Here is a 56,057-nt window from a genome sequence, read left to right as displayed (position 1 = left end):
GTTCAAGGACTTCCCGAAGCTGCGTCCGGGCGACGCGGTGTTGCTGACCGACGGGACGACGTGGTTCACGTACCGCGTCGACAAACGGCCCTACCGGACCGTGCCGAGCGACATCGGGGTCATCGACCCGGTTCCCCGCAAGTCCGGCTTCGACGGGCCCGGCCGCTATCTGACGCTGACCACCTGCGACCCCGAGTGGGGCAGCAGCCACCGGCTGATCGCCTGGGCCCACCTCGATGCCACCCGGCCCGTGTCCGAAGGCAAGCCGGCAGCTTTCCACAGCTGACCCACGCTTCTGCCCCAGCCCTTTAGTCTGGTCTCGTACCGAATGGAGGGGACAACATGTACGGCTGGATCTGGCGGCATCTGCCGGGCAACGCATGGGTGCGTGCGCTCATCTCGCTCGTGTTGGTACTGGCCGTTGTCTACGCGCTTTTCCAGTACGTCTTCCCCTGGGCGGAGCCGCTGCTTCCGTTCGGTGACGTGACGGTCGACGGCTCGACCGGGACGGAGGGCGGCCAGTGAGTGCCCGCATTCTCGTCGTGGACAACTACGACAGCTTTGTCTTCAACCTCGTCCAGTACCTCTACCAGCTCGGCGCCGAATGCGAGGTGCTGCGCAACGACGAGGTGACCACGGCACACGCCCAGGACGGCTTCGACGGCGTCCTGCTGTCGCCCGGTCCCGGCACCCCGGAGCAGGCGGGCGTCTGCGTCGAGATGGTGCGCCACTGTGCGGCGACGGGCGTCCCGGTCTTCGGGGTCTGTCTGGGGATGCAGTCGATGGCGGTGGCGTACGGCGGCGTGGTGGACCGCGCCCCGGAGCTGCTGCACGGCAAGACCTCGCAGGTGTCCCATGAGGGCGTGGGGGTCTTCGCAGGCCTCCCGTCCCCCTTCACCGCGACCCGCTACCACTCGCTCGCCGCCGAACCGGACACCGTCCCGGCGGAGTTGGAGGTGACGGCGCGGACCGCCGACGGGATCATCATGGGGCTGCGCCACCGTGACCTGCCGGTGGAGGGCGTGCAGTTCCATCCGGAGTCGGTGCTGACCGAGCACGGGCACCTGATGCTGGCCAACTGGCTGGCGCAGTGCGGCGACACAGGGGCCGTCGCGAGGTCGGCGGGGCTCGCGCCGGTGGTGGGCAAGGCCGTCGCGTGACCGAGCTCCGCCCCGAGCACGACGCCGATCAGGACGGTCCGTACGAGCAAGGTGCGTACGGGGCCGCAGGCGCGTTCGAGGCGGCGGTCGACCGGCTGACGGACCCGTTGAACGATCCGCTGCCGCACTCCTCGCCGTGGTTCAGAGCGGGCAGTGGCTCGGGCGGGTCGGCCGAGGCACCGGCGGCGGGGCAAGGACAGCACCGCGCCCCGGACTTGCCGGCACAGCCGCAACCGGGGGCGGCCCAGCCACAGGCGGCACACGGGGCGCAGGGCCACCAGGGTGCTCCGCAGGAGTGGTACGACCCCGAGGGGTTCGAACGGGACTGGTACGGGCAGCAGGCGGCCGTACCGACGCCTGTGCCGGCACCCATTCCGGCACCGGCACCTATGCCTGCACCCGTGCCGACGCCCATGCCGGGTCCTGTTCCGGAGCAGTCCACTCCGGAACAGTTGACGCAGCCTCTCGCCGTTCCCTTCCCGGTCCATGACGAGACGATCGGCCTGCGGACGGACACCCGCCGCCCGGCCGGCCGCGCGACGCCGACCCGGCGGCTGCGTCCGGGTCCGGGGCCCGATCCTGACCCGGCCCCGGATTTCGATCTCGCGAGCGACGCGGATCGCTTCGAAGACCCCGCGACAGGCCCCCGGTCGGCCCCTGTCGGGGACTCCGACGCCTCCGGTGCGGAGCCGCGCACCGGAGGCCGCGCCGAGCGCCGCCGCGCCGCCAAGGGGCGGGGCCGCCGCCGTACCGATCAGCGGCCGGAGGCCGTGGCGACGGCCGCCACACAGGCCGACAAGCCGATGTCGCGCGTGGAGGCACGGCGTGCGGCACGTGCGGCCAAGGACAGCCCGGCCGTGGTGGCCAGCCGCGTCACCGGCGAGCTGTTCATCACGCTCGGCGTGCTGATGCTGCTGTTCGTCACCTATCAGCTCTGGTGGACGAATGTGCGCGCCGACCAGTACGCCGGCAAGGAGACCCACAAGATCCAGGACGACTGGGCGAAGGGCGACCGCGACCCCGGCGTGTTCGAAGCGGGGCAGGGGTTCGCCATCATCCACATCCCCAAGCTGGATGTGGTCGCTCCGATCGCCGAGGGCATCAGCAAGGAGAAGGTCCTCGACCGGGGCATGGTCGGCCACTACAGCGAGGGCGCGCTCCGCACCGCGATGCCCTCGGGCAAGCGGGGCAACTTCGCCCTCGCCGGTCACCGGAACACGCACGGTGAGCCGTTCCGGTACATCAACCGGCTGAGCCCCGGCGATCTGATCGTGGTCGAGACACAGGACGCGTACTACACGTACGAGACGGCCAGGACGCTGCCGCAGACGTCGCCGTCCAATGTCTCGGTGATTGATCCGGTGCCGCGCGGTTCCGGGTTCGACGGGCCGGGCCGGTACATCACTCTGACGACCTGTACGCCGGAATTCACGAGTACGTACCGTTTGATCGTCTGGGGCAAGATGGTCGACGAACGACCGCGCAGCGAGGGCAAGCCCGACGCGCTCGTGGGCTGAATCATCATCACGACAGGGGACGGGTGCGGTGACAGCGAGGACCGAGCACGAAGAGCGAACCGGTGAGTCCGCTCCCCCGCCCCGGCGCGGGGGCCGCCATCCCGTCGCGACCGCGGTCAGCCTCTTCGGTGAACTCCTGATCACCGCGGGCCTGGTGCTCGGACTCTTCGTCGTCTACTCCCTCTGGTGGACGAACGTGCTCGCCGACCGCGAGGCCACCAAGCAGGGCCACACCGTCCGCGACCGCTGGGCGGGCGGACCGGGCGCGCTGGACACGAAGGACGGCATCGGCTTCCTGCACGTCCCGTCGATGAAGAACGGCGAGGTGCTGGTCAAGAAGGGCACCGACACCGAGAACCTCAACAACGGCATCGCGGGCTACTACACGGACCCGGTGAAGTCGGCTCTCCCGTGGGACGAGAAGGGCAACTTCACCCTGGCCGCCCACCGCGACGGGCACGGCGCCAAGTTCCACAACATCGACAAGGTGAAGACCGGGGACGCGGTCGTCTTCGAGACCAGGGACACCTGGTACGTCTACAAGGTCTTCAAGGAGCTTCCCGAGACGTCGAAGTACAACGTCGACGTGTTGCAGGCGGTCCCGAAGGGCTCGGGTGCGAAGAAGCCCGGCCGCTACGTCACGCTGACGACCTGCACGCCGGTCTACACGTCGAAGTACCGCTACATCGTGTGGGGCGAGCTGGTGCGTACGGAGAAGGTGGACAAGGACCGTACGAAGCCGGAGGAGCTGCGCCGCTGACAGATGTCCCGCCGCAGCCCTCGGCGGGCACACGGCGGACCACGTTCCTGGCGCGGATGCCCGACGACCATGACGAAGGGCCCCGGCCGCCATACGGCGGCCGGGGCCCTTCGTCATGGTGTGTCCGGGTCAGCCTCGTCTGCCGGACGGGCCGCCGAAGATGTTTCCGTCTCCGCCGCCCGGCATGGTCTGGACGTTGACCGCGCTGTTCTTGTCGACCTGCTGGCCCGTGTTGGGCTGGAAGGCGATGACCTTCGCCTTGTCGTCATTCGGCCCCTGCACCTGGCCGAGCTGCAGACCTGCCCCGGCGAGCAGGGCCTTCGCCTCACCGAGCGTCTTGCCCTGGAGATCCGGAACCGAGGTTTGCTCCGGCTGCTGCGGGCCCTTCGAGACCGTCAGCACGATCTGGGCGGTCAGCGGCTGCGCCGAGTCGGCGGGCGGCGTCTGGCTGATCACCTGGTTCGCCGGCTTCTCCGAATCGACGTCGGTCCTGGAGATGTTGGTGAAGCCCAGGCCGTTGAGCTGGGCCACAGCGGCGTTGTAGTCCCGGTCGGCCACGTTCGGCACCTTCTGGGTGGCCTGCTTGGCGACCGTGATCGTGACTTCGGAGTTCTTCTCGGCCTTCGAGTTGCCCTCGGGGTCCTGCTTGATGACCGTACCGGCGGTCTTCTCGGACTCGACCGCGGTGACGTTCACCGTGAAGCCCTTGGCTTCGAGGTCCTTGCGGGCCGTCGCCTCGGTCTTCTCCACGACGTCCGGGACATCGACCTTGCGTGCCCCGGTGGAGACGACGACCGTGACGGTGTCGTTCTTCGCGATCTGCACGTCGGGGGTCGGGGTCTGGCTGCAGATCTTGCCCTTGGGCTGCTCCTCGCACGGCTCGCGCGAGCCGATCTTCAGGACGATCTCGGCGTTCTCCGCGAGTTTCTCCGCTTCCTTCACCGTCGAGCCGACCATGTTCGGCGCATCGAACTTGTCGCCGTCGCTGTTGCGGTCGCTGAACACCGACTGGCCGATCAGGATCGCGCCGATGAGTACCAGGACACCCGCGACGATCAGCAGGATCGTCGAGGTGTTGCTCTTCTTCTGGCGGCGGCGGTCAGGGCGGTCGTCGTAGCCGTAGCCGCCGTCGTCCGGGTTGACCGGGGGCAGCATGGACGTGGGCGCGCCGTTCTGGTCCGCTGCGCGCAGCGCGGTGGTCGGCTGGTCGTTGCCGTATCCGCCGTAACCGGCCACGCCCATCGCCGCAGTGGCGGCGACCGGCTGGCCGTCGAGGCACGCCTCGATGTCGGCGCGCATCTCGTCGGCCGACTGGTAGCGGTAGTCGGGGTCCTTGACCAGGGCCTTCAACACGATCGCGTCCATCTCGGGCGTGATCTCGGGGTCGAAGTTGCTGGGCTTCTGCGGCTCTTCCCGTACGTGCTGGTAGGCGACCGCGACCGGTGAGTCACCGATGAAGGGCGGCCGTACCGTCAGCAGCTCGTAGAGCAGACAGCCGGTCGAGTAGAGGTCGGAGCGCGCGTCGACCTGCTCGCCCTTGGCCTGCTCCGGGGAGAGGTACTGGGCGGTGCCGATGACGGCGGCGGTCTGGGTCATCGTCATTCCGGAGTCGCCCATGGCGCGGGCGATGCCGAAGTCCATGACCTTGACCTGGCCGGTGCGCGTCAGCATGACGTTCGCCGGTTTGATGTCGCGGTGGACGATGCCGGCGCGGTGCGAGTACTCCAGCGCCTGGAGGATGCCGACGGTCATTTCGAGGGTGCGCTCGGGCAGCAGCTTGCGGCCGGAGTGCAGGAGCTCTCTGAGCGTCGACCCGTCGACGTACTCCATCACGATGTACGGGATGGAGACCCCGTCGACGTAGTCCTCGCCGGTGTCGTAGACGGCGACGATCGCCGGGTGGTTGAGCGAGGCGGCGGACTGGGCCTCACGGCGGAACCGGGCCTGGAAGGACGGATCGCGGGCCAGATCGGCCCGGAGCGTCTTCACGGCTACGGTGCGGCCGAGCCGGGTGTCGTGTGCGAGGTAGACCTCGGCCATGCCACCACGGCCGAGCACCGAGCCCAGCTCGTACCGGCCGCCGAGGCGACGCGGCTCTTCCATAACAGTTCCAGCCCTCTCCGTCAGTCCCGACCGCACCGGTGTGTGGTCCGGCGGTGTGCTGCTCGCGCATACGCTACCGGCCGCGCACTACCTGATCGGCCCGGAGTGCGGACCTGATACCTGACCGGTATCCCGATGTGCAGGTAGGGCACCCGATGTGATGGGCATCACTTCTTGCTGTCGATGACCGCCTTCATCACGTCCCGTGCGATCGGCGCGGCCAGGCCGCCACCGGAGATGTCGTCGCGGTTGGCCTGGCTGTCCTCGACGACCACGGCGACGGCGACCGGGGAGCCGCTGTCGGTCTTGGCGTACGAGATGAACCAGGCGTACGGGTTCTTGCTGTTGTTCAGGCCGTGCTGGGCGGTACCGGTCTTGCCGCCGACAGTGACGCCGTCGATGAGGGCGTTGGTTCCCGTGCCGTTCTTGACGACGGTCTCCATCATCTGCTGGAGCTTCTGTGCGTTCTCACCCGAGAGGGGCTGGCTGAACTGCTCCTTCTCGTGGGTGTAGATCGTGTCCAGGTTGGGGGCCTGGCGCTCGGCGACCATGTACGGCTGCATCAGCTTGCCGTCGTTGGCCACGGCCGCGGCGACCATCGCCATCTGGAGCGGGGTCGCGCGGTTGGACGCCTGGCCGATGCCGGCCATGGCGTTCTGCGGACGGTTGTCCTTGGGGTAGACGCTGGCGTCTGCGCGGACCGGGGTGAAGATCTCCTTGTTGAAGCCGAACTTGCCGGCTTCGTCGATCATCTTCTGGTTGCCGAGATCGTCGCTGATCTTGCCGAATACGGTGTTGCAGGACCACCGCAGCGCTTCCCGGAGCGTGGCGTTCTCGCAGGGGATGTTGCCCTCGTTCGCCAGGTTGCCGGTGGTCAGCGGGAGCCGCCAGGGCAGCGGGGACTTGGTGGGCTCGTCGATGCCGGTGTACAGCCCGTTCTCCAGGGCCGCGGCGGCGGTCACGACCTTGAAGGTCGAGCCGGGCGGGTAGGTCTCGCGCAATGCCCGGTTGAGCATCGGCTTGTCCTTGTCCTTCAGGAGCTGCTGCCGGGCCTTGCTGTCCTTGTCGGAGTTACCCGCGAAGACCGACGGGTCGTACGACGGGGTGCTCACCAGGGCCAGGATGGCGCCGGTCTGCGGGTCGAGCGCGGCCACGGCGCCCTTCTTCTTGCCGAGCCCCTTGAACGCGGCCTTCTGCGCGGCGCCGTTCAGGGTGGTGACGACGTTGCCGCCCTGCTGCTTGTCGTTGGTGAACATCGACAGGGTGCGGTCGAAGAAGAGCTGGTCGTCGTTGCCCGTGAGGATGCCGTCCTCCAGGCTCTCCAGCTGCGAGGCGTCGAAGGCCTGCGAGGAGTACCCGGTGACGGGCGCCCACATGGGGCCGTTCTTCCAGACCCGCTTGTACTTGAAGTCGCTGCCCTTGGTCTCGACGGACCCGGTGACGGGGTTGCCGTCGACGATGATGTTGCCGCGCTCGTGGGCGTAGCGCTCGATACGGACGCGACGGTTCTCGTCGCGGCTGTTCAGTTCGTCGGCGCGGACGTACTGGAGGTAGTTGGTTCGTACGAGCAGGGCGAGGATGAGGATGCCGCAGAAGATCGCGATCCGGCGCAGAGGCTTGTTCACGGTCGGACCACCTGGGTCATCTCGGCGTCGGGGGACGGTGCGGGCGCAGGTGCGGGACGGCGGGCGGTGTCGCTGATCCGGATCAGGATGGCGATCAGTGCCCAGTTGGCCAACACGGACGAACCACCGTACGCGAGGAACGGCATGGTCATACCGCTGAGCGGGATGAGCCCCATGACACCGCCGGCGACCACGAAGATCTGGATCGCGAAGGCTCCGGACAGCCCGATGGCGAGCAGCTTGCCGAAGGGGTCACGGGCGGCTAGCGCGGTGCGTACGCCGCGCTCGATGATGAGGCCGTAGATCAGCAGAACGGCCATCATTCCGGCCAGGCCCAGCTCCTCACCGACGGTGGAGAGGATGAAGTCGGCGTTGGCCGCGAACATGATCAGGTCCGAGTGGCCCTGGCCCAGTCCGGTGCCGAGCGTGCCACCGGAGCCGAACGACATCAGCGACTGGGCGATCTGGTCGCTCTGCTCCATCGTCGCCTTGGCGAACGGGTCGAGCCATGCGTTCACACGGGACTGCACGTGCGGCTCGAAGGAGGCCACACCGACCGCGCCCACCGCGGACATCAGCAGACCGAAGACGATCCAGCTGGTCCGCTCGGTCGCGACGTACAGCATCACGACGAAGAGGCCGAAGAACAGCAGCGAGGTGCCGAGGTCGGTCTCGAAGACGAGGATCAGGATCGACAGGGCCCAGATGGTGATGATCGGGCCGAGGTCACGCCCGCGCGGCAGGTACATCCCCATGAAGCGGCGGCTGGCCAGCGCCAGTGCGTCACGCTTCACCATGAGATAGCCGGAGAAGAACACCGCGATCAGGATCTTGGCGAACTCTCCCGGCTGGATCGTGAACGGGCCGAGGCTGATCCAGATCTTCGCGCCGTTCACCGCCGGGAAGAACATGGGCAGGATCAGCAGGACCAGCGCCACGGCCATCGAGATGTAGGTGTAGCGCTGCAGGATGCGGTGGTCCTTGAGGATCACCAGCACGGCGACGAAGAAAGCGACGCCGATCGCCGAGTACAGCAGCTGCTTGGGGGCGTCCGGGCTGTATTCCCCGTACAGAAACTCCGCACGCTGGATCAGTCGCTGCGACTGGTCCAGCCGCCAGATCAGCACCAGCCCCAGGCCGTTGAGCAGGGTGGCGAGCGGGAGCAGCAGCGGGTCCGCGTACGGCGCGAACTTGCGCACCACGAGGTGGGCGACGCCGCCGAGCAGGATGAGTCCCGCGCCGTATCCGAACATGCCGGACGGGAGCTTGCCGTCGATGGCGAGCCCGACATTGGCGTAGGCGAACACCGAGATGGCGATGGCGAAGCCCATCATCATCAGCTCGGTGTTGCGACGGCTCGGTGCGTCGATCGCGCCGATCGTGGTCGTGTTGGTGACAACGCTCATGGTGCTGAAGGCCCCCTACGGCTTACTGCTTACCGCACTGCGGGACCAGCTTTTTCTCTTCCTCCGAGAGGCTGGGACCAGGAGTGGGAGTTTTGGTCGGCTTGGTCTTGGCGGCATCGGACGTCTTGGCGCCGCTGGATGTTTTGGCGGCGTCCGTACCCGGTGCCTGGCCCTCGTCGGCGCTGGCCTTCTCGGCGGCACGTCGTTCGGCGTTCTTCTTGCAGGCGGACGCCTGGACGGAGAGTTCCTCGATCTTCGCGCGGGCGGCGTTGAGGTCCCCCTCGGGGATGGTCGCCTCGACCTTCTTGCGCTGGTAGACCGGGAGGTACTTGAGTTCGATCTCGGGGTGGTCCTTCTCGACCTTCGAGAGCGAGACCCAAGCCAGGTCCTGGTTGATGCCGCGGAACAGCGTGACGTGTTCGTTCTTCGCGCCGATGTAGAACTGGTTCTGGGTCCAGCGGTAGCCGCCGTAGAGGCCGCCACCGACGACGGCGAGCGCCAGCACGGTGTACAGGGATCTCTTCAGCCACTTGCGGCCGCCGCCGGGCTTCACGAAGTCGTCGTCGGTGTACGCGTCGAAGGAACCGTCGGGCATCCCGTCGTAGCCGCCGCCGACAGCGTCACCGCTTCCGGGCGGGCCGAAGCCCCCCGCGGGCGGTGGTACGGGGCGGCCGAGGCCGGCCGCCCGTCCGGCGGGGGTCTGCATGGCGGCCGTGCTCTCGGCGTCGCTCATCTGCGCCGCCTGGTTCTCGGCGACCGCGCCGACGATGACCGGGGTGTCGCTGAACTGTGCGGCCAGGGTGTCGTTGCTGTCGACGTCGAGGACGTCGGCGACGATGCAGGTGATGTTGTCGGGTCCGCCGCCGCGCAGGGCGAGCTGGATCAGCTCCTGGATGGTCTCCTGCGGACCCTGGTAGCTGGCGAGAGTCTCTTCCATCGTCTGGTGCGAGACGACGCCGGACAGGCCGTCGGAACAGATCAGATAGCGGTCGCCGACCCGGACCTCGCGGATGGAGAGATCGGGTTCGACGTGGTCGCCGCTGCCCAGTGCCCGCATCAGCAGGGCGCGCTGCGGGTGGGTGGTCGCCTCTTCCTCGGTGATCCGGCCCTCGTCGACGAGCCGCTGCACCCAGGTGTGGTCCTGGGTGATCTGGGTGAGCACGCCGTCGCGCAGCAGGTACGCGCGGGAGTCGCCGACGTGGACGAGGCCGAGGCGCTGGCCGGTCCAGAGCAGGGCGGTGAGCGTGGTGCCCATGCCCTCCAGCTGGGGGTCCTCCTCGACCATCATGCGCAGTTGGTCGTTGGCCCGCTGGACCGCGGTACCGAGCGAGGTGAGGATGTCCGAGCCCGGGACGTCGTCGTCGAGCTGGACGAGCGTGGAAATCACCTCGGAGCTGGCGACCTCGCCGGCTGCCTGGCCGCCCATGCCGTCGGCGATGGCGAGAAGGCGTGGTCCGGCGTAGCCGGAGTCCTCGTTGCCCTCCCGGATCATGCCTTTGTGCGATCCGGCGGCGAAGCGCAAGGAAAGACTCATGCGCACCTCGCCCGTCGGCTCGGGGTACAGCCGGTCTCGAGCCACACTGCCCACCCTCCGGTCGGGAGCCGGGCGGGGTCCGTTGCCCGGACTGCCGCGGCTCGCTCGCTCCGCTCGCTCATTGTCGTATTACTTCCGCAGCTCGATGACGGTCTTGCCGATCCGGATCGGCGCGCCCAGCGGAACGGGTGTCGGGGTGGTGAGTCGGGTCCGGTCGAGATACGTGCCGTTGGTGGACCCGAGATCCTCGACGATCCATTGGCCGTCACGGTCGGGGTAGATCCTGGCATGCCTGCTGGACGCGTAGTCGTCGTCCAGCACGATCGTTGAATCGTGCGCCCGGCCCAGCGTGATGGTCTGCCCCTGGAGCGCCACCGTGGTGCCGGTGAGGCTGCCCTCGGAGACGACCAGTTTTGTGGGTGCCCCCCGGCGCTGGCGGCCCGGCTGCTGGCGTTGCTGCGGCGGCGCCGCAGCATTCTGGCGTGCCTGTGGAGGCCGCGCGTCGTTCGCAGTGCGGCGTGAGCCGCGCTGCGTGACGCGCGTTCCGAACAGGTCACTTCGAATGACCTGGACGGCCACGATCACGAACAGCCACAGAACAGCCAGGAAACCTAGCCGCATGACCGTCAGGGTCAGCTCTGACATTGCCCCCGCTTCACCCTTCGGCTTGCCGGTAAACGATGGTGGTGCTGCCCACGACGATCCGCGAGCCGTCGCGGAGCGTAGCGCGGGTGGTGTGCTGCCCGTCTACCACGATGCCGTTGGTAGACCCGAGATCCTGGATCGTCGAGGGCGTTCCGGTCCGGATCTCACAGTGCCGACGCGATACGCCGGGGTCGTCGATCCGCACGTCGGCGTCGGTGCTGCGTCCCAGCACCAGCGTCGGGCGGGAGATCTGATGGCGGGTGCCGTTGATCTCGATCCAGCGTCGCACCTGCGCGTTCGGCAGGGGGCTGGGCCCGGCCGGCGGGTGCCGGTCGGTGCTGGGGGATCCGGCCCGGCCGGCGCCCGGCGGCGGGGCCGCGGGCATGGGCGGGGCGGAGCTGGGCGGGTATCCGTAGCCGCCGGTGGGCTGCGCGGACCGGCCCGGACCCGGGTAGGGAGGCTGGCCCTGCGGTCCCTGGCGGCCCTGGGGGTCCTGCTGTGACGAACTCGACGCCAGGGTGCGGCTGCGTACCCGGTAGAGCCCGGTGTCGAGGTCGTCGGCCTTCTCCAGGTGGACCTTGATGGGGCCCATGAAGGTGTACCGCTGCTGCTTGGCGTAGTCGCGGACCAGCCCGGAGAGTTCGTCGCCCAGCTGGCCGGAGTACGGGCTGAGCCGCTCGTAGTCAGGGGTGCTGAGCTCGACGATGAAGTCGTTGGGGACGACGGTCCGCTCGCGGTTCCAGATCGTCGCGTTGTTGTCGCACTCGCGCTGGAGGGCTCCCGCGATCTCGACCGGCTGGACCTCGGACTTGAAGACCTTGGCGAAGGTGCCGTTGACCAGACCTTCGAGACGCTGCTCGAAACGCTTCATGACTCCCATGGGGCACCTCCTCCGTTGTAGTCGTCCCTGTACTGCTTACTGATCGTATCCACGCGTCGGGAAATCGGCTGGTTCCCCTTGTCTGCCCTGTGGATGAGTGTCACCTCTCACACGGATCGTAGAGGCGGCCTCCTCACAGTGTCCCGCACCCGGGGTGCACAAAGGAGGAGTGGGGGCGACTGCTCGGCGTTCCCGCTTCCCTCCAGTCGGCCGGTGAAACAACGGATGTGAATCCACCCTGTCCAGCGTGCTAATCTTCCGGATGTCGCCAGGCGCTCGCACCAAACAGTGAGAGAGTCTGGAAACACCACTCTTGCGCGAGTGGCGGAACGGCAGACGCGCTGGCTTCAGGTGCCAGTGTCCTTAGGGACGTGGGGGTTCAAATCCCCCCTCGCGCACAAGAAGGAAGCCCCACAGGCCAACGGTCTGTGGGGCTTCTTCGTTCCCGGGATTTGGTTCGGGGTCTGGCTCGGGGACTGGCTCGGGTTTCGTCGGGTTCCGGTTCGGCTCGGTCGCGCGTTTTTTCTTGCGCTCCGTTTCCGTCGCGGATTCTGGTTTCACGTGAAACGTCTGGTTTGAGGCACTCTGTGGTTTGGCCGAGCTGCCGGGCTGCTGGGTTGTCGGGCTGCTGGGTCAGGGTTGCAGTGGCTGTGGGGCGGGCGTGGAGGCGTTGCCGGCCGAGTTGTAGCGCAGCAGGTACTCCGCGAACCGGGCGAGATCTTCCTCGGTCCAGTCCGCGAGGCGTTCCCGGTAGGCCGTACGGCGGCTGGCCTGGGTGGAGGCGAGGGCCTGGGTTCCGGCGGCGGTGGGGTGCAGCACCTGGATCCGGTGGTCATCGGGATCCGGGTGGCGCTCGACCAGTCCCAGTTTCTCCAGGGTGGCGATCTGTCGGCTGACCGTGGATTTGTCCAGCATGTAATGCGCGGCCAGATCCGTCGCGCGGCAGCCGTGCCGGTCTTCGATGTGCGCCAGCAGCGTGTACGAGACCAGGGGGAGCTCCGGGTGGAGGCGGGCCGCTGCGGCTCGCGCGCGGCGCGCGAAGGCGGTCAGCTCTCGCTGGATGACGTCCAGCGACTCCTCGCGTTCTTCGGGGGTGCCTGGCACTGTTCCGCCTTCCGTTACGCGGTCCTCGACTTTCAGTTGTATAGTACAACGAGTTGAGAGTTGTAAAAGCCAACTATTCGAGCTGCTCGTGGCCAGCGCGTCCTCGGACACCAGCGCCACGGTGGTCGAGAAGGTGTTCACCAAGGTGGCCGCCGGACAGGGTGACCCGCTGAAGGTGACGGACACGGCGCCGACCGCGGACGGTGATCCGACCGGCCAGGGCATCTTCTTCCTGCTGGTCGCGGTGAGCATCGGTTCGTACGCATCGGTCGCCGTCATCGGCGGTGCGGGCGCCGTGCTGGCGCTGCGGATCAGGGCCGCGCTGGCCGTTGCCGCGTCGCTGGTGGTGAGCCTGATCGGCGTGGTGTTCGCGGGGCCGTTGTTCGGCCTCGTGGACCACGGGCTCGGCAGTCTGTGGGCGATGGCCTGGCTGTACTCCGCGGGCATCCTGCTGATCGGCGTCGGACTGCACACCTTCCTCAAGCGCTGGACGACGCTCGCCCTGATCGTGCTGTTCGTGATGCTCAACTTCACCAGCTCCGGCGGTATCTTCCGGCCCGAACTCCAGCCCGGCTTCTTCGCCTCGCTGCACTCCTTCTGGAACGGTGCGGGCTTCGTCGAGGGCGTACGCAGCCATGTGTACTTCGGCGGGCACGGGCTCGGCGGACATGTGCTGGTGCTCGCGCTCTGGTTCGTGGTGGGCCTGGCCCTGACAGGTCTGGCGGGGCTGGCAGAGTCGAAGTGGCGGAAGGCCGCGGTGGAGGCGGCAGCGGCCGGCACCGGAGCCGGTGTCATCGCCGGTTCCGTCGAGGCCGGCGGAGCGCACGGGTCCAAGCACGCCGCCAGGACCGGGGCCGAGATCGGGACCGAAGCGGGCGACGCGGAGGAGATCCAAGAAGAGATGGAAGAGACCGTCGGTGTCTGACCAGGACGGATCGTTGTCCACAGGTCGCAAGGCGGGTTTTCCACAGGAACAGACGGCTTTCGGTCGACGGCGGTACCTTCGTCGCAATTGATCTGCTGATCTGCGACAGGGCGTCGGGCCAGAAGCGCAGGACGAGAGCGGGGGAGGCTGCGCGCCATGGGTGACATCGAAGCGGCAGTGCTGGTTCAGCGGGCTGCGGCAGGTGATCCGCGGATTCCGGTCGTGCCCGGATTCGCGCGGCGGGCGTCCGCGGCGGGCGGGGGCGCGGCACAGTCGCCGAGGGCGGCGGGCAAGGCACTGCGGGAGCGGGTGCCCAGGGCCTCGCACTCGCTCCTGGACCTTCCGGCCGGGCGGCCCGATGCGGTGCGGGCGGTCGAGGAATCGAGCCGAGGCAGGGTGCCCGCGCTCGCCCCGATACGGGTGGGGCGGATGGCGGCCACGCCCTTTGCCTTTCTGCGCGGTTCGGCCGGGCTGATGGCTCATGACCTCGTGGGTACACCGGTCAGCGCGGTGGGCGCCCAGCTCTGCGGCGATGCGCACGCGGCCAATTTCGGGCTGTACGGCGATGCGAGGGGCAGCCTGGTCATCGATCTCAATGACTTCGACGAGACCGTGTACGGCCCGTGGGAGTGGGACCTCAAGCGTCTGGCCACCTCGCTGGTGCTCGCGGGGCGCGAGGCCGGGGCGGCCGAGGACACTTGCAGGCAGGGCGCGTACGACACGGTGGGCGCGTATCGGCGGACGATGCGGCTGCTGGCCAAATTGCCCGCGCTCGACGCCTGGAACGCCATCGCGGACGAGGAGTTGGTCTCGCACACGGACGCGCGGGATCTTCTCGGAACCCTGGAGCGGGTCTCGGAGAAGGCCCGTAACAACACCAGCGCCCGCTTCGCGGCCAAGTCCACCGAGGATTCCGGGGACGGCGGACGCCGCTTCGTCGATGCGCCGCCGGTGCTGCGGCGGGTGCCGGACGAGGAGGCCGCGGCGGTCGCTGCGGGGCTCGGTGACTATCTGGGCACGCTCTCGGAGGACCGGGTTCCGCTTCTGGCGCGGTACGCGATCCACGACGTGGCGTTCCGGGTGGTCGGCACCGGGAGCGTCGGCACCCGGTCGTACGTGGTGCTTCTGCTCGATCACCGCGGCGAGCCCCTGGTGCTCCAGGTGAAGGAGGCGCGGCCCTCCGTGCTGGCGCCGTACTTGCCGGCGGTCGGCTTCGATGTGCCGGAGGTGGCGCACGAGGGGCGCAGGGTGGTGCTCGGACAGAAGCGGATGCAGGTCGTCAGCGACATCCTGCTGGGCTGGGCGACGGTGGACGGGCGTGCGTTCCAGGTGCGGCAGTTCAGGAACCGTAAGGGCAGCGTGGATCCGGCGGCGCTGGCGGCCGATCAGGTCGACGACTACGGCCGGATGACCGGTGCGCTGTTGGCACGGGCCCATGCGCACAGCGCGGATCCGCGGCTGATCGCGGGCTACTGCGGCAAGAACGAGGAACTGGACGAGGCGGTGGCGGCGTTCGCGGTGACCTACGCGGACCGTACGGAGGCGGACCACGCGGAGTTGGTGCGGGCCGTCGGGTCGGGGCGAATAGCCGCCGAACTGGGCGTCTGAGGGGCATCGGGCCGACCGCGCGTCCTCGGGACGTGAGCGGTGGCCATACGCTGGACGGGTGACCCACGAAGCCGCCGGGGTGCCGACCACCCGGAACGACGATGACCGGCAGGACAACGACCGGCAGGACGACGACCGGTGGCGCGAGCAGCATGCCCGGAACGAGCCGCTTGAGCAGCACCGCCAGGGCGAGCCGCTTGAGCCGGTCGGCCGGTCGGCCGATGCCGGTCCGGAGACCGGTGCCGACGACGGTTCCGGCGCTGCTGCGGGAAGCGCCGGTGCCGACGGTGGCGGTGCGAGTGGTCGTGCCGGGGACGAGCGGCCCGAGGCCCGGCTCGCGAGGGCGGTCCGGGTGGCTGAGCAGGCGCTGATCGAGTTCGAGATCGCGGTGGAGACCTTCCGGGTCGAGGTCGAGAACTTCTCCCGGCTGCATCACCAGAAGCTCGGGCCCATGTACGCCCGCCTCGACGAGCTCGATGCGCAGATCGCGGAGGCCCGGGCCGCCAGGACGGGCGATCCGGAGGACATCCGCAAGGCGCAGGAGGCCCGGTCGATCGTCATGCCGATGCCTGGCGTCGACGAGCTGTTCCACGACTGGATCGACTCCGACGGGCTGTCCCCCGAGGCCGCGGCGATGCTGACCGAGCAGCCGGTTCGGCCGCCCAAGCGGGTCCGGCCGACCGAGGAGGCGCGCAAGCTCTACCGCGACCTGGCACGCCAGGCCCACCCGGACCTGGCGCAGGACGAGACGGAGCGGGCCCGCCGGGACGAGTTCATCGCCCGTGTGAACGCCGCATACGGGCGGGGGGACGAGGCGCTGCTGATGGAGCTGGCGCAGGAATGGGCGGCAGGTCCGGTGGCCCCGGAGGCGGAGCTCAGCGAGAGCGAGGAGCTCTACGCCCGGCTGAACTGGCTGACTCAGCGCAAGGAGCTCTTGACGGTGCTCGCCCAGGAACTGGAGGAGGGCGCGATCGGGGCCATGCTGCGGATGGCGCCGGACGATCCGGACCGGCTGCTCGACGAGATCGCCGAGCAGTTGCTGGGCGACGTCGCGCAGCGCGAGGCTGAGCTGGCGGGCTTGGTGCAGTAGCGTTCCAGGTGACTCTGGCGCGTACGTACGAGAGAAGGCATGACCCATGAATTTCGCCCCGCTGCCCTCGGTGGACGTCGCGGCGGTTCCGTCGGACGGCTTCGTGCTGGACGTCCGGGAGGACAACGAGTGGGCGGCCGGGCACGTCGAGGGCGCCTTGCACATTCCGATGAGTGACTTCGTGGCCCGCTTCGGGGAGCTGACCGAGGCCGCCGAGGACGGCCGACGCGTGCACGTCATGTGCCGAGTCGGTGGCCGGTCGGCCCAGGTCACCCAGTACCTGGTGCAGCAGGGCATCGACGCCGTGAACATCGACGGCGGGATGCTCGCCTGGGACGGCGCCGGACGCCCGATGGTCACGGACAGCGGCACCCCGGCCTTCGTGCTCTGATCGGAGGGACGTTCCGGACTGGCGAAACGCCCCGGGCCGGAGAGCCGTTCTTGGCCGGGGAACCCCAGGCGGAACGGTTCCCCTGTCTGGGGCGGCTCTGTAGTCGGTCGGCTGTCAGCCGGCTGTTGGCCGGTCTGATCATCGTTCGGCCGGTGTCAGCCGAGGAGGTGCGCGGCCAGCAGGCTGCCCAGCGCCTCCTCGTGTGCCGCCGCCGGGCCGAGGGACAGCTCGATCTGCTTGGCCCAGGCATGAAAGCGGTGCAGCGGGTAGTCCGTGTCCGCCCCGAAGCCGCCGTGCAGATGCTGTGCCGTCTGCACGACGCGGCGTACGCCGTCCGACGCCCAGATCTTCGCCACGGCGATGTCGCCCTCGGCAGGAAGCGCCCCGTCGGCCCCGGTGGAGATCCGCCAGGCCGCCTGCCAGAGCGTCACTTCCATGGCCCGCAGGTCGATGTACCGGTCCGCGGCCTGTACGGCGACGGACTGGAACGTCGCCACCGGGAAGCCGAACTGCTCGCGCTTGCCGGTGTATTGGCTCGTCATGGCGAGCACGGCCTCACCCAGGCCCAGTGCCAGCGCGCACGTTCCGGTGGTGAGGAGGGCGCGCAGCCACTCCCAGGCCCCGGCGCCGTCGATCAGCGCGCGGTCGTCGATTTGTACCGACTCCAGCCGGACCTCGGCGAACCGTTCACCGCTGGTGGAGACCTGCTCGGCCAGAGTGACACCGTCCTGGGCGGGCTGGACCAGGGCGACGACGGGCCGGCCCTCGTCCGTGCGGGCCGGAATCGCGATCCAGTCCGCTGCCTGCGCCCACGGCACCGCCGACTGCATCCCGTCGAGCACCCGGCCGGATGTCGCCTTCCGGCGGGCCTTGACGGCGAGTTCGGCCGGATCGTGGCCGGAGCGGCCGTTGTACCCGGCGGTGAGGACCAGTTCGCCGCGGCCTACCCGAGGCAGCAACTCGCCGGCCAGCCCCGGGTCCCCATACCGCTGGAGCGCCATCGCGACCGCGCAGGTCTCCAGCAGTGGCACTCTCGCGAGCACCTTGGCGGACTCGCGCAACACCAGGCAGAGCGCGACGAGATCGAGTCCGGCCCCGCCGTGCTCCGGCAGAAGAGTCAGGCTCAGCAGGTCGCTCGTCGCCAGCCCGGCCCACAGCGGGCGGTCGATGTCCTCGGCCACCGCGCCCGGCACGAGAGCGGGGCTGGGAACCCCGTCCGGTGCGACTCCCGAGAAGACTGCTCGCGCTGCCTCCGCGGCTGCCTGCTGTTCCTCGGTGAAGGTGAAGTCCACTGTCCTGGCCTCCCGTTGACCGATGACCGCCCGAATCTGACGAGCCGTCAAGATAGAACAGGTTCTACGAGAAGGGAACAGAGGAGGAGCGGCGACGGGGTCGCTCAGCGGTCGAAGTCGAGCTCCACCTCCGGTGTGACCGGATGCGACTGGCAAGCCAGCACATAGCCCGCGCCCGTTTCCTCGGGCTCCAGCGCGAAGTTGCGGTCCATCCGCACCTCGCCCGAGACCAGGAACGCCCGGCAGGTCCCGCACACCCCGCCCTTGCAGGCGTACGGTGCGTCGGCACGGCTGCGCAGCACCGTTTCCAGCAGCGACTCGCCCTCCTCCACGGGCCAGGTGCCGGAGCGGCCGTCCAGGGTGGCGGTGAGACGGCTGTGAGCGGGGGATTCGATCCGGGGGCGGGCGGATGCGCTCGGGCCCTCGTCCACATGGAAGATCTCCTGGTGGATGCGGGTCCGGTCGACGCCCAGGCCGCGCAACGCCCGGTCCGCGGCCAGGACCAGCCCGAACGGCCCGCAGAGGTACCAGCCATCCACCTCGGCCATCGGAAGCAGCGCGGGCAGCAGCTCGGTGAGACGGTCCTGGTCCAGCCGCCCGGAAGGAAGGCCGGCCTGCTGCTCCTCCCGGGAGAGCACCGTGACCAGCTGGAACCGGTCCGGGTAGCGGTCCTTGAGGTCGGCGACCTCGTCCAGAAACATCGTCGAGAGCGCTGTCCGGTCACTGCGGATCAGGCAGAAATGGGCGTCGGGTTCCCGCGCCAGGAGCGTGGTCGCGATCGACAGCACCGGGGTGATTCCGCTGCCCCCGACGATCGCCGCGAAGTGCCCGGCGCGGGGCGCCAGCACGAAGCGGCCCATCGGGGACATCGCCTCGACCACGTCACCGACGGCGAGTTCCTTCAGCGCGTACGTGGAGAACGCTCCGCCGTCGACGAGCCGGATGCCCACCCGCAGCGCCGGGTCGTGCGGCTCCTCGACGGCCGGGGAGCAGATCGAGTACGAGCGGCGGATCTCCTCGCCGTCGACCGTGTACCGCACGTTGAGATGCTGGCCGGGCTTGTGGCGGAAGGTCTCGCGCAACTCGGGCGGCACGGCGAGGGTGACGGCCACCGAATCGTCCGTGAGCCGTTCGATGGCGCGGACCCGGAGCGGATGGAACATCTACAACTCCTTGAAGTGGTCGAACGGTTCGCGGCACGTCACGCAGCGGCGCAGCGCCTTGCAGGCGGTCGAGGAGAACCGGCTCAGCAGCTCCGTATCGGTCGAGCCGCAGTGCGGGCAGCGCACCGAGAGCGTGAGTGGAACCGGGCCGCCGGCGGGGGCCGTGACATCGTGCGGGCGCGGGGGCGCTATGCCGAACTCCGCCAGCTTGCGCCGCCCTTCCGCGCTGATGTCGTCCGTGGACCAGGCCGGGGAGAGCACGGTGACCACGGAGACCTCCGGTATGCCGTGGTCGTGCAGAACCCGCTCGATGTCCGAGGACATGGCCTCGATCGCGGGGCAGCCCGTGTAGGTCGGGGTGAGACGCACGGTGACCTTGCCGGGGGCGAGGACGTCCACGCCCCGGAGCACACCCAGCTCGTCCAGGGTGAGCACGGGTAGCTCGGGGTCGGGCACGGAGCCCGCGAGGCGGAGCAGCTCCTCCTCCAGGAGCATCTCGGTCACCATGACGCCCCCGGGTGGCTGCGATGCAGGTGCTGCATCTCGGCGATCATGCGGCCGAAGGGTTCCGTGTGGATGCCCTGGCGCCCCGCGCCCGCCGTCCACGCCCCGGTCTGCGTACCGGCCGGCAGCGTCAGAGTGGCCCGGTCCAGCACCGCGGAGACGGACTCCAGCCAGCCGCTGCGCAGCGACTGCCAGTCGATCTCCACGCCCTCGACGGGTTCGAACAACTCGCCGGTGAACCGCCAGAGGGCGTCCACCGCGCGCTGCATCCGGTCATGGCTCGCGTCCGTGCCGTCGCCGAGCCGCAGCGTCCAGTGCTCCGTGTGGTCCTGGTGGTACGCGACCTCCTTGACGGCCTTCGCCGCCAGACCGGCGAACGCGCTGCCGCCCGAGGCGAGCTGCTCGTACAGCAGTCGCTGATAGGTGGAGAAGTAGAGCTGGCGGGCGATGGTGTGGGCGAAGTCGCCGTTCGGCTGTTCGACCAGCTGGACGTTGCGGAAGGCGCGCTCCTCGCGCAGGTACGCCAGCTCGTCCTCGTCGCCTGCCATGGTGAGGAGCACCCGGGCCTGGCCCAGCAGGTCCAGGGCGATGTTGGCCAGGGCCACTTCTTCTTCCAGCACGGGCGCATGGCCCGCCCACTCCCCCAGCCGGTGCGAGAGCACCAGCGCGTCGTCGCCCAGGGCGAGGGCCGCGGTCACAGGTGCTTCACCCCTTCCGGGATCTCGTAGAACGTCGGATGCCGGTACGGCTTGTCGGCGGCCGGCTCGAAGAAGGAGTCCTTCTCGTCCGGGGACGAGGCCGTGACCTGTGCGGACGGGACCACCCAGATCGAGACGCCCTCGGAACGGCGGGTGTACAGATCGCGCGCGTTGCGCAGAGCCATCTCAGCGTCCGGGGCGTGCAGGCTGCCCGCGTGGGTGTGGGAAAGGCCGCGGCGGGAGCGCACGAACACCTCCCACAGTGGCCATTCGGTCGAGCTGCTCATGCTGTCGCCTCCCCGTTCCTTGCTGCTGTGTGCGTCGATGTGTGCTTCTCGGCGTAGGCAACCGCCGCGTCCCGGACCCAGGCGCCCTCCTCGTGCGCCCGGCGGCGCTGGGTGAGGCGCTGCTCGTTGCACGGGCCGTTGCCCTTGAGGACCTCCTGGAACTCCTTCCAGTCGATTGCCCCGAAGTCGTGCTGTCCGCGCTCCTCGTTCCACCGGAGGTCCGGGTCCGGGAGGGTGAGCCCCAGTGCCTCGGCCTGCGGGACGCAGATATCCACGAAGCGCTGCCGCAGCTCGTCGTTGGAGTGGCGCTTGATCTTCCAGGTCATCGACTGCGCCGAGTGGGCCGAGGCGTCGTCCGGCGGGCCGAACATCATCAGGGACGGCCACCACCAGCGGTTCACCGCGTCCTGCGCCATCTCGTGCTGCGCCGGGGTGCCCCTGCTGAGGGTGAGCAGCAGCTCGTACCCCTGGCGCTGATGGAAGGACTCCTCCTTGCAGATCCGGACCATCGCCCGGGCGTACGGGCCGTAGGAGCAGCGGCACAGCGGCACCTGGTTGGTGATCGCGGCGCCGTCCACGAGCCAGCCGATCGCGCCGACGTCCGCCCAGGTCAGCGTCGGGTAGTTGAAGATCGATGAATACCTCTGGCGGCCCGCGTGGAGCTTGTCGAGCAGCTCCTCGCGGCCGGTGCCGAGGGTCTCCGCCGCGCTGTACAGATAGAGGCCGTGGCCCGCCTCGTCCTGCACCTTGGCCATGAGGATCGCCTTGCGGCGCAGCGAGGGCGCGCGCGAGATCCAATTGGCCTCCGGCTGCATGCCGATGATTTCGGAGTGGGCATGCTGGGCCATTTGCCTGACCAGCGAGGCGCGGTACGCATCGGGCATCCAGTCGCGTGGCTCGATGCGCTCGTCCGCAGCCACTGCGGCGTCGAATGCCGCCTCCAGGGCCTCGTCCGCCCCTTCGGGCCTGTCCGCTCCCGCCTGCGCTGTCTGGTCCGCAGTCACTGCCGCCATCCCGGACTCCCTACCGACCGATCGTTCGGTTCAATGTCTTCAATGGTGAGTCGGTGGCCCGTAGGGTGTCAACCCTGTGGATAACTGACCGGGGATCGACGGGGATCGGGGCGGGATGGATTCGTACGACGACAGGGGCTCCGAGAGCGGGAACGGGACCGCCGAGGGCGGGAACCGGAGGGCCGAGCCGGAGCCGGACCAGCGGGCGGACGAGCCTTCCGATGCTGGTCAGGCCCTGGAGGCAGCTCCTCGTGAGGGGATGGCCGCACTGTCTCTTCCCTACCAGATCGTTGCCGCGATAGCACTGTCGGTCATCGGCCTGGTCGCCTGTGGACATCTGGTCATGGTGTTTCTGCACGTCGCGCCCTCCAACACCCTGACCAAGCAGCACGGCGAAGCGGTCGACGAGTGGGTCTATCCCGAGTTCGAGCAGAACTGGAAGCTCTTCGCCCCGAATCCGCTACAGCAGAACATCGCCGTTCACGTACGAGCGGAGATAGCCGGCCCCGATGGGCGCCGCACCACACCCTGGATGAGCCTTTCCGGCGAGGACGGCAAGGCGATACGCGGCAATCTCCTCCCCAGTCACGTCCAGCAGAACGAACTCCGCCGCGGCTGGGACTTCTACCTCAGTTCCCACGACAACCAGAACCGCGCCAACGGCCTTCGAGGCGAGCTCTCCGAGCGCTACATCCGCCGCATCGTGATGCTGCGCCTCGGTGAACACGACTACGGCGGCACCGTCGAGCGCATACAGGTCCGTTCCGAGGTGCGGTCCGTCGCGGCGCCCGCGTGGAGCGAGGAGAAGATCAGCACGCGGCCGTCCTACCGGGTGCTGCCGTGGTGGACGGTAACTCCCGCGGACCTTCCCAAGGGCACCGAGGGGGCGGACAAGTGAGTACGGCCATTCTCGACCGCAAGGCTGACAACAAGCTCGCCCGCGGTATCCAGCACGTCACCTCCACGGCCCTCGGCCGGTATCAGAGTGCCGTCATCCGGATCGGCTTCTCGGCCACCTATCTGTTCTTCCTGCTGCGCGAGCTGCCGCACCGCCACGAGATGTACGGCCCCGACGCCCCGTGGCGCTGGGACATGGCGCAGCAGCTCATATCCGGCAACCAGTCGTTCACCGCGCTCATGTGGTCGGACAGCACCGTCTGGTTCGAGGTCGTGTACGCGGTCGCGCTGATATCCGCGGCGCTGCTGATGGTCGGCTGGCACACCCGGGCCACGTCGGTCCTCTTCATGGCCGGGGTGCTCTCACTGCAGAACCGCAGCATCTTCATGGGCGACGGCGGCGACAACGTCATCCACCTCATGGCGATCTATCTGGTGCTCACGCGCTGCGGGCAGGTCTGGTCGCTGGACGCCCGGCGGGCGGCGCGGCAGGCGCGCGCGGAAGCGGATGGGGCGCGGAGCCCGGTGCTCGGCAATCTGGCCGGCCCGGTGCTCTGGGCGGTGCTCGGCCTCGTGCTGATCGTGGCCAGTGTGACGGACGGGCTCGGCGGTACCTGGTGGCTGCCGACTCTGCTCTGGTTCCTGTGGGTCGGCGAAGGCGCCTGGTGGGCCGTGAACCGTTACGCACCGCAGAGCCAGTCGCGCACGCTGCTCGATGTAGTCGCCAATCTCGCCCATAATGCGACCCTCGTCGTGATCATGGCCGAGGTCTGTCTGATCTACGCCACCGCGGGGTGGTACAAGATCCAGGGCTCGCGGTGGCAGGACGGCACGGCGCTGTACTACCCGCTCAAGCTCGACTACTTCACGCCCTGGCCCGGACTGTCGGACATCCTCGCCGCCAATTCCGTGATGGTGATGGTGCTCACCTACGGCACGGTCATCGTCCAGGTCGCGTTTCCCTTCACCCTCTTCAACCGGCGGGTCAAGAACGTACTGCTCGTCGCCATGATGCTTGAGCACGCCGGCATCGCCCTGCTGCTCGGGCTGCCCTTCTTCTCCATGGCGATGATCGCCGCCGACTCCGTCTTCCTGCCGACCGTCTTCCTGGTCTGGCTCGGCGGCCGGGGGACGCTGGCCCGCGAGCGGCTGTTCCCGGTCAGTACCGAGATTCCCGGTCAGCGGCGTGGCGACGACGACGAGGAGGCCCCGCAGCACAGCGGCGACGGGGGCCATACGCTCGTCGGGTGAGTAGTGAGAGCGGCAGTACGGGCAGCGCAGGCAGCAGCGGCGGGGAATCGTCGACCGAGGAGACCGCCGGGCCCGATGCGTCCGTCGTGTCCGCGACGTCGGCGGAGCCCGGTGCGTCCGCGGAACCGATGCAGTACGACGACGGGTTCGGGACGGAGATCGGCGTCGGGCCGCACCCGCTGCCCTGGCCCGTGGACGAGCGGTACGACCCGGAGCTGCTCGCCCACGGCGACCGGCGCAATGTGGGCGACGGATACCGGTACTGGACCCGGGAGGCGATCGTCGCCGATCTGGATCTGCGGCGGCACGACTTCCACGTCGCGGTCGAGAACTGGGGCCACGACTTCAATATCGGTTCCGTGGTGCGTACCGCGAACGCCTTTCTCGCCAAGGAGATCCATATCGTGGGGCGGCGGCGCTGGAACCGGCGCGGTGCGATGGTCACCGACCGGTACCAGCATGTGCGGCACCACCCCGACACGGAGTCGCTGACCGCGTGGGCGCAGGCCGAGGGCCTGCCGATCATCGGGATCGACAATCTGCCGGGGGCGGTGCCGCTGGAGCGGACCGAGTTGCCCCGGCGCTGCGTACTGCTCTTCGGGCAGGAAGGGCCCGGGCTCACCGAGGAGGCCCGTAAGCACGCCACGATGGTGTGCTCCATCGCGCAGTTCGGGTCGACGCGGTCGATCAACGCGGGGGCCGCGGCCGCCATTGCCATGCATGCCTGGGTGCAGCGCTACGCGGAGATCCCGGAGACGGGAGAACACGGATAGGACCCGTGGGCCTGGGGCCGGTCCGGCGGATCACGGTCGGTCCGGCCCCGGGCCCCTGCTCCCCGGGTGCCGGAGGGGCTGATAGGGGGCAGGGGCGACGGAGGTTGCGATCATGCCTGGCGGCGGACCTCCACCATGCGGAAGCGGTTGGAGACGAAGGCTCCGTCGCACAGCGCCGCGTTCGCTGCCGGGTTGCCGCCCGAGCCGTGGAAGTCGGAGAAGGCCGCGGTCTGGTTGACGTACACCCCGCCGGTCAGGTTCAGCGACAGCTGGGCCGACTCGTCCAGGCAGACGTCTTCCACCGCGCGTTCCACCTCCGGTGAGGTGGTGTACGCGCCGACCGTCATCGCGCCCTTGTCACGGACCGTGCGGCGGAGCAGCTCCACGGCGTCGGCCGGCGAGTCGACCGCTACCGCGAAGGCGACCGGGCCGAAGCACTCCGACAGGTAGTGCTGCTCGTCGTCCGGCTTGGTGGCGTCCAGCTTGACGACGACGGGGGTGCGAACCACGGCGTCGGGGAACTCCGGGTTGGCCACCTCTCGGGAGGGCAGGGCGACTTCGCCGAGATCTGCGGCTGCCTCCAGTCGGGCCTTCACATCGGGGTTGACCAGGGCACCGAGCAGGGCGTTCGCCCGGGCGTCGTCGCCCAGCAGGCCGGTGACCGCGGCGGCGATGTCGGCGACCACGTCGTCGTACGTCTTGTCGCCGGCGTCGGTGGTGATGCCGTCCCGGGGGATCAGCAGGTTCTGCGGGGTCGTGCACATCTGGCCGCTGTAGAGGGAGAGGGAGAACGCCAGGTTGGACAGCATGCCGCGGTAGTCGTCGGTGGAGTCGAGGACGATCGTGTTGACCCCGGCCTTCTCCGTGTACACCTGGGCCTGGCGGGCGTTGGTCTCCAGCCAGTCGCCGAAGGCGGTCGACCCGGTGTAGTCGATGATCTTGATCTCGGGGCGGAGGGCCAGGGTCTTCGCGATGCCTTCGCCCGGCCGTTCGGCGGCCAGTGCGACCAGGTCGGGATCGAAGCCCGACTCGGCGAGCACCTCGCGGGCCAGCTGCACCGTGAGCGCGAGCGGCAGCACGGCACGGGGGTGCGGCTTGACCAGGACGGGATTGCCGGTGGCCAGGGAGGCGAAGAGGCCGGGATAGCCGTTCCACGTGGGGAAGGTGTTGCAGCCGATCAGGAGCGAGATGCCGCGCGGTGCCGCGGTGAACGACTTCTGCAACCGGAGCGGGTCGCGCTTGCCCTGCGGCTTGGACCAGTCGGCGCTCGCGGGGGTGCGGATCTGCTCCTCGTACGCGTACGCCACAGCTTCCAGGCCGCGGTCCTGGGCGTGCGGGCCACCGGCCTGGAACGCCATCATGAAGGCCTGGCCGCTGGTGTGCATCACGGCGTGGGCGAATTCGTGGGTCCTGGCGCTGATCCGGGCGAGGATCTCCAGACAGACCAGGGCCCTGGTCTCGGGACCGGCCGCACGCCAGGCGGGCATGGCCGCACGCATCGCCGGAAGCAGGACGTCCAGGTCGGCGTGCGGGTATTCGACGCCGAGCTCCGGCCCGTACGGAGAGATCTCTCCGCCTGTCCAGCCGTCGGTGCCGGGCTGGCCGAGGTCGAGCCGGGTGTTCAGCACGGCGTCGAAAGCGGCCTTGCCCTCGGCGGCGCTCAGGCTGCCGGGGGCGCCGCCCTCGCCGTATGCCTTCGGATGCTCGGGGTGCGGGGACCAGTAGGCGCGCGTACGAATCGCGTCGAGGGCCTGGTCGAGCGTGGGGCGGTGCTTCTCGGAGAGCAGGTGCGGGGAGAGCTCGGCGGCCATGACGGACCAACTCCTCATCGAGCTGGGCAGGGAAGGGCGGACAGAGTTAGAGTAACCGAACGATCGGTCGGGACAAGGGGGCCCGCCAAACCTGTGGACAACTCGTAGGGGAGGATCGCGGACATGACCACGGCCAAGCGGGACACCTACACCCCGGAGACTCTGCTCACCGTTGCCGTCCGTGTCTTCAACGAGCGCGGCTACGACGGCACGTCCATGGAGCACCTCTCCAAGGCGGCGGGCATCTCCAAGTCCTCCATCTACCACCACGTCGCGGGCAAGGAGGAGCTCCTGCGCCGCGCGGTCAGCCGTGCGCTGGACGGGCTCTTCGGAATTCTCGACGAGCCGGGAGCGACGCAGGGGCGGGCGATCGAGCGGGTCGAGTACGTCACCCGTCGCACCGTCGATGTGCTGATAGCCGAACTGCCCTACGTCACGCTGCTGCTGCGGGTGCGGGGCAACACGAAGACGGAGCGCTGGGCCATGGAGCGGCGGCGCGAGTTCGACCAGCGGGTGACTGATCTGCTCAAGGCCGCGGTCGCGGACGGCGACCTCCGCTCGGACGTGGACATACGACTGGTGACCCGGCTGCTCTTCGGAATGGTCAACTCCCTGGTGGAGTGGTACCGGCCGCTGCCCGACGGAGGGGCCGACGGGGAGCGGCTGGCGGACACGCTCGTCCGTGTGGCCTTCGAGGGGATGCGGTCCAGCCGTTGAGCGGTTGGGCCGTTGAGTTGTCGAGCCGCTGAGGCGTTTGGGTGTCGATTCGTCGGGCCGCTGAGGTGTTGAGCGGTTGAATCGTTGATCCGTCGACGATCGCGGGGGTTCCGGCAGGCCTCGGTCAGGTGAGCTCGGGGGGTCTGTCCGTGCCCGGGGTCAGGTCCGTCTCCTCGAACACCAGGAGTGTGCGGGTGGAGAGCACCTCCGGGATGGCCTGGATCTTTGTCAGGACCAGTTCGCGCAATGACCTGTTGTCCTGGGTGTGGACCAGGAGCAGGACGTCGAAGTCGCCGCTGACCAGCGCGATATGAGTCGCCCCCGGCAGTGCCTGTAGCTCCTCGCGCACCGTGCGCCAGGAATTCTGGACGATCTTGAGCGTGATGTATGCGGAGGCGCCCTGCCCCGCCCGCTCGTGGTCCACGCGCGCGGTGAAGCCCCGGATCACGCCGTCGTCGATGAGCCGGCTGATGCGTGCGTAGGCGTTGGCCCGGGACACGTGGACGCGATCGGCCACCGACCGTATCGAGGCACGGCCGTCCGTCTGGAGCAGTCGCAGGATGCCGCGGTCGATGGCATCGAGCGGCCGCGCAGGCGGAACCTGGCCGACGTCCTCGCCCCCGTCGGCCATTTGTTCAGCTGACATGTGCCCCCGCCTCTCCGTCCTGGACGACCTGTCTCTATCCCAGGCTGTGGAGAACCGTTTGTCCACAGGCTGAAGGTGCCTGTAGCCAAAATGCGCTCGCGACCGAACAATCGGTAGGTGAGGCGCCCCACATCCGTGCCTCGGACAGCGCTCGACATTTCGATGCATTTCGACACCCCTCGGCATCGGACGATCCCCTGATGCCGACAGACGCCGCTCGAAAACCCTCGATGCCAGGAGGTGCTTGTCATGACGGTCCAAGAGCTGCCCGGCGCGGCTGCTTACCGGCCCACGCCGCCCCCGGCCTGGAAGCCGCTCACCGATCCCGCGCCGCTGCTCCCGGACCCCGAGCCGTATCGCGTGCTCGGTACGGATGCCGTGGCCGATGCCGATCCCGAGCTGCTGCTGCGGCTCTACGCGGAGCTGGTCCGAGGCCGGAGGTACAACGCGCAGGCCACCGCCCTCACCAAGCAGGGCCGGCTCGCCGTCTACCCGTCGAGCACGGGGCAGGAGGCCTGCGAGATAGCGGCCGCGCTGGTGCTGGAGGAGCGGGACTGGCTGTTTCCCAGCTACCGGGACACCCTTGCGGCAGTGGCCCGCGGCCTGGACCCGGTCGAGGCCTTGACACTTCTGCGCGGCGACCGGCACACCGGATACGACCCGCGTGAGCACCGCATCGCACCGCTCTGCACCCCCCTCGCCACCCAGCTGCCGCACGCGGTCGGGTTGGCTCACGCGGCGCGCCTCAAGGGCGACGACGTGGTGGCGCTCGCCATGGTCGGCGACGGCGGGACCAGTGAGGGCGATTTCCACGAGGCACTGAATTTCGCGGCCGTCTGGCGGGCCCCGGTCGTCTTTCTCGTGCAGAACAACGGCTTCGCGATTTCCGTACCGCTGGCGAAGCAGACAGCCGCCCCGTCCCTGGCGCACAAGGCCGTGGGATACGGGATGCCGGGCCGGCTGGTGGACGGGAACGACGCGGCCGCGGTGCACCAGGTCCTCGGTGAGGCGGTGGCGCGGGCCCGGAGCGGCGGCGGGCCGACGCTCGTCGAGGCGGTGACGTACCGAATGGACGCCCATACGAACGCCGACGACGCCACCCGCTACCGCGTCGACAGCGAGGTGGAGGCCTGGCGTGCGCATGACCCGATCCAGATTCTGGAGCGGGAGCTGACCGGGCGGGGGCTGCTCGGTGACGAGGGGATCGAGGAGGCGCGCGCGGCCGCGGAGCGAATGGCGGCCGCTCTGCGCGAGCGGATGAACGCCGATCCGGTGCTGGACCCGATGGATCTGTTCGCCCATGTCTACGCGGAACAGACCGCACAACTGCGGGAGCAGGCGGCCCGGCTGCGCGTCGAGCTGGACGCCGAGCACGACCAGGACGACATGGAGGAAGGGCGATGACCACCGCAGCGGCGACGGCCGGAGAGCGGACGGCGAAGGCCAAGCCCGCCACGATGGCGCAGGCACTCGGGCGGGCACTGCGCGACGCGATGGCGCAGGACCCGGCCGTGCACGTACTCGGTGAGGACGTCGGCACGCTCGGCGGGGTCTTCCGGATCACCGACGGTCTGGCGAAGGAGTTCGGCGACGACCGTTGCACGGACACCCCGCTGGCCGAGGCGGGCATCCTCGGGGCGGCCGTGGGCATGGCGATGTACGGGCTGCGGCCCGTGGTGGAGATGCAGTTCGACGCCTTCGCCTATCCGGCGTTCGAGCAGCTCATCAGCCATGTCGCGAAGATGCGGAACCGGACGGCCGGCGCCATGCCGCTGCCGATAACGGTCCGGGTGCCGTACGGCGGCGGGATCGGGGGGGTCGAGCACCACAGCGACTCCTCGGAGGCGTACTACATGGCGACGCCCGGCCTCCAGGTCGTCACGCCCGCCACGGTCGAGGACGCGTACGGGCTGCTGAGGGCTTCGATCGCCTCGGACGATCCGGTGGTGTTCCTGGAGCCGAAGCGGCTCTACTGGTCGAAGGCGGACTGGTCGCCGGAGGCGCCGGTGGCGGTGGAGCCGATCGGCCGGGCCGTGGTCCGTCGGCCGGGCCGCAGCGCGACGCTGATCACGTACGGGCCGTCGCTGCCCGTCTGCCTGGAGGCGGCGGAAGCGGCCGTCGAGGAGGGCTGGGACCTGGAGGTCGTGGACCTGCGCTCGCTGGTGCCGTTCGACGATGAGACCGTCGCCGCTTCGGTGCGGCGTACGGGGCGTGCGGTCGTTGTCCACGAGTCCTCCGGATTCGGCGGTCCGGGCGGTGAGATCGCGGCTCGGGTGACCGAGCGCTGCTTCCACCACCTGGAGGCGCCGGTGCTGCGGGTCGCCGGGTTCGACATTCCGTATCCGCCGCCGATGCAGGAGAAGCACCATCTCCCGGGCGTGGACCGGGTGCTGGACGCGGTCGCCCGCTTGCAGTGGGAGGCGGAGAGCTGATGCCCCAGGTACTCGAATTCAAGCTGCCGGACCTCGGCGAGGGGCTCACCGAGGCGGAAATCGTGCGCTGGCTGGTGGAGGTCGGCGATGTCGTGGCCATCGACCAGCCTGTCGTCGAGGTCGAGACGGCCAAGGCGATGGTGGAGGTGCCGTGCCCGTACGGGGGCGTGGTGACCGCGCGGTTCGGCGAGGAGGGCTCGGAACTGCCGGTCGGGGCGCCTCTGTTGACGGTGGCGGTCTCGGTGGGGGCGGATGAGGGGAGAGCGGGGTCCGGTTCCGGCTCGGGCTCGGGGGATGGTTCCGGGGCCGGTTCCGGTTCGGGCTCGGGGGATGGTTCCGGGGCCGCGGTGGAGTCGTCCGGCAATGTGCTGGTCGGGTACGGGACGGGTGCACCGGTGGCGCGCCGTCGTCGGGTCCGTCCCGCTGCCGTGGCTGCGGCTGTTCCGGCTGCGGCTGTTCCGGCGCGGGTGCCTGTGGCTCCGGCGCCGGCTCCCGATCCCGGGCCGGGTCCGGCACCGGGTCCGGTGGCGGTGGTCTCCCCGCTGGTGCGGAAGCTGGCGCGACAGAATGATCTTGACCTGCGGCAGCTGGTGGGATCCGGTCCGGACGGGCTGATCCTGCGGGCCGACGTCGAATCCGCGATCACGGCGCTGGCGGAGGGGAGGGCGGCTCCCCGGCCGGCCTCGGTGCCGACGCCGGAGATGGGAGCGGAGCCGGTTTCCGGTGCGGTGGCGGGCCCGGCCGCACAGCGGGTTCCGTTGCGCGGTGTACGGGGCGCGGTCGCCGACAAGTTGTCGCGCAGCCGGCGGGAGATCCCCGACGCCACGTGCTGGGTCGATGCCGACGCCACCGAGCTGATGGCGGCCCGAGCCGCGATGAACAGCGCCGCCGGTCCGGCTGCCGGGCCCAAGGTGTCGGTGCTGGCGCTGCTGGCGCGGATCTGCACCGCGGCGCTGGCCCGGTTCCCCGAGCTCAATTCCATGGTGGACCTGGAAGCGCGGGAGATCGTGCGCCTGCCGGAGGTCCATCTCGGGTTCGCGGCTCAGACCGAGCGGGGCCTGGTCGTTCCCGTGGTGCGGGATGCGCAGGCCAGGAATGCCGAGTCGATCGGGGCCGAGATCGCCCGGCTGACCGAGGCGGCGCGGACCGGGCGGCTGACCCCGGCCGAGCTGACCGGCGGCACGTTCACGCTGAACAACTACGGGGTGTTCGGAGTCGACGGATCGACCCCGATCATCAACCACCCCGAGGCGGCGATGCTGGGCGTCGGCCGGATAGTGCCCAAGCCCTGGGTGCACCAGGGCGAGCTGGCCGTACGACAGGTGGTCCAGCTCTCGCTGACCTTTGACCACCGGGTCTGCGACGGCGGCACGGCGGGCGGCTTCCTGCGCTACATAGCCGACTGCGTGGAACAACCGGCGGTGCTGCTGCGCACGTTGTAGACGAGAACAGCCGCAGGCTTCCGTTTCCTCCCCCTCGCTCGGTCCGGCTGATCGGCTCGATCGCCGACCGGGCGGATCGACGGAAGCCTGCGGCACGCATACTCGGATGCATGACCGCGTATGACGCCATCGTTCTTGCCGGAGGGGCCGCCAAGCGGCTCGGCGGCGCCGACAAGCCCGGGCTCCGGGTCGGGGGCCGTGCGCTGCTCGACCGGGTGCTCGCTGCCTGCGCCGACGCGTCGACGACGGTGGTGGTGGGTGGGCGCCGGTCCACCGTGCGGCCGGTGGTCTGGACGCGCGAAGTGCCCTCGGGGGGAGGTCCGTTGGCCGCTCTCGACGCGGGGGTCCGGCGGACCACGGCGGAGCGGGTTCTCGTGCTCTCCGCCGACCTGCCGTTCCTCGGAGCGGGGACGGTCTCAGCGCTACTGGCCGCTGCCGGAGAAGGGCAGCGGGACGGAGCCGTGTGCACTGATGGGGAGGGGCGCGACCAGCCTCTCGTCGCCGTCTACCGTGCCGAGCCGCTGCGCCGTGAAATCGCGCTGCTCGCCACCGAGCACGGCAGCCTGTCCGGGCTCCCCCTGCGTCTGCTGACGCCTGAGCTCGACCTTGCCCGGGTGGAGGCCGATCCCCTCGCCTCCTTCGACTGCGACACCTGGGAGGACATCGCATCGGCGCGGGCCCGCATCAGAGAGCATGGGACCGTGCTGGACGAATGGATCACCGCAGTCAAGAACGAACTGGGCATCGAACTGGACGTCGACACCGACGTCCTGCTCGATCTCGCCCGTGACGCCGCCCACGGCGTCGCCCGGCCCGCCGCACCGCTGACGACCTTCCTCGTCGGGTACGCGGCGGCCATGGCGAGCAGCGAAGCCGACGGCGACGGTGCCACGGCGGTGGCCGAGGCCGCGCGGAAGGCTGCCGCGCTCGCCCTTCGCTGGGCGGACGAGAACGGGACGCAATGACCACCGGAAGCGGCGGGTCCGACCGGTCTCCGTCTGCGGGCGTTCCGTCGGCGGGCGGCGAGCCCGCGGTGAGCAGCGGACTTGCGGCGCGGGCGGCCGAGGAAGAACGGGCCGTCGAGCAGGCCCTCGCCCTGGTCGGTAGCCGGTCGTCAGGTGAGCCTCACCCAACGGGTCGGCATCATGCCGCGGATCCGCGCGGCGTCGCGGATCGCCCCGGCGTCGCGTATATGCCACGGTCGACGGAAACGGAACCCGAACCCGAGCTCGAGCCCGAACATCGTTCCTCGGTGCAGTCGCGTTGCTCTTCGGAGCCGCCCCACTCCGCTGACGAAGCCGAGGCAGCGCCCCGTTCGCCGGCCCTGGACCCGAGCACCGACGCTGCCCCCGGGCAGGACCGTAACCGGCACGGCCGGAGGCACGGGCACGGGCCCACGACCTCCTGGCGGGAGGCGCGTGCGCTGGCCGTCCGGTTCGGGAGGTCCGGGCAGTCCGGCCGGGCCGGCGCGGTCCGAGCCGGCCGGCTTCCCCTTGGCCAGGCGCTCGGACACGTACTCGCCGAGCCGCTCGTCGCGCTCACCGATCTGCCGCCCTTCGACACCTCGGCCATGGACGGCTGGGTCGTCTCCGGCCCGGGGCCGTGGAGCGTCCGCAAGGCCGCCGAGGCCGATGCCGGATCGAACCGGGACCTGGGCATCCTCGCCGGACGGAGCGCCCCCGCCGCGCTTCCCGACGGGGACGCCGTACGGATCGCCACCGGTGCCCGCATCCCGGCGGATGCCAACGCTGTGATCCGCAGGGAACACGCTCGCGTGGACGAGGCCACGGGGCTGCTCCACGCGAAACATCAGGTGCTCCCCGGACAGGACATCAGGCCCCGTGGCCAGGAATGCCGTGCCGGCGATCAGCTCATGCCCGCCGGAGCGCTGGTGACGCCCGCCGTTCTCGGCCTGGCCGCCGCTGCTGGGTACGACGCGCTCGTCCTGGTGCCCCGGCCTCGCGTCGACGTGCTCGTTCTCGGCGACGAACTACTGACCGCCGGTCTGCCGCACGACGGGCTGATCCGTGACGCGCTCGGCCCGATGATCGGCCCCTGGCTGCGTGCGCTGGGTGCTGAGGTCTCGGCCCCACAGCGGCTCGGCGACGACGCGGCAGCCCTGCGGTGCGCCCTCACCATGTCCGACGCGGATCTGGTCATCACCACCGGCGGTACGGCCGCGGGCCCCGTCGACCACGTCCACCCGGTCCTTGCCGAGATCGGGGCCGAGCTGCTGGTCGACGGGGTCGCCGTCCGCCCCGGCCACCCGATGCTGTTGGCCCGCCTCAAGAAGAACGAGGAACTCGGGAAGGGCGAGGAACTCAAGAAGAACGACGGTCCGTATCTCGTTGGGTTGCCGGGCAATCCCCTGGCAGCCGTCTCCGGGCTTCTCACCCTCGCCGAGCCCCTCCTCCGCGGGCTGGCGGGACGGGAGGCGGAGGCGCCGTACCGGGTCGTCATGCGTGACGAGGTGCAGGGGCACCCGCATGACACCCGCCTGGTGCCCGTCGTGCACCGAGCGGGCAGCGCCACCGACGGGCGGTCGGGCGGCGGGTATGACAGCGGCGGCGCGGGAACCGGGAGCGGTGCCGAGTACGTCGTACCGCTGCACTACAGCGGTCCGGCGATGCTTCGTGGGATCGCTGCCGCCGACGGGCTGGCCGTCGTACCGCCGGGCGGGGTACGGTCCGGCACCGAGGTGGAGATCCTCGATCTACCGTGGGCCTCGGCGATGCCGTGGACGGAAGGGTGTTTCACGTGAAACTTCCCGGCCACGATGCGATGGCCAGGCGCGCTGACGAGCATGCCGTACCCACCCGGGTGCTGTTGCCGCGCAGGGTTGTCGACGGACCGGCGAGGCAGGTCGCCAAGCGGCTGATGATGGCGCTGCTGGTGCTTGCCGCAACGGTCTTGATCGTCTGGCTGGATCGCGGTGGTTATCACGACGCGGCTGACGACAAGGTCGATCTGCTGGACGCGGTGTACTACGCGACGGTCACCCTCTCCACCACCGGCTACGGCGACATCACCCCGTACGGGGACGGCGCCAGGCTCACCAATGTGGTGCTCGTGACGCCACTGCGGGTGCTCTTCCTGATCATCCTGGTCGGCACCACTCTTGAGGTCCTCACGGAGCGGACCCGGGAGGACTTTCGGCTGAAGCGTTGGAGAACCAACTTGCGTGATCACACCGTTGTCGTCGGCTTCGGGACGAAGGGCCGTTCGGCCATCCAGACCCTGTGTGCCACCGGCCTGAAGAAGGAACAGATCGTCATCGTCGACCCGGCGACCAAGGTGATCGAGATCGCCAACGCCGAAGGGTTCGTCGGGGTGGTCGGCGACGCGACGCGCAGCGAGGTGCTGTTGCGGGCCGAGCTCCAGAAGGCGCGTCAGATCATCATCGCCACCCAGCGCGACGACACGGCGGTGCTGGTGGCGCTGACGGCCCGGCAGCTCAACCGTGGCGCGAAGATCGTCGCGGCGGTGCGCGAGGAGGAGAACGCCCCGTTGCTCCGGCAGTCCGGTGCCGACGCGGTGATCACCAGTGCCAGTGCGGCGGGCCGGCTGCTGGGTCTTTCCGTCCTCAGCCCCAGCGCGGGCACGGTGATGGAGGACCTGATCCAGCAGGGCAGCGGACTCGATCTCGTCGAACGGCCGGTGATAAAGGCCGAGGTGGGCAAGAGCGTCCGGGAGACCGAGGACCTCGTGGTCAGCGTGTTGCGGGGGCATCGGCTGATGGGTTACGACGATCCGGCGGCCAGCCCTTTGCAGTTGACGGACCGACTGATCACCATCGTGCGTGCCTCGAACGAGTCGCCGTCGGACGGCACGCCCACCGGACTGCCGCGCCCACGCGACTGACCGGCCCGACCCCTGCGTTCGGCGGGACCGGCCCCTGCGTGCCGCCGACTTCGCCCCCTGCGTACGGCAGAACCGGCCCACTGCATGCGACCGGTCCCGCCCCCTGCGTGCGGCCGGCTTCGCGTCCGTCCGCGGATGACCGGGCCGGCCCCGTGCGGCGTCCTTCGTGGCCCTTCATCTGCGACGGAGTAGCCTCGCCGCCATGTATGCGATCACGATCCCTGAACCGGGCGGCCCCGAGGCACTCGTCTGGGCCGAGGTGCCCGATCCGGTTGCCGGCGAGGGCGAGGTCCTCGTCGATGTCGTGTCCAGCGCGGTCAATCGCGCCGATGTCTTGCAGCGGCAGGGGTTCTACAACCCGCCGCCCGGGGCGTCCCCGTATCCCGGCCTGGAGTGTTCGGGCCGCATCTCGGCGATCGGGCCCGGTGTGACGGGCTGGTCGGTCGGCGACGAGGTGTGTGCGCTGCTCTCGGGAGGCGGATACGCGGAGAAGGTCGCGGTGCCCGCCGGGCAGCTGCTGCCCGTGCCGGACGGTGTCGAACCGGCGCTGGCCGCGGCGCTGCCCGAGGTGACGGCCACGGTCTGGTCCAACGTCTTCATGGTGGCCCATCTGCGTCCCGGCGAGACCCTGTTGGTGCACGGCGGCTCCAGCGGCATCGGCACGATGGCGATCCAGCTCGCCAAGGCCGTGGGCGCGCGGGTCGCGGTCACCGCCGGGGGACCGGAGAAGCTGGCGCGCTGCGCGGAACTCGGGGCCGACATCCTGATCGACTACCGGGAGCAGGACTTCGTGGAGGAGCTGCACAAGGCGACCGACGGGGCCGGTGCGGACGTCATCCTCGACATCGTCGGTGCGAAGTACCTGGACCGGAACGTGCAGGCGCTCGCCGTCAACGGCAGGCTGGCCATCATCGGCCTGCAGGGTGGCATCAAGGGCGAACTGAATCTCGGTGCCCTGCTGAACAAGCGTGCCGCCGTCACCGCGACCTCGCTGCGCGGCCGCCCGCTCGCGGAGAAGGCCGCCATCGTCGCCGCCGTGCGTGAGCACGTCTGGCCGCTGATCGCGGACGGGGTCGTACGGCCGGTCGTGGACCGCGTCGTGCCGATGCCGGACGCCGCCGAGGCCCACCGGGTGCTGGAGTCCAGCGCGCACATCGGGAAGGTACTGCTGCAGGCCCCGACGGCCTGAAACCGGCCCGGCGCACAGGTCGTGGACCATGTGCGCCGGGCCTCGGTGTCGCCCACTGCCGGCGGGCTTGTCAGAAATCAGGGATATCGGAGGTGCAGGGGCCGAGGGCTACAGGTACGGGCCCGACCGGATCGCCCCGTGCGGGTCCCCGCTGCCGTCCTCGTCCTCGTGCGCGCTGCCCGGCGGAAGGGCGCGGCGCATCTGCTCCAACTGGGCCCGGGCCGCCATCTGCTGAGCGAACAGAGCCGTCTGGATGCCGTGGAACAGGCCCTCCAGCCAGCCCACCAACTGTGCCTGGGCAATCCGGAGTTCCGCTTCGGAGGGCACCGACTCCTCGGTGAACGGCAGGGAGAGCCGCTCCAGCTCCTCCACCAGCTCCGGCGCGAGGCCGTCCTCCAGCTCCTTCACGGAGCTGGCGTGGATCTCCTTGAGCCTGACCCGGCTCGCCTCGTCGAGAGGAGCCGCCCTGACCTCCTCCAGGAGCTGCTTGATCATGCTTCCGATGCGCATGACTTTCGCGGGCTGCTCGACCATCTCCGTCACCGGGACCTCACGCGCATCGTCGTCAGTGCCACCGCCGCCGATCGCCATGCCGTCCTGCCCCACCACGAGGACTGGGGGGTGCTCCTGCGACCGTTCATTCCTCGGCATCTCCATGGCGCCATTGTCTCGCACACCTGCCGTACGACACTGTGGTGCCCCCGTAAACGGTTGATCCACCGTCCACGGGGGCACCGAGTCAGCCGGTCAGCCCACCGGCCGCACCACCACCGCGGCCTCCGGCATCACCCGGCCCTCCGCGCCAGCGCCAGGCGGGAGCGGGTGAGTGCCGTGGCGAGCAGACCGGCCAGCAGCGGCACGCCGACGACGAGCAGGCCGAGGGTGGTCCAGGGCAGCACGATCGGCGTGTAGGCGGATTCCGTGGGCTCCATCCGCATCATCTGCAGCGCCTGGCGCAGGTCGACCATCCGCAGCGCCACCGCCGGCACCAGTCCGGCCAGAGTGCCGAGCACCACACCCGTGAGCGCCACCACCACGCACTGGAAGCCGGACAGCTTCCGCCGCACGCCCGGGGGCGCGCCGACCGCACTGAGCGTGTTGAGATCGGCTTCGGCGTCGGCCTTGGCGAGGCCCGTCGTGATCGCGGCGGCGCCCAGCGTCACCATTCCGGCGAACAGGGTCAGGATCAGCAGCATGGAGTTGTCGATCCCGCCGGGGCCGGACTCGGACTGAGTCCAGATGCCACCGCCGGACTGTTCGATCGCGCCGTAGGTCCGCTGCTCCTCGGCGCCCGTGGGCGGGTGGGCGACCGCGTACACGCTTCCGCTCACCTGGGTGCGCAGGCCGATCCGTTCCGCGGTCTTGCGCGGCAGGATCATGTTGATCCCGGGGGTGGCGGCGTACTTCTCGGGTGCCACGTACACCTTCAGTCTGTCCGTGGTGGTCCGCGCCTTGCCCGGGTGCAGCTTTTGGCCCTGCTTGTCCTTGTCGCTGTAGGCGTGGACGGCCTTGATGGTGACCTCGCCGTTCTTCGCGAACACCGGGTTGAGCAGTACCGGTGTGCCGGCCGCCAGCGCCTTGGCGGCAGCGGGGTCGTCGAGCTTCACATAGGTGCTGAGTATGGCCTCGTCCGCCACGACGATGCCGTGCTCACCGGCGTTGAAAACGCCCGACGACATGATGCCGACGAGGCAGGCGGGGGAACGCATCAGCTTCTTGTGCTCGTCGGCGGTGAGCCGCGCGGCCAGTTCCTTGGCGCCCTTGCCGGTGAGCGGGCAGGAGGCGGCTTCTCCGGCGGGCTTGACCAGCTCGACCGAGCCGCATTCGTTCTCCGCGTCACCGTAGACGTTGCAGTCGCTGCCCGCCCACGCGTGCCGGAAGTCGGCGTGCCCGCCGGTGACGGCCATGTTCCGTTCGACGGCGGCCCGTGCCTGCGGGAGCCGGGCGGCAGCCTTGTCGTCGAAGGCGGAGATGACGACGGTGTCCTCGTTCAGCACGGGGACGTAGTTGTACTCCGCCTCGGCCATGGCGCTGGACATGTACGTGGCGATGGCGACCGAACCGGCGACGGCCGCCATCACGGCTGCGACCGCGGGAGCGGTACGGCCACGGTTGCGGGCCGCGTCGCGCAGCGCCAGCCGGGGCGAGAGCGGCAGCCTGCTGCCCAGCCGCCCGAGGAAGCCGACGATCACCGGGATGCAGGCGAGCAGCCCGAGCTCGGCGGTCACCGAGCCGGCGGCGACCAGTGTCGAGTTCCCGTCGGTACCGCCGTACACGGCGACGGCGCACCCGATGGCCAGTACACAGGCGCCCAGAACGGGCAGCACCCGGGAGGAGCGGCGGACGCCGCGGCGTCCGGTGAGCGACTCCAGTACGGACTGCCGGCTCGCCACGATCGCCGGGGCGAACGCCGCCAGCAGGCCCGTGATCAGGCCGATCACCGCGATGATCAGCAGTTCCATGGGATTGAGGGAGATCGAGACGAAGCGGTTCCCGGCCCATTCCTCGATCACGGGGCGGAACACCGCGGTGGCTGCCAGCCCGACCCCCACACCGGCCGCGGCCCCGGCACCGCCGAGCACCAGGCCGCCGCCCAGCACCACGGCCCGGACATGACGCCGGTCCCCGCCGCAGGTGCCGAGGAGACCCAGCTGACGGCGGGAGCGGCGCGCACCGACGGCGAAGGCCGGTCCGGCGAGCAGCACGATCTCCAGGATCGCCATCGCGACCACGGTGACCAGTGCCGCGCTCAACTCCCCGGAGCTGTCCGGGTACGCCTCGACCCCCTTCCTGGCCAGCGGGATCTCGGACTCCGGCGGCGGGTCCAGGACGACCTGGCGGGACTTGACGAGGACGCCCGACTTATTGGCCGCCATGACGTCCGGCCAGGTCACCCCCACCCCCTCGGGACCCTTGACCAGCCATTCCTTGGACCCGACGTTCGGCGGCAGCACCTTCTTGTCATGGTCGGCCCTGGCCTGCCACGGGGCGATGACCGCTCCCGGATCGGCGTACAGCGCCTCGACGTTCAGCTGGTCCGGCTGCTCGACCACGCCGGTGATCGTGTACTTCTTGCCGAAGTTGCGCACGGTGGTGGTCGAACCGATGTGCAGGCCGGTCGACTTCAGGAACGGCTCGGTGGCCGCCACCTGGTCCTTGCCGTGCGGGAACGCACCGCGTACGAGGTCGATCTTGCCGCGGGCCAGCGGGTCCGAGGTCCGGAACTCGTAGATCTCGGTGGTGGCGATGCCGTAGCCGGTGGTGATGCCGGCCGGGACGGACTGGATGCTGATCGCCCGTGAGCCCTTGGGAAACGTGGTGGTGACGTCGATCGACGGGCCGTCCTCGTCCACCGGCGCGTTCTCGTCGACCTGCTCGTACCTCTCCGCGTCGGGCAGCTGCAGGATGGGGCCGATGTCCTCGTCGCTGAAAAGCGCGTCGGCGGAGCCCATCGAGGCCGTCAGCTGCTCGGCCGTGGTCGGTGTCACGCTGCGGTACGTCACGTCGAGGGCGGTGACGCCGAGGACGGGTACGGCGATCATCGCGACCACCAGTGCGCTGCGGCCCTTCGACCGCATCGCGTCGTGCCGGGCTATCCGCAGGGCGGCGCGCCAGCCGGTGAAGACGCTCACTCGGCGGCCTCGGAGGCGAGGAGCGAGTCGGCGTCGGCGGTGAGCGTCTGGTCGACGACCGAACCGTCCCGGAGGAACACGACCCGGTCCGCCCAGGCCGCGTACCGCGGCTCGTGCGTCACCATCACGCCGGCCGCGCCCTGGTCGCAGCGGTTACGCAGCAGCGCGAGGACCTGCTCGCCGGTCTCGGAGTCGAGCGCCCCGGTCGGCTCGTCGGCGAGCACCAGGCGCCGGTCCCCCACCAGCGCACGGGCGATCGCGACCCGCTGCTGCTGGCCGCCGGACATCTCGTCCGGGAACCGGTCGGCGATCTCCAGCAGCTTCATCTCCTCCAGCGCCGCACGGGCCTCCTTGCGGGCCTTGCGGACGGAGACGCCGTCGAGCTCGCGCGGCAGGGCGATGTTCTCGGCGGCGGTGAGCGCGGGGATCAGGTTGTAGTCCTGGAAGACGTAGCCGATGCTGCGGCGGCGCAGGGCGGCGATGCCCTTGCGGCCCAGCCCGGCGATGTCCTGGCCCTCGATGACGACCTGGCCGCTGGTCGCGGTGTCGAGACCTCCCGCGATGGTCAGCAGGGTCGACTTGCCGGAGCCGGACGGGCCCATCACGGCGACGAGTTCACCGGCGTACACGGAGAGGTCGATGCCGCGCAGGGCGTGCACCTCGGCGACGCCGGAGCCGTGGGTGCGGGTGAGCGCCCGGAGTTCGAGCACCGGTGCGCCGGAAGGTATCGGTGCGTCGGCCGGTATCGGTGCGTCGGCCCGTGGCGCGGATCGGGGCGGGACGTGCGAGGACATGATGAGTGGTTCCCCCCTCGGAACGGGTGTGTGTGACGAGGTCCCGCGGTTCGCGGTCCGCTCTGCGGGCCGTGGTCTGCGGCTCGCGGTGTGCGTTTCGTGGTGCGCGGCGTGCGGTGTGCGTTTCGTGGTGTGCGGTGTGCGGCGTGCGGCTCGTGGTGTGCGTTTCGCGGTTCGCGGTGTACGTCAGCGCCGGCTGCGCGGGAGGGCGACACGGGACGCGGCGCGGCCGGTCGTACGGATCTCCGGGTCCGGCTCCGTGGCGGCGGCTTCGGCGAGGCGGACGAGCCGGGTCTCGCAGTGGTCCAGCCAGCGCGCCTCGGCCTCCGCCTGGAAGATCAGCTGCTCCAGTACGAGGAGCCAGGCGACCTCGTCGCGGTTGGCCGGGACGTCGCTGAGCGACTGCGCCTTGAGGCGGGTGTAGCCCTGCATCGCCTTCAGGGTGTGGTGGCGCTGGGACTGGATGACGGCGCGGATGTCGACCCCGGGCGCGCCGACCGCCATGGCGAGCTTGATGGCCAGCTCGTCGCGGGGCGGGTTGTTGCGGTCGACGGGCGTCTCGAACCAGTTCCGCAGCTCTGCGCGTCCGTCGTCGGTGATCGCGTAGAGGGCGTGGCCCTGGTCGTCCTCGTCGTCCTGGATGACCAGGCCGTCGCGCTCCAGCCGGCTGAGCGTCGTGTACACCTGGCCGACGTTGAGCGGCCAGGTGGAGCCGGTGCGCGACTCGAATTCGGTACGGAGCTGGGAACCGTATCGGGGCCCCCGTTCCAGCAGGGCCAGCAGCCCGTGGCGAATCGACATACTCAGTATGTATACCGAGTATGTCGATCGAAGCAAATCCCTCCTGGGGCTGCTCAGGGCTGCTCGGGGCTGGGCAGGCCCAGGGCCTGTCCGGCGGATCAAGGGGCCGGTCAGGGCCTAGTCCGCGCGGCGCATGCGGTACGCCAGGAAGCCCAGCCCCAACCCGACCAGCGCGATTCCCGCGCCCAGCGACAGCTGCTTCACCTGCCGCACGGCCGGTGAGTCCAGGGCCTGCCGCGAGAGCTGGTCGGCCCCGGCGGACGTACTCACCCCGGGCGTCGGTGTCGGCCCCGGATCGGTGGCCGCCAAAGGCGCGTAGGGGTTCTGGAGCGGACCGTCCGGGAGCGCGAACTCCCACGGCGAGAGCGGCCGCCCGGGCCGCAGCCGCCCCTCCCCGGCCTCACGCCCGGCCAGCGGCGACTGCGCGTCGTCGGCCGGCGGTTCCCCGTCGGAGGAGGAGGAGGAGGAGGAGTTGGAGCCGGAGACGGGATCGGAACCGGAGGCGGAGTCGTCGGTGGACGAGGACGAGGACGAGGACGAGGGCGAGGGCGATGGCGATGGCGATGGCGAAGCGGACGAGGCGGCCGTCGCGGAGCCGGCGGGGGAGCCGGAAGCCGGGGCGGACGGCGGTGGAGGGCCGGGAGGTGCGGGGGCAGCCGGTCCGCCGTCCGGGTGAACGGCCGTCGGTGCCGGCGCGGTGGTGGCCGGTTCCTCGGCCGACGGACCGGTACCGGGGACGCCGGAAGGCCGGGCGGGGGTTCCGGCCGAGGTGTGCGCGGGCGACGCCGCCGGGGAGCTGCGCGGCCCCGTGGGCCGGCCGGATGAACCCTGGCCTGTCGGCGCCTCTCCCGCCGCGGCCCCCAGCGCCGCACCCGCCGTCAGGACGAGGCAGGCCACGCACCTCGTGGGCCGTGAGGGGAGAAGTCCTGAAGCCATGGGCTCAGCGTCACATGTGACGGTATGTCCGGCATCTCGGCTGTGCGGTACCCAGCACGCGGCACCCTGGCAAGCGACCGCGCGAGCCCCCTCGGGCCCGGAGCGGTCAGGATCAGGCCGGGTCGCCCGTCGCGACGCGCAGCTCGAAGTGAGCGCCGGTCTTCGGGACGGCGGTGCCCGTCGTGGGGAACTGGTCGATGACCTGGTCCTCCGCGTAGGTGTTCCCCGGAACCTTGATCACCTTGACGGTCCAGCCCGCGGCGTCCGTGCATGCCCGCGCGGAGAGGATGTCCTTGTACAGGAAGTTGGGGGCGTCGACCTTGTTCGGGTCGTCGCTGTCCTCCAGCGCGTCCGTGCACTTCTCGGTGTCCATCGTCCGGTTCCGCTCCGGATCCTTGTGCTCGCCCGCGGCCGGCGACTCGTTCGCGGTCGTGCCGCCCTTGTCGTCGTCCTTCAGGGCGAGGACCGTGATCAGCCCGCCTATCGCGATCAGGGCGACCACGATCGAGCCCACGATCACCGGCATGTTCCGCTTGGAGCCGCCCCCGCCCGAGCCGGAGTGCGACTGCGTCTGTGTCTGCGGCGAGGTCGAGTACGGCGGCGGGGTCTGCTGCGGCACCGGGGCCTGGTACGGCTGGGCCGACTGCGGGTAGCCGTACGACGGTGCCGGCGTGGGGGCCGGGGTCGCCGGACCGTACGGGCCCGACTGGTACGGACCCGACTGGTACGGACCCGGCTGGTACGGGGTCTGGACGTTCTGGGGCGTCGCGCCGGACTGGTCGACCGGCGGGAAGACCGCCGAGCCGACGCCCGAGCCGCTGTTCGCCGGGGCGCCGCCGCCCGCGACGATCACCGGCGCGCCCGTGGGGCCGCTCGCGGCCAGCACCCGGGCGATCTCGTCCTGCATCGCCGCCGCGCTCGGGAAGCGCTCGTTCGGGTTCTTCTTCAGCGCGCGGGCGACCAGCGCGTCCATCGCCGGGGTGACCGCGCGGTTGATCGTGGAGGGCGCGACCGGCTCCTCCTGCACGTGCGCGTACGCGATGGCCAGCGGGGAGTCCGCGTCGAACGGGATCCGCCCGGTCAGCAGCTGGAACAGCATGATGCCGACCGAGTACAGGTCGGAGCGGGCGTCCACGCCGCGGCCGAGGGCCTGCTCGGGGGAGAGGTACTGCGGGGTGCCGACGACCATGCCGGTCTGGGTCATCGACGTGACGCCCGACTGCATGGCGCGGGCGATGCCGAAGTCCATGACCTTCACGATGCCGCGCTTGGTCATCATCACGTTGCCGGGCTTGATGTCGCGGTGGACCAGGCCCATCTCGTGGCTGGTGTCCAGCGCGGCCAGCACGTCGGCCGTCACCTTCAGCGCCCGGTCGGCCGGCATCGCGCCGTGGTTCTGGATGTCCGCCTGGAGCACGGAGCCGAGAGGCTGCCCCTCCACGTACTCCATGACGATGTACGGCATCAGCGCGCCGCCGAGCTCGTCCTCACCGGTGTCGAAGACGGAGACGATGTTGGTGTGCTGCAGTTTGGCTACGGCCTGCGCCTCGCGCCGGAACCGCTCGCGGAAGGACTGCTCGCGGCCCAGCTCCGTGTGGAGTGTCTTGATCGCGACCTGGCGGTCCAGGGCGGTGTCGTACGCCAGGTATACGGACGCCATCCCGCCTTCGCCGAGCAGGTCGCGAAGCTGGTACCGGCCGCCGGCGACCGAACCGCCCGCATAGCGACCCTGAGCGCCGTGTGCGCCGTCCTGGCTCATGACTTGCTCCCCCTCGGCGCGCGACTCACGCGATCATCCATTACGCGCCAAGTCTGCCCGAGGGGTACGACACGTCAAGCCGGGTGCCCGTTCCGTGACCCTACGCACAAGAAGCGTCTCGGAAGCGTTACAGGAACCGCATGAAATTTGCGTGGACGGCACGCCGGGCGGTTGGATGACCGGTCCCTCTCGGAAACGGTGCGTCCGAAAGAGGCTGTAGCGTGACGTGGCAATGCAGCTAGACACCGTGAGAACCCGCGGACGCGCGGACAGATACGACGGCGAGGACTGATGGCACCCGATTCCGAAGCAAACGGCGGCGGAGTTTCGGATGGCACCGACTCCTGGGGCATCGGCGGTGTCGTCGGTGACGGACGTTACCGGATGACCCACCGCCTCGGCCGGGGCGGTATGGCGGAGGTTTTCGCGGCTGAGGACGTCCGGCTCGGACGTACCGTAGCGGTGAAGCTCCTGCGCTCCGATCTCGCCGAGGACCCGGTCTCCAAGGCCCGGTTCACGCGCGAGGCGCAGTCGGTCGCCGGGCTCAACCACCACGCGATCGTCGCCGTGTACGACTCCGGCGAGGACGTCGTGGGCGGGGCGACCGTCCCCTATATCGTGATGGAGCTGGTCGAGGGCCGCACCATCCGCGACCTGCTGATCAGCGCCGAGCCCCCGCCTCCCGAGCAGGCCCTGATCATCGTCTCCGGCGTGCTCGAAGCACTGGCGTACTCGCACCAGCACGGCATCGTGCACCGCGACATCAAGCCGGCCAACGTGATCATCACCAACTCCGGTGCGGTCAAGGTGATGGACTTCGGCATCGCCCGCGCGCTGCACGGCGCGCAGTCGACGATGACCCAGACCGGCATGGTCATGGGCACGCCGCAGTACCTCTCGCCCGAGCAGGCGCTCGGCAAGGCCGTCGACCACCGCTCCGACCTCTACGCCACCGGCTGCCTGCTGTACGAACTCCTGGCGCTGCGGCCCCCGTTCACGGGCGAGACGCCGCTGTCGGTCGTGTACCAGCACGTCCAGGACATTCCGGTCCCGCCGTCCGAGGTCCTGGACGCGGTGCCGCCGGAGCTGGACGGGCTGGTCATGCGCTCCCTCGCGAAGGACCCGGACGACCGGTTCCAGAGCGCCGAGGAGATGCGCGGCCTGGTCCAGTACAGCCTTCAGATGCTTCAGGTGCAGGGCGGCCACACCGGTACGTGGAACACCGGCCCGGTCGCGGTGCACGAGGGCGGGCACACCCCGGCCATGGGCGTCTCCGGGGCCACGATGGCGATGGGGCACCCGTCGCACGGGGACACCTCGCAGGGCCCGATCCTGCCGCCGATGAACCCCGACGACGGCGGTTACGACGGCGGGCACAACGGCGGTGGCGGCGGCCGCGGCAAGCTGTGGCTGTTCGTCGTGCTGGCGCTGATCGCGATCGGGGCGGGCGTCGCCATCGCGGTCAACGCCGCTCAGGACACCGGCTCCAAGCACGAGAAGCCGCCGGCCGAGGTCTCCAGTTCACCGTCCCCGGAGAAGAGTTCGTCCGGGCCGACCGACGAGGAGAGCGACCAGAACCAGGTTCCGGAGAACTCCACCGGCAACCAGCAGGACACGCCCCCGAAGCAGACCTACTCCCCGTCGACCACCCCGACCCAGCCCTCCGAACCGCCGACGAACCCGCCGTCCACCCCGTCCACCGGAGGCACCGGTACGGACAACGGTGGCACGGGTACGGACAACGGCGGTACCGGTACGGACAACGGTGGCACGGGTACGGACAACGGCGGTACCGGTACGGACAACGGCGGCACGGGTACGGACAACGGCGGTACCGGTACGGACAACGGCGGCACGGGTACGGACAACGGCGGTGCCACCACCGGTACGTCCGCGGCGGCCGGGATCGCCGGTACGGGCACTACCCAGTGACCGCCACCCCGTGACCCGCTGACCAGGTCGCCCGTTCACGGGCGGAATCACCCCGTGAACGCCTCGCGCACCGTCTCGTACTCGCGCGTCCACCAGACCGCCAGGGCCGACACCGCAGGGAACTGCGGGTCGGCCCTTCGGTCGTCCAGGCAGTACCGCCAGCGCAGTATCCAGAAGTCGTTGAGCCGCTCCCACCACACCCGGTGCACCGCGGCGGCCAGTTCCGCGGCCCCCGCCCCGGCCGCCCGCCGGTAGGCCCGCGCGTACGCCCGTACCTTCTTCAGCTCCAGCTCCCCGGCCGGCAGTACGAAGAAGATCGCCGCGGCCCTTACCGCCTCCTCCGCCCTCGGCTGGACCCCCAGCCGGTCCCAGTCGAGGATCGCGACCGGGTCCGCGCCCCGGTACAGGACGTTCAGCGGGTGGAAGTCGCCGTGCACCCAGCCGGTGGCCGGGGCGCCGGGCGTCGGGGGCCTGCGGTCGGCGTGACGTTCCAGCAGGGTGCGCCGCTCCAGCAGGCGGTGTTCGGCCAGCTCGTCGAAGCAGTCCCGCCGGTGGCGTCCACGCGCGGCCGTCAGCAGGTCGTCGATGAGCGCGAAGGTGTCACCGGGATCGGCGCTCCGGTACCCGCGGGACCGGTGCGCGAGCGCGGTGCCCGAGCCCATGACCTGTTCGAGCCCGGTGTGCACCGCCCCGAGCAGCGCCCCGAGTCGTTCGGACTGCGCGGTGGTGAGCTGGTCGCCCGCCCGGTGCAGCCCGTCCACCCAGGGGTGCAGGGCGTAGCAGCGTCCGCCGATCTCCGTGACCGTCTCGCCCTCGGTGTCCTGTACGGGCGGGGCGACGGGCACGCCCAGTGACTGGAGCCGCTGGGTGGCGCGGTGCTGGCGGACGATCGTGGCTCGGTCGCCGGTGGAGTCGTCGAGGTGGTGCTTGAGGAAGTAGGAGCCGCGGGTGGTGGAGAGCCGGTAGCCGTGGTTGAGCAGACCCTTGGTGATGGGCTTGCAGCTCAGCGGTTCACCGGCGTCCGGGTAGCGGCGCAGCACCTCGCACACCGGAGGCACCGGTGGCTGCCGTGGCACGGACGGGAAGAGAGCCTGGTCCACCGGGGAAACGGGCACAGGAGGCGCGGACGGGAACCGGACCTCGCCGTCCGGCGGAGCGGACGAAAGGGTGACAAATGAGCGCGGCACTCACCAGATGTTAGATCACGCTGTGTTGCCGATCGGCTGACTTGCGTCGAAGTCCAGAGTGTGCACAGAGGCGAAATGCGGTTCGAGCCTGAGGTACGCCGGGGCGAAGGGCTCGCCGTTCACCAGGGCGGGACCGTCGCCGAACAGCTCGCGCTGGCCGGGCGTCGGGTGCACGATCTCGGCGGTGCCGGTGAACTGCACGGCCCACAGATCGCCCCCGCCTCCCGAACCACAGCCCTCCGTGCTGAAGTTGTCCGCGCCGTATGCCACGACCGTGCCGTCGCACGCGTTGTGGTACCCGAAGCCGCTGTGCATCCGCAGAACCACGCGACCCTCGATCACGACGTGGCGGGCCACCGACAGAAAGGGAAGGGCCCGCATGCTCGTCGCCAGCCGGCCGTACCGGACGCGGCCTAGCAGTTCGATCGCCTGGAGTTCCTCAAAGGACATGACCTCCACTCTCCGTCACCGTGGAAGTCGCAGAAAGAGGCTGCGGCCCCGGTTGCTCAGGGACCAAAGTCCCGAAGATCACCCGCTGCCCGGCACTCACCGGCGCTCCTCAGCGTTTCTCCGCCTGGATCCTGGCCACGTACGCGGCGGCCTGCGAGCGCCGTTCCATGCCCAGCTTGGAGAGCAGGCTGGAGACATAGTTCTTGATCGTCTTCTCGGCGAGGTGCAGCCGCTCGCCGATCACCCGGTTCGTCAGCCCCTCGCCGATCAGGTCGAGGATCTTGCGTTCCTGTTCGGTGAGGCCGGCGAGCTTGTCCTCGCCCCGGCCCTTCTTGCCGTCGCGCAGCCGCTCCAGCACCCGCGCGGTCGCCACCGGGTCCAGCAGCGACTTCCCGGCGGCCACGTCACGTACCGCGTTCAGCAGTTCGCTGCCCCGGATCGCCTTCAGTGCGTATCCCGACGCACCCGCCATGATCGCGTCGAACAGTGCCTCGTCGTCGGCGTACGAGGTGAGCATCAGGCACTTGATGTTCTCGTCCTGGGAGCAGACCTCCCGGCAGACCTCCACCCCGCTGCCGTCCGGCAGCCGTACGTCGAGCACCGCCACATCGGGCCGGGTCGCGGGGATGCGGACCAGCGCGTCCGCCGCGGTGCCGGCCTCGCCGACGACCTCGATGTCGTCCTCGGACGAGAGCAATTCGTGGACTCCGCGTCGCACGACTTCATGGTCGTCCAACAGAAAAACGGTGATTTTTCCTTGTTCGCGCACAAAACGCAGTCTCACACACTCACCTCTTCCCTGCCGCCGAACGGCGGGATAACGTGCCGTTGTTCCGGCGGCCTGCGAGGCTGTTACCAGTGCTGTGACCAGCGAGAGTTCCCGACTTTTGCGATTTACTTGGAAATCCAAGCAAAATCGCAGGTCAGATAGTGTTTCGCAGTTATGCGGCCTACTGGGTAACGTGCTTTCGGCAGGGCGCTCGCCGGGGCACCTGTCACGCCTGTTCCCGGACCGAGCGGCACCCACCCCGTGCACGGGTACGGACACAGGCGAGCCGCACTGGCTTCCCGGCAGACCCCGGGGGCCGGACCGACGGAGGAGCACGCACGTGACCGTGGAGAGCACTGCCGCGCGCAAACCGCGACGCAGCAGCAAGCGGACCAGCGCCGTGAAAACGACTGCGAAGACGTCCGCGAAGACGCCACAGAGTTCCGAGCCCGAGCTCGTACAGCTGCTGACGCCCGAGGGCGAGCGCCTGGAGCACCCGGACTATTCGATCGACCTGACCGCCGAAGAGCTGCGCGGTCTTTACCGGGACATGGTCCTGACCCGCCGCTTCGACGCCGAGGCCACCGCCCTCCAGCGCCAGGGCGAGCTGGGCCTGTGGGCCTCGCTGCTCGGCCAGGAGGCCGCCCAGATCGGCTCGGGCCGGGCCCTGCGCGACGACGACTACGTCTTCCCGACCTACCGGGAGCACGGCGTCGCCTGGTGCCGGGGGGTCGACCCGACCAATCTGCTCGGAATGTTCCGCGGCGTGAACCACGGCGGCTGGGACCCGAACACCAACAACTTCCACCTGTACACGATCGTCATCGGCTCGCAGACCCTGCACGCCACCGGCTACGCCATGGGCGTCGCCAAGGACGGCGCGGACTCGGCCGTGATCGCGTACTTCGGTGACGGCGCCTCCAGCCAGGGAGACGTCGCCGAGTCCTTCACCTTCTCCGCGGTCTACAACGCCCCGGTCGTCTTCTTCTGCCAGAACAACCAGTGGGCGATCTCCGAGCCCACGGAGAAGCAGACCCGCGTCCCGCTCTACCAGCGCGCGCAGGGCTTCGGCTTCCCCGGCGTCCGGGTCGACGGCAACGACGTACTCGCCTGCCTGGCCGTGACCAGGTCGGCGCTGGAGCGGGCCCGCCGGGGTGAGGGGCCCACCCTCGTCGAGGCGTTCACCTACCGGATGGGCGCGCACACCACCTCCGACGACCCGACGAAGTACCGGGCCGACGAGGAGCGGGCCGCCTGGGAGGCCAAGGACCCGATCCTGCGGCTGCGCACGTACCTGGAGAAGGAGGGCGCCGCCGACGAGGCGTTCTTCACCGCGCTGGACGAGGAGAGCGAGGCGCTCGGCAAGCGGGTGCGCGAAGTTGTGCGGGCGATGCCCGACCCGGACCCGATGGCGATCTTCGACCACGCCTACGCGGACGGGAACCCGCTCGTCGACGAGGAGCGCGCCCAGTTCGCCGCCTACCAGGCATCGTTCGCAGACACCGCCGAGGAGGGCAAGTAGCCATGGCCATGGAAAAGATGTCCATTGCGAAGGCTCTCAACGAGTCGCTCCGCAAGGCCCTCGACAACGACCCCAAGGTCCTCATCATGGGTGAGGACGTCGGAAAGCTGGGCGGGGTCTTCCGGATCACCGACGGGCTCCAGAAGGACTTCGGCGAGGACCGGGTGATCGACACCCCGCTCGCCGAGTCCGGCATCGTCGGCACGGCGATCGGCCTTGCCCTGCGCGGCTACCGGCCCGTCGTGGAGATCCAGTTCGACGGCTTCGTCTTCCCCGCGTACGACCAGATCGTCACCCAGCTCGCCAAGATGCACGCCCGTGCGCTCGGCAAGATCAAGCTGCCGGTCGTCGTCCGCATCCCGTACGGCGGCGGCATCGGCGCGGTCGAGCACCACAGCGAGTCGCCCGAGGCCCTGTTCGCGCACGTCGCGGGGTTGAAGGTGGTCTCGCCGTCGAACGCGAGCGACGCCTACTGGATGATGCAGCAGGCCGTCCAGAGCGACGACCCGATCATCTTCTTCGAGCCCAAGCGCCGTTACTGGGACAAGGGCGAGGTCGAGACCGACACCATCCCGGGCCCGCTGCACAAGGCATCGGTGGCCCGTACCGGCACCGACCTCACGCTCGTCGCGTACGGACCGATGGTGAAGGTCTGCCTGGAGGCGGCCGCGGCCGCCGAGGAGGAGGGCAAGTCGATCGAGGTCCTGGACCTGCGCTCGATGGCCCCGATCGACTTCGACGCCATCCAGGCCTCGGTGGAGAAGACCGGCCGGCTCGTCGTGGTCCACGAGGCGCCGGTGTTCTACGGCTCCGGGGCCGAGATCGCCGCCCGGATCACCGAGCGCTGCTTCTACCACCTGGAAGCACCGGTGCTGCGGGTCGGCGGCTACCACGCCCCGTACCCGCCGGCGCGGCTGGAGGACGAGTACCTGCCGGGTCTCGACCGTGTGCTCGACGCCGTCGACCGCTCGCTGGCGTACTGAGGACTGGGACGTGACAACGATGACCGACACTTCCAACGCTGCTCGCTTCCGTGAGTTCAAGATGCCCGACGTGGGCGAGGGACTGACCGAGGCCGAGATCCTCAAGTGGTACGTCCAGCCCGGCGACGCCGTCACCGACGGCCAGGTCGTCTGCGAGGTCGAGACGGCGAAGGCGGCCGTGGAGCTGCCGATCCCGTTCGACGGCGTGGTGCACGAGCTGCGCTTCCCCGAGGGCACGACGGTCGACGTCGGCCAGGTGATCATCGCGGTGGACGTGGCACCGGGCAGCGGTGACGCGGCCCCGGCCCCGGCGGCCGAACCCGCCCCGGTTGCTCAGCCCGAACCGGAGCCCGAGGCCCCGAAGGGCCGCCAGCCGGTCCTGGTCGGCTACGGCGTCTCCGAGAGCTCGACCAAGCGACGGGCCCGCAAGGGCACGGCCGCTGCCGTGTCGGCTGCCGCGACGGCGATCCAGAGCGAGATGAACGGCCACGCCGCCGTCGTCCCGGAGAGCCGGCCGCTGGCCAAGCCGCCGGTCCGCAAGCTGGCCAAGGACCTGGGCATCGACCTGGCGACGGTCGTCCCGACCGGCGAGGGCGGGATCATCACCCGCGAGGACGTGCACGCCGCGGCCACCCCCGTACCGGCCCAGGCCCCCGCGCCGATCGCCGCTCCGGTGGCGACCGCCCCCGCTCCCGAGGCCCCGGCTCCGGCCGTGGTGACCACGGTGGGCGCCCGCGAGACCCGCATCCCGGTCAAGGGCGTACGGAAGGCCATCGCCCAGGCGATGGTCGGAAGCGCGTTCACGGCTCCGCACGTCACCGAGTTCGTCACCGTCGACGTGACGCGCACGATGAAGCTGGTGGCGGAGCTCAAGGAGGACAAGGACATGGCTGGGGTGCGGGTCAACCCGCTCCTGATCATCGCCAAGGCCCTCCTCGTCGCGATCAAGCGGAACCCGGAGGTCAACGCAGCCTGGGACGAGGCGAACCAGGAGATCGTGCAGAAGCACTACGTCAACCTGGGCATCGCCGCCGCGACCCCACGCGGACTGATCGTGCCGAACATCAAGGACGCGCACGAGCAGACACTGCCGCAACTGGCGGCGTCCCTGGGCGAGCTGGTCTCCACGGCCCGCGAGGGCAAGACGTCCCCGGCGGCGATGGCGGGCGGCACGGTGACCATCACCAACGTCGGTGTCTTCGGCGTCGACACGGGCACCCCGATCCTGAACCCGGGCGAGTCCGCGATCCTCGCGGTCGGCGCGATCAAGCTCCAGCCGTGGGTCCACAAGGGCAAGGTGAAGCCACGTCAGGTCACGACGCTGGCCCTGTCGTTCGACCACCGCCTGGTCGACGGCGAGCTCGGCTCCAAGGTCCTGGCGGACATCGCCGCGATCCTTGAACAGCCGAAGCGCCTTATCACCTGGGCGTAGCTGTACGAGATGGGCCCGCGCGAACGACTTCGTGCGGGCCCATCGGCATGTCCGGCTTCTGCCGCAGGGCGAGTTCGGCGAACACGGTCTTCCCGACGGTGCGCGGCTCGACGCCCCAGTGGTCCGCGATCCGCGCGACGATCAGGAGCCCCCGCCCGTAGCACTCGTCGGCCGCCGCCTCGCGCGGGTCCGGCAGCCGTTCACCCCACGGGTCGCTGACCGCGATCCGGAGTGCGGTCGCGGTGAGCGCGAGATGTACCTGGAAGAGCCGCCCCCGGATGGCCCCGTGCAGTAACGCGTTGGTCGCCAACTCGCTGACCAGCAAGGCCGCGTCGCCGGCCAGGCCGGGATGGCCCCACTCCCGCACGAGTCGAGCGGTGCGGCGCCGGGAGAAGGAGACGCTGGACGCGGTCGGGGTGAAGTCGAGCCGGTCCTCGCGGAGGGCGGGGGCGGGGGGTTTCTCCTGGGCTGAGGTCAAGGTCGCGTACCTCTCGGTGAGGGGGCGGTGGCGATGCCGCGCCTGCGGGGCGCCGGTTTTGGCGCGGGGCAGGGCGGTGCACTTCCGCCGAGATTGGATCCGCTGCGTGAGCGGCTCGGCGCCGAACGTAGTGCCCCGAGTATCCAGAGCTCAAGACTCCGGGAGATATATTCCCCGTATGAGCTAGCGCCCCGGGGTCGCGGGGCGTGCTGCGACACTTGTGGGGTTCACTGGGACGGGAGGTCTGCATGCAGGCGATGGGCAAGAGGGCGAACGGCAACCGAGTCTCCACCGTTCTCGGCCGACGCCTGGGTGGGGAACTTCAAAGCCTGCGAGTCGCGGCGGGCAAGACTCAGCGTCAGGCAGCTGAAGCGCTCTGTGCGACTCCGACGAAGCTTGTGAAGATGGAGAGCGGATGGGTTCCGATGAGGGATCCGGATATCGCAGCGCTCTGCGCCTATTACGGAGTCAGTGAGCCTAGAATCCTTGGCCACTTGCTGGAGCTGGCGAAGACTGATCGCGAGAGACGCAAGATCAAGGGGTGGTGGAACGAGACCCCGACTCTTGCAACGCAGGTGGAGTACATCGCGATGGAGGACGCTGCCGTCAAGGTTCGGCAGTGGCAGATGGCTCTCATCCCCGGCTTGTTCCAGACCGCTGAGTACACGCGGGCCATGGGTGTGGCTGACATGTCATGGGACGACATCGACAGAATTGAGGATGTCGTCGCGGGTAGAGCGAAGCGCCAGGCCAGGCTGTACGGCGACGCACCCCTGCGTATCCATGCGGTCATCTGGGAAGCTGCGTTCCGTCAACTGATGGGCGGACACTCGGTGATGGCGCGCCAGCTTGAGCACCTGTGCAACTTGGCCGAACTTCCGAACGTGCACGTTCAGGTGTTGCCGTTCCGTGCAGGCAGTCATCCTTGTATCGGCGGCCCCTTCAATGTTCTGTCGTTCGGCGAGGACGAGGCGGTGGACGTCGTGCACATGGACACCCCGCGTTCCACCATCTGGGTTGAGGACGCGGATGAGAGCCAGGTGTTCATCAGCCTTTTCGATCAGGCTTCCCGGATGAGCCTGTCGCCGTACGACTCGATCCAGTTCATCGACAGCATTGCGAAGGAAATGAGCAAGTGACTGAGTTCTGCTTCTGCAAGTCCAGCTACAGCGCGACGTCCAGTGAGTGCGTCGAGGTCGCGCGCAACGTCTCCTCCACAGTGGCTGTCCGTGACTCCAAACGCCCCAGCGGACCCACCCTTACCGTCGCTCCCGCCGCGTGGAACGCTTTCCAGGCTGAGCTGCGTCGACAGCCGTAGCGCGACGGAGTTTGCCACCGGTCGATTTGCGCACCCTGGCTCCCAACCTCCCCGAAAGAAAAGGCGAGTGATTAGGCTTCACTTCAGGAAGTCCAGCTACAGCAGTGGCGACGGCGAGTGCGTCGAAGTGGCTCGCAACGTCCCCCATACCGTCGCCGTCCGCGACTCCAAGCAGCCCGACGGCCCCCTCATCGTCCTCGGCCCCGCCGCCTGGGACGCCTTCCGGGCCGGGCTGGTCCGGTCGTCGGGCTGACCCAGGCCGTTCGGCCGGCGCCTGTTGCGGAGATCGCTGTCCACCGGCCCTCGGGCTGTGTTTCCATGCCGCAGTGAAGAGCGAGAGCGGGTCCGGCGCGGACGTACCCCCTGGTGTCCGACAGCGGACCGATCGCGACCTCGGTGACTGCGCGCGGGTGCTGGCAGAGGTCCATGAGCACGACGGCTACCCGGTGAACTGGCCCGACTCCCCGGGCGCATGGCTCACACCGCCATCGCTCGTCGCCTCATGGGTGGCGGAACTGGACGGCCGCGTGGCAGGTCATATCGGCCTGTCCCGGAGCGGCGCGGGAGACGCGGCTCCCGGGCTGTGGAGCGCTCGCGCAGGGGTGAGTACCGACGCGACCGCCGTGGTCAACCGGCTATTCGTCGCCCCGTGGGCCCCTGGCCACGGGATCGGTGCCCTGCTGATGGGGCAGGCTGTCGCAGAAGCGCAGGATCGCGGCCTGCATCCGGTGCTCGACGTGCTGGCTTCGGACACTGCGGCAGCAGCCCTGTACGAGCGGCTCGGCTGGCAGCTGCTGGCCACGGTCGAACAGCAGTGGAGCCCGGAGCAGAAGGTGACTGTTCGGTGTTACGCGGCGGCAACCTGAAGTGGTGCCCCTGGGGCGTGTATCGAAAGTGCTTTTCACAGCTACCGGGATTCATTCGCAGTGCTCCGGCCTTCGGGCCGGGGGTGAAGCGGATCAGGTGGTGGCGACGCGGAGCGTCGCAGATTCTTGTCTGGGGAGCAGGGCGCAGCCGCGCGCGGGGGCTGTTCGTGGGAATGGTGGAGGACACGGTTTTGGTGGTGCGGGGAACGGATGTTCCCGGTGACGGCAGGTGTGCGGTCTCTCTATGCTCGCCCCATGCAGCTTCGGTACACCTTCCGTGTGCACCCGGAGCCCGGTCAACGCAGGGCGTTGGCGCGGGCGTTCGGGTGCGCCCGGGTGGTGTTCAACGACGCGGTACGCGCCCGGGAAGACGCCCGTGCGGCGAACGAGCCGTATCCGAGCGGGGCCGCACCTTCGAAGCGGCTGATCACCGAGGCGAGGCACACTCCGGAGCGGGCCTGGCTGGGCGAGGTG

53 protein-coding genes, 1 tRNA gene and 1 pseudogene (2 of these 55 running past the window's edge) are annotated in these 56,057 nt (G+C 69.7%); 30 read left to right on the top strand and 25 right to left on the bottom strand.

Features of this window, described 5'->3' with window-relative positions:
- The 5 genes in view from ACIRJP_RS09265 to ACIRJP_RS09245 are tightly spaced (at most 56 nt apart) and all read left to right on the top strand, a layout consistent with a single transcriptional unit that may run on beyond the window.
- Positions 1-286, top strand: partial view of a class E sortase gene (locus ACIRJP_RS09265; RefSeq protein ID WP_404170262.1) — the 3' portion only. Its footprint begins 407 nt before the window's first position; the window shows 286 of its 693 coding nt (coding positions 408-693); its start codon lies beyond the left edge, outside the window; its stop codon occupies positions 284-286.
- A gap of 56 nt (positions 287-342) precedes the next feature.
- A complete protein-coding gene (locus tag ACIRJP_RS09260) occupies positions 343-525 on the top strand; it encodes a hypothetical protein (RefSeq protein WP_266914546.1) in 183 nt (60 codons plus the stop codon).
- Complete coding sequence (locus ACIRJP_RS09255; protein WP_388583783.1) at positions 522-1,160, top strand: aminodeoxychorismate/anthranilate synthase component II; 639 nt, start codon at positions 522-524, stop codon at positions 1,158-1,160. The genes ACIRJP_RS09260 and ACIRJP_RS09255 overlap by 4 nt, the downstream gene beginning before the upstream one ends.
- On the top strand, positions 1,157-2,677 hold the full coding sequence (locus tag ACIRJP_RS09250) for a class E sortase (RefSeq protein WP_404170258.1): 1,521 nt from the start codon (positions 1,157-1,159) through the stop codon (positions 2,675-2,677). The genes ACIRJP_RS09255 and ACIRJP_RS09250 overlap by 4 nt, the downstream gene beginning before the upstream one ends.
- A 28-nt stretch (positions 2,678-2,705) precedes the next feature.
- On the top strand, positions 2,706-3,437 hold the full coding sequence (locus ACIRJP_RS09245; protein WP_404170255.1) for a class E sortase: 732 nt from the start codon (positions 2,706-2,708) through the stop codon (positions 3,435-3,437).
- A 129-nt stretch (positions 3,438-3,566) separates the two neighbouring features.
- Here ACIRJP_RS09245 and pknB read toward each other — a convergent pair whose 3' ends face one another.
- The 6 genes from pknB to ACIRJP_RS09215 form a co-directional block, all read right to left on the bottom strand.
- On the bottom strand, positions 3,567-5,540 hold the full coding sequence (gene pknB, locus ACIRJP_RS09240) for a Stk1 family PASTA domain-containing Ser/Thr kinase (protein WP_404170252.1): 1,974 nt from the start codon (positions 5,538-5,540) through the stop codon (positions 3,567-3,569).
- 167 nt (positions 5,541-5,707) lie between these two features.
- Entirely contained in the window at positions 5,708-7,165 is a 1,458-nt protein-coding gene (locus ACIRJP_RS09235) for a penicillin-binding transpeptidase domain-containing protein (protein ID WP_404170249.1), read from the bottom strand.
- Positions 7,162-8,571 (bottom strand): FtsW/RodA/SpoVE family cell cycle protein, encoded by a 1,410-nt coding sequence (locus ACIRJP_RS09230; RefSeq protein ID WP_404170246.1) that lies wholly within the window; start codon positions 8,569-8,571, stop codon positions 7,162-7,164. The genes ACIRJP_RS09235 and ACIRJP_RS09230 overlap by 4 nt, the downstream gene beginning before the upstream one ends.
- Positions 8,572-8,593: 22 nt before the next feature.
- Entirely contained in the window at positions 8,594-10,105 is a 1,512-nt protein-coding gene (locus ACIRJP_RS09225) for a Stp1/IreP family PP2C-type Ser/Thr phosphatase (RefSeq protein WP_404170243.1), read from the bottom strand.
- A gap of 129 nt (positions 10,106-10,234) precedes the next feature.
- Positions 10,235-10,750 (bottom strand): FHA domain-containing protein, encoded by a 516-nt coding sequence (locus ACIRJP_RS09220; protein ID WP_072487556.1) that lies wholly within the window; start codon positions 10,748-10,750, stop codon positions 10,235-10,237.
- A 10-nt stretch (positions 10,751-10,760) separates the two neighbouring features.
- A complete protein-coding gene (locus ACIRJP_RS09215) occupies positions 10,761-11,630 on the bottom strand; it encodes an FhaA domain-containing protein (RefSeq protein ID WP_404170239.1) in 870 nt (289 codons plus the stop codon).
- Positions 11,631-11,945: 315 nt separating this feature from the next.
- Here ACIRJP_RS09215 and ACIRJP_RS09210 point away from each other — a divergent pair.
- Positions 11,946-12,028: transfer RNA gene (locus ACIRJP_RS09210), tRNA-Leu, on the top strand.
- Between the two features lie 235 nt (positions 12,029-12,263).
- Here the strand turns inward: ACIRJP_RS09210 and ACIRJP_RS09205 are convergent.
- The gene (locus ACIRJP_RS09205) at positions 12,264-12,734 is read right to left on the bottom strand and encodes a MarR family winged helix-turn-helix transcriptional regulator (RefSeq protein WP_404170236.1); all 471 of its coding nucleotides are present in this window, start codon (positions 12,732-12,734) and stop codon (positions 12,264-12,266) included.
- A 79-nt stretch (positions 12,735-12,813) separates the two neighbouring features.
- Here ACIRJP_RS09205 and ACIRJP_RS09200 point away from each other — a divergent pair.
- The 4 genes and pseudogenes from ACIRJP_RS09200 to ACIRJP_RS09185 all read left to right on the top strand — a co-directional run.
- Positions 12,814-13,659: pseudogene (locus ACIRJP_RS09200) on the top strand (hypothetical protein); the annotation flags it as partial.
- A gap of 156 nt (positions 13,660-13,815) precedes the next feature.
- Positions 13,816-15,267: a DUF2252 domain-containing protein gene (locus ACIRJP_RS09195; protein WP_404170233.1), complete on the top strand. Its 1,452-nt coding sequence runs from the start codon at positions 13,816-13,818 to the stop codon at positions 15,265-15,267.
- A gap of 58 nt (positions 15,268-15,325) precedes the next feature.
- Complete coding sequence (locus tag ACIRJP_RS09190) at positions 15,326-16,357, top strand: J domain-containing protein (protein ID WP_404170230.1); 1,032 nt, start codon at positions 15,326-15,328, stop codon at positions 16,355-16,357.
- Positions 16,358-16,403: 46 nt separating this feature from the next.
- Positions 16,404-16,748 carry a rhodanese-like domain-containing protein gene (locus ACIRJP_RS09185; RefSeq protein WP_351253971.1) on the top strand — a complete coding sequence of 115 codons (345 nt, stop codon included), beginning with the start codon at positions 16,404-16,406 and terminating at the stop codon, positions 16,746-16,748.
- A 155-nt stretch (positions 16,749-16,903) separates the two neighbouring features.
- Here ACIRJP_RS09185 and ACIRJP_RS09180 read toward each other — a convergent pair whose 3' ends face one another.
- From ACIRJP_RS09180 to paaA, 6 genes are all read right to left on the bottom strand, one after another.
- A complete protein-coding gene (locus ACIRJP_RS09180) occupies positions 16,904-18,040 on the bottom strand; it encodes an acyl-CoA dehydrogenase family protein (protein ID WP_404170227.1) in 1,137 nt (378 codons plus the stop codon).
- 104 nt (positions 18,041-18,144) lie between these two features.
- Complete coding sequence (locus tag ACIRJP_RS09175; protein WP_404170224.1) at positions 18,145-19,203, bottom strand: 2Fe-2S iron-sulfur cluster-binding protein; 1,059 nt, start codon at positions 19,201-19,203, stop codon at positions 18,145-18,147.
- On the bottom strand, positions 19,204-19,710 hold the full coding sequence (gene paaD, locus ACIRJP_RS09170) for a 1,2-phenylacetyl-CoA epoxidase subunit PaaD (RefSeq protein ID WP_404170221.1): 507 nt from the start codon (positions 19,708-19,710) through the stop codon (positions 19,204-19,206).
- Positions 19,704-20,405 (bottom strand): 1,2-phenylacetyl-CoA epoxidase subunit PaaC, encoded by a 702-nt coding sequence (gene paaC / locus ACIRJP_RS09165; protein WP_404170218.1) that lies wholly within the window; start codon positions 20,403-20,405, stop codon positions 19,704-19,706. The genes paaD and paaC overlap by 7 nt, the downstream gene beginning before the upstream one ends.
- Complete coding sequence (paaB, locus tag ACIRJP_RS09160) at positions 20,402-20,692, bottom strand: 1,2-phenylacetyl-CoA epoxidase subunit PaaB (protein ID WP_266731391.1); 291 nt, start codon at positions 20,690-20,692, stop codon at positions 20,402-20,404. Before paaB ends, paaC begins: the two co-directional genes overlap by 4 nt.
- Positions 20,689-21,705: a 1,2-phenylacetyl-CoA epoxidase subunit PaaA gene (gene paaA, locus ACIRJP_RS09155; RefSeq protein WP_404170215.1), complete on the bottom strand. Its 1,017-nt coding sequence runs from the start codon at positions 21,703-21,705 to the stop codon at positions 20,689-20,691. Before paaA ends, paaB begins: the two co-directional genes overlap by 4 nt.
- A 115-nt stretch (positions 21,706-21,820) precedes the next feature.
- On the opposite strand from paaA, the gene ACIRJP_RS09150 reads away from it, so the two are divergent.
- The 3 genes from ACIRJP_RS09150 to ACIRJP_RS09140 all read left to right on the top strand — a co-directional run bounded on the left by ACIRJP_RS09150 (position 21,821) and on the right by ACIRJP_RS09140 (position 24,626).
- Positions 21,821-22,603: a DUF5819 family protein gene (locus ACIRJP_RS09150; RefSeq protein WP_404170212.1), complete on the top strand. Its 783-nt coding sequence runs from the start codon at positions 21,821-21,823 to the stop codon at positions 22,601-22,603.
- Positions 22,600-23,853, top strand: a complete 1,254-nt coding sequence (locus ACIRJP_RS09145; protein WP_404170209.1) for an HTTM domain-containing protein — start codon at positions 22,600-22,602, stop codon at positions 23,851-23,853. The genes ACIRJP_RS09150 and ACIRJP_RS09145 overlap by 4 nt, the downstream gene beginning before the upstream one ends.
- A 128-nt stretch (positions 23,854-23,981) precedes the next feature.
- Complete coding sequence (locus ACIRJP_RS09140; protein ID WP_404170470.1) at positions 23,982-24,626, top strand: TrmH family RNA methyltransferase; 645 nt, start codon at positions 23,982-23,984, stop codon at positions 24,624-24,626.
- 110 nt (positions 24,627-24,736) lie between these two features.
- Here ACIRJP_RS09140 and paaN read toward each other — a convergent pair whose 3' ends face one another.
- Positions 24,737-26,437 (bottom strand): phenylacetic acid degradation protein PaaN, encoded by a 1,701-nt coding sequence (gene paaN, locus ACIRJP_RS09135; RefSeq protein WP_404170206.1) that lies wholly within the window; start codon positions 26,435-26,437, stop codon positions 24,737-24,739.
- 123 nt (positions 26,438-26,560) lie between these two features.
- Here paaN and ACIRJP_RS09130 point away from each other — a divergent pair, with 123 nt between their 5' ends.
- Entirely contained in the window at positions 26,561-27,154 is a 594-nt protein-coding gene (locus ACIRJP_RS09130; protein ID WP_344512695.1) for a TetR/AcrR family transcriptional regulator, read from the top strand.
- Positions 27,155-27,278: 124 nt separating this feature from the next.
- Here ACIRJP_RS09130 and ACIRJP_RS09125 read toward each other — a convergent pair whose 3' ends face one another.
- On the bottom strand, positions 27,279-27,785 hold the full coding sequence (locus ACIRJP_RS09125) for an Lrp/AsnC family transcriptional regulator (protein ID WP_376306118.1): 507 nt from the start codon (positions 27,783-27,785) through the stop codon (positions 27,279-27,281).
- Positions 27,786-28,049: 264 nt separating this feature from the next.
- On the opposite strand from ACIRJP_RS09125, the gene pdhA (ACIRJP_RS09120) reads away from it, so the two are divergent.
- The 7 genes from pdhA (ACIRJP_RS09120) to ACIRJP_RS09090 all read left to right on the top strand — a co-directional run bounded on the left by pdhA (ACIRJP_RS09120) (position 28,050) and on the right by ACIRJP_RS09090 (position 36,724).
- Entirely contained in the window at positions 28,050-29,204 is a 1,155-nt protein-coding gene (pdhA, locus tag ACIRJP_RS09120) for a pyruvate dehydrogenase (acetyl-transferring) E1 component subunit alpha (RefSeq protein WP_356081752.1), read from the top strand.
- Positions 29,201-30,232, top strand: coding sequence for an alpha-ketoacid dehydrogenase subunit beta (locus tag ACIRJP_RS09115; RefSeq protein WP_404170201.1), 1,032 nt, complete (start codon positions 29,201-29,203; stop codon positions 30,230-30,232). Before pdhA (ACIRJP_RS09120) ends, ACIRJP_RS09115 begins: the two co-directional genes overlap by 4 nt.
- Positions 30,232-31,674, top strand: a complete 1,443-nt coding sequence (locus ACIRJP_RS09110; protein WP_404170198.1) for a dihydrolipoamide acetyltransferase family protein — start codon at positions 30,232-30,234, stop codon at positions 31,672-31,674. The genes ACIRJP_RS09115 and ACIRJP_RS09110 overlap by 1 nt, the downstream gene beginning before the upstream one ends.
- A gap of 110 nt (positions 31,675-31,784) precedes the next feature.
- Complete coding sequence (locus ACIRJP_RS09105) at positions 31,785-32,639, top strand: NTP transferase domain-containing protein (protein ID WP_404170195.1); 855 nt, start codon at positions 31,785-31,787, stop codon at positions 32,637-32,639.
- The gene (locus ACIRJP_RS09100; protein ID WP_404170192.1) at positions 32,636-34,435 is read left to right on the top strand and encodes a molybdopterin molybdotransferase MoeA; all 1,800 of its coding nucleotides are present in this window, start codon (positions 32,636-32,638) and stop codon (positions 34,433-34,435) included. Before ACIRJP_RS09105 ends, ACIRJP_RS09100 begins: the two co-directional genes overlap by 4 nt.
- On the top strand, positions 34,393-35,535 hold the full coding sequence (locus ACIRJP_RS09095; protein WP_404170189.1) for a potassium channel family protein: 1,143 nt from the start codon (positions 34,393-34,395) through the stop codon (positions 35,533-35,535). Before ACIRJP_RS09100 ends, ACIRJP_RS09095 begins: the two co-directional genes overlap by 43 nt.
- A 202-nt stretch (positions 35,536-35,737) precedes the next feature.
- On the top strand, positions 35,738-36,724 hold the full coding sequence (locus ACIRJP_RS09090; protein WP_404170186.1) for an NAD(P)H-quinone oxidoreductase: 987 nt from the start codon (positions 35,738-35,740) through the stop codon (positions 36,722-36,724).
- 108 nt (positions 36,725-36,832) lie between these two features.
- Here the strand turns inward: ACIRJP_RS09090 and ACIRJP_RS09085 are convergent, their stop codons facing one another.
- The 6 genes from ACIRJP_RS09085 to ACIRJP_RS09060 all read right to left on the bottom strand — a co-directional run bounded on the left by ACIRJP_RS09085 (position 36,833) and on the right by ACIRJP_RS09060 (position 44,646).
- On the bottom strand, positions 36,833-37,381 hold the full coding sequence (locus ACIRJP_RS09085; protein WP_404170183.1) for a bacterial proteasome activator family protein: 549 nt from the start codon (positions 37,379-37,381) through the stop codon (positions 36,833-36,835).
- Between the two features lie 128 nt (positions 37,382-37,509).
- Entirely contained in the window at positions 37,510-40,356 is a 2,847-nt protein-coding gene (locus ACIRJP_RS09080; protein ID WP_404170180.1) for an FtsX-like permease family protein, read from the bottom strand.
- The gene (locus ACIRJP_RS09075) at positions 40,353-41,150 is read right to left on the bottom strand and encodes an ABC transporter ATP-binding protein (protein ID WP_404170177.1); all 798 of its coding nucleotides are present in this window, start codon (positions 41,148-41,150) and stop codon (positions 40,353-40,355) included. The genes ACIRJP_RS09080 and ACIRJP_RS09075 overlap by 4 nt, the downstream gene beginning before the upstream one ends.
- 186 nt (positions 41,151-41,336) lie before the next feature.
- The gene (locus ACIRJP_RS09070) at positions 41,337-41,951 is read right to left on the bottom strand and encodes a PadR family transcriptional regulator (RefSeq protein WP_404170174.1); all 615 of its coding nucleotides are present in this window, start codon (positions 41,949-41,951) and stop codon (positions 41,337-41,339) included.
- 117 nt (positions 41,952-42,068) lie between these two features.
- Complete coding sequence (locus ACIRJP_RS09065; protein ID WP_404170171.1) at positions 42,069-42,887, bottom strand: hypothetical protein; 819 nt, start codon at positions 42,885-42,887, stop codon at positions 42,069-42,071.
- 112 nt (positions 42,888-42,999) lie between these two features.
- Positions 43,000-44,646, bottom strand: a complete 1,647-nt coding sequence (locus ACIRJP_RS09060; protein WP_404170168.1) for a protein kinase — start codon at positions 44,644-44,646, stop codon at positions 43,000-43,002.
- A gap of 291 nt (positions 44,647-44,937) precedes the next feature.
- Here ACIRJP_RS09060 and ACIRJP_RS09055 point away from each other — a divergent pair, with 291 nt between their 5' ends.
- Entirely contained in the window at positions 44,938-46,578 is a 1,641-nt protein-coding gene (locus ACIRJP_RS09055; protein WP_404170165.1) for a protein kinase, read from the top strand.
- Positions 46,579-46,625: 47 nt separating this feature from the next.
- Here ACIRJP_RS09055 and ACIRJP_RS09050 read toward each other — a convergent pair whose 3' ends face one another.
- The 3 genes from ACIRJP_RS09050 to ACIRJP_RS09040 form a co-directional block, all read right to left on the bottom strand.
- Positions 46,626-47,618, bottom strand: coding sequence for a phosphotransferase (locus tag ACIRJP_RS09050; RefSeq protein WP_404170467.1), 993 nt, complete (start codon positions 47,616-47,618; stop codon positions 46,626-46,628).
- 162 nt (positions 47,619-47,780) lie between these two features.
- Positions 47,781-48,215 (bottom strand): pyridoxamine 5'-phosphate oxidase family protein, encoded by a 435-nt coding sequence (locus tag ACIRJP_RS09045; protein ID WP_404170162.1) that lies wholly within the window; start codon positions 48,213-48,215, stop codon positions 47,781-47,783.
- A gap of 109 nt (positions 48,216-48,324) precedes the next feature.
- Positions 48,325-48,984 carry a response regulator gene (locus tag ACIRJP_RS09040; RefSeq protein WP_404170464.1) on the bottom strand — a complete coding sequence of 220 codons (660 nt, stop codon included), beginning with the start codon at positions 48,982-48,984 and terminating at the stop codon, positions 48,325-48,327.
- 340 nt (positions 48,985-49,324) lie between these two features.
- Here ACIRJP_RS09040 and pdhA (ACIRJP_RS09035) point away from each other — a divergent pair, with 340 nt between their 5' ends.
- Genes pdhA (ACIRJP_RS09035) through ACIRJP_RS09025 form a run of 3 tightly spaced genes read left to right on the top strand, consistent with a single transcriptional unit; the run spans position 49,325 to position 52,921 of the window.
- Positions 49,325-50,506 carry a pyruvate dehydrogenase (acetyl-transferring) E1 component subunit alpha gene (gene pdhA / locus ACIRJP_RS09035; RefSeq protein WP_351254019.1) on the top strand — a complete coding sequence of 394 codons (1,182 nt, stop codon included), beginning with the start codon at positions 49,325-49,327 and terminating at the stop codon, positions 50,504-50,506.
- Positions 50,507-50,508: 2 nt separating this feature from the next.
- Positions 50,509-51,489 carry an alpha-ketoacid dehydrogenase subunit beta gene (locus ACIRJP_RS09030; protein ID WP_404170159.1) on the top strand — a complete coding sequence of 327 codons (981 nt, stop codon included), beginning with the start codon at positions 50,509-50,511 and terminating at the stop codon, positions 51,487-51,489.
- Between the two features lie 10 nt (positions 51,490-51,499).
- Positions 51,500-52,921, top strand: a complete 1,422-nt coding sequence (locus ACIRJP_RS09025; RefSeq protein ID WP_404170156.1) for a dihydrolipoamide acetyltransferase family protein — start codon at positions 51,500-51,502, stop codon at positions 52,919-52,921.
- Here ACIRJP_RS09025 and ACIRJP_RS09020 read toward each other — a convergent pair.
- Positions 52,908-53,399 (bottom strand): ATP-binding protein, encoded by a 492-nt coding sequence (locus tag ACIRJP_RS09020; protein ID WP_404170153.1) that lies wholly within the window; start codon positions 53,397-53,399, stop codon positions 52,908-52,910. The two genes, ACIRJP_RS09025 and ACIRJP_RS09020, sit on opposite strands and share 14 nt — an antisense overlap.
- A 248-nt stretch (positions 53,400-53,647) precedes the next feature.
- Between ACIRJP_RS09020 and ACIRJP_RS09015 the strand changes: the two genes are divergently transcribed.
- From ACIRJP_RS09015 to ACIRJP_RS08995, 5 genes are all read left to right on the top strand, one after another.
- Positions 53,648-54,538 carry a helix-turn-helix domain-containing protein gene (locus ACIRJP_RS09015; RefSeq protein ID WP_404170150.1) on the top strand — a complete coding sequence of 297 codons (891 nt, stop codon included), beginning with the start codon at positions 53,648-53,650 and terminating at the stop codon, positions 54,536-54,538.
- On the top strand, positions 54,535-54,717 hold the full coding sequence (locus tag ACIRJP_RS09010) for a DUF397 domain-containing protein (protein WP_404170147.1): 183 nt from the start codon (positions 54,535-54,537) through the stop codon (positions 54,715-54,717). Before ACIRJP_RS09015 ends, ACIRJP_RS09010 begins: the two co-directional genes overlap by 4 nt.
- Before the next feature lie 67 nt (positions 54,718-54,784).
- Positions 54,785-54,970, top strand: coding sequence for a DUF397 domain-containing protein (locus ACIRJP_RS09005; RefSeq protein ID WP_404170144.1), 186 nt, complete (start codon positions 54,785-54,787; stop codon positions 54,968-54,970).
- A 73-nt stretch (positions 54,971-55,043) separates the two neighbouring features.
- Positions 55,044-55,583 carry a GNAT family N-acetyltransferase gene (locus tag ACIRJP_RS09000; protein ID WP_404170141.1) on the top strand — a complete coding sequence of 180 codons (540 nt, stop codon included), beginning with the start codon at positions 55,044-55,046 and terminating at the stop codon, positions 55,581-55,583.
- Positions 55,584-55,838: 255 nt separating this feature from the next.
- Positions 55,839-56,057, top strand: the beginning of a protein-coding gene (locus ACIRJP_RS08995) for an RNA-guided endonuclease InsQ/TnpB family protein (RefSeq protein ID WP_404170138.1). The gene runs 1,017 nt beyond the window's last position; only the first 219 of its 1,236 coding nucleotides appear in the window; the start codon lies at positions 55,839-55,841; its stop codon lies off the right edge, out of view.

It is taken from the genome of Streptomyces sp. NPDC102437 (assembly GCF_044765565.1).
In the GTDB taxonomy this organism is placed as follows: domain Bacteria; phylum Actinomycetota; class Actinomycetes; order Streptomycetales; family Streptomycetaceae; genus Streptomyces.
Note: the sequence above shows the minus strand (reverse complement) of the source record. Positions and strands in the feature narration are given on the sequence as shown.

Excerpts from the sequence above, each read along its gene's own strand:
- ACIRJP_RS09260 (WP_266914546.1), top strand. The coding sequence starts at position 343 with ATGTACGGCTGGATCTGGCGGCATCTGCCGGGCAACGCATGGGTGCGT.
- pknB (WP_404170252.1), bottom strand. The coding sequence starts at position 5,540 with ATGGAAGAGCCGCGTCGCCTCGGCGGCCGGTACGAGCTGGGCTCGGTG.
- ACIRJP_RS09230 (WP_404170246.1), bottom strand. The coding sequence starts at position 8,571 with ATGAGCGTTGTCACCAACACGACCACGATCGGCGCGATCGACGCACCG.
- ACIRJP_RS09225 (WP_404170243.1), bottom strand. The coding sequence starts at position 10,105 with ATGAGTCTTTCCTTGCGCTTCGCCGCCGGATCGCACAAAGGCATGATC.
- ACIRJP_RS09220 (WP_072487556.1), bottom strand. The coding sequence starts at position 10,750 with ATGTCAGAGCTGACCCTGACGGTCATGCGGCTAGGTTTCCTGGCTGTT.
- ACIRJP_RS09215 (WP_404170239.1), bottom strand. The coding sequence starts at position 11,630 with ATGGGAGTCATGAAGCGTTTCGAGCAGCGTCTCGAAGGTCTGGTCAAC.
- ACIRJP_RS09195 (WP_404170233.1), top strand. The coding sequence starts at position 13,816 with ATGGGTGACATCGAAGCGGCAGTGCTGGTTCAGCGGGCTGCGGCAGGT.
- ACIRJP_RS09185 (WP_351253971.1), top strand. The coding sequence starts at position 16,404 with ATGAATTTCGCCCCGCTGCCCTCGGTGGACGTCGCGGCGGTTCCGTCG.
- ACIRJP_RS09175 (WP_404170224.1), bottom strand. The coding sequence starts at position 19,203 with ATGTTCCATCCGCTCCGGGTCCGCGCCATCGAACGGCTCACGGACGAT.
- paaD (WP_404170221.1), bottom strand. The coding sequence starts at position 19,710 with ATGGTGACCGAGATGCTCCTGGAGGAGGAGCTGCTCCGCCTCGCGGGC.
- paaB (WP_266731391.1), bottom strand. The coding sequence starts at position 20,692 with ATGAGCAGCTCGACCGAATGGCCACTGTGGGAGGTGTTCGTGCGCTCC.
- paaA (WP_404170215.1), bottom strand. The coding sequence starts at position 21,705 with ATGGCGGCAGTGACTGCGGACCAGACAGCGCAGGCGGGAGCGGACAGG.
- ACIRJP_RS09150 (WP_404170212.1), top strand. The coding sequence starts at position 21,821 with ATGGATTCGTACGACGACAGGGGCTCCGAGAGCGGGAACGGGACCGCC.
- ACIRJP_RS09140 (WP_404170470.1), top strand. The coding sequence starts at position 23,982 with ATGCAGTACGACGACGGGTTCGGGACGGAGATCGGCGTCGGGCCGCAC.
- paaN (WP_404170206.1), bottom strand. The coding sequence starts at position 26,437 with ATGGCCGCCGAGCTCTCCCCGCACCTGCTCTCCGAGAAGCACCGCCCC.
- ACIRJP_RS09130 (WP_344512695.1), top strand. The coding sequence starts at position 26,561 with ATGACCACGGCCAAGCGGGACACCTACACCCCGGAGACTCTGCTCACC.
- ACIRJP_RS09125 (WP_376306118.1), bottom strand. The coding sequence starts at position 27,785 with ATGGCCGACGGGGGCGAGGACGTCGGCCAGGTTCCGCCTGCGCGGCCG.
- pdhA (WP_356081752.1), top strand. The coding sequence starts at position 28,050 with ATGACGGTCCAAGAGCTGCCCGGCGCGGCTGCTTACCGGCCCACGCCG.
- ACIRJP_RS09115 (WP_404170201.1), top strand. The coding sequence starts at position 29,201 with ATGACCACCGCAGCGGCGACGGCCGGAGAGCGGACGGCGAAGGCCAAG.
- ACIRJP_RS09110 (WP_404170198.1), top strand. The coding sequence starts at position 30,232 with ATGCCCCAGGTACTCGAATTCAAGCTGCCGGACCTCGGCGAGGGGCTC.
- ACIRJP_RS09105 (WP_404170195.1), top strand. The coding sequence starts at position 31,785 with ATGACCGCGTATGACGCCATCGTTCTTGCCGGAGGGGCCGCCAAGCGG.
- ACIRJP_RS09100 (WP_404170192.1), top strand. The coding sequence starts at position 32,636 with ATGACCACCGGAAGCGGCGGGTCCGACCGGTCTCCGTCTGCGGGCGTT.
- ACIRJP_RS09090 (WP_404170186.1), top strand. The coding sequence starts at position 35,738 with ATGTATGCGATCACGATCCCTGAACCGGGCGGCCCCGAGGCACTCGTC.
- ACIRJP_RS09085 (WP_404170183.1), bottom strand. The coding sequence starts at position 37,381 with ATGGAGATGCCGAGGAATGAACGGTCGCAGGAGCACCCCCCAGTCCTC.
- ACIRJP_RS09075 (WP_404170177.1), bottom strand. The coding sequence starts at position 41,150 with ATGTCCTCGCACGTCCCGCCCCGATCCGCGCCACGGGCCGACGCACCG.
- ACIRJP_RS09070 (WP_404170174.1), bottom strand. The coding sequence starts at position 41,951 with ATGTCGATTCGCCACGGGCTGCTGGCCCTGCTGGAACGGGGGCCCCGA.
- ACIRJP_RS09065 (WP_404170171.1), bottom strand. The coding sequence starts at position 42,887 with ATGGCTTCAGGACTTCTCCCCTCACGGCCCACGAGGTGCGTGGCCTGC.
- ACIRJP_RS09060 (WP_404170168.1), bottom strand. The coding sequence starts at position 44,646 with ATGAGCCAGGACGGCGCACACGGCGCTCAGGGTCGCTATGCGGGCGGT.
- ACIRJP_RS09055 (WP_404170165.1), top strand. The coding sequence starts at position 44,938 with ATGGCACCCGATTCCGAAGCAAACGGCGGCGGAGTTTCGGATGGCACC.
- ACIRJP_RS09045 (WP_404170162.1), bottom strand. The coding sequence starts at position 48,215 with ATGTCCTTTGAGGAACTCCAGGCGATCGAACTGCTAGGCCGCGTCCGG.
- ACIRJP_RS09030 (WP_404170159.1), top strand. The coding sequence starts at position 50,509 with ATGGCCATGGAAAAGATGTCCATTGCGAAGGCTCTCAACGAGTCGCTC.
- ACIRJP_RS09015 (WP_404170150.1), top strand. The coding sequence starts at position 53,648 with ATGCAGGCGATGGGCAAGAGGGCGAACGGCAACCGAGTCTCCACCGTT.